Origin of the sequence: Chryseobacterium sp. StRB126 (genome assembly GCF_000829375.1) — a bacterium.
Lineage (GTDB): Bacteria > Bacteroidota > Bacteroidia > Flavobacteriales > Weeksellaceae > Chryseobacterium.
In genome coordinates this window covers 1,381,392-1,439,062 of sequence record NZ_AP014624.1, presented here as the reverse complement: position 1 = coordinate 1,439,062, position 57,671 = coordinate 1,381,392, and the positions used below count along the sequence as shown (strand labels likewise).

Annotated in this window: 58 protein-coding genes (2 of these 58 cut by a window edge); 30 read left to right on the top strand and 28 right to left on the bottom strand. The window is 35.6% G+C overall.

All coding sequences use genetic code 11. The features are described 5' to 3' along the window. From CHSO_RS24905 to tssO, 8 genes are all read right to left on the bottom strand, one after another. Positions 1–110 carry the start of a hypothetical protein gene (locus tag CHSO_RS24905; RefSeq protein ID WP_052480508.1) on the bottom strand. Its footprint begins 763 nt before the window's first position, so only the first 110 of its 873 coding nucleotides appear in the window; the start codon lies at positions 108–110; the stop codon falls past the left edge of the window. 223 nt (positions 111–333) lie between these two features. Then, on the bottom strand, positions 334–1,998 hold the full coding sequence (locus tag CHSO_RS06555; RefSeq protein WP_045493876.1) for a hypothetical protein: 1,665 nt from the start codon (positions 1,996–1,998) through the stop codon (positions 334–336). A gap of 3 nt (positions 1,999–2,001) precedes the next feature. Next, on the bottom strand, positions 2,002–3,933 hold the full coding sequence (locus CHSO_RS06550; protein ID WP_045493874.1) for a type VI secretion system Vgr family protein: 1,932 nt from the start codon (positions 3,931–3,933) through the stop codon (positions 2,002–2,004). Positions 3,934–4,106: 173 nt separating this feature from the next. Next, entirely contained in the window at positions 4,107–4,514 is a 408-nt protein-coding gene (tssD, locus tag CHSO_RS06545; RefSeq protein ID WP_045493871.1) for a type VI secretion system tube protein TssD, read from the bottom strand. Between the two features lie 413 nt (positions 4,515–4,927). After that, a complete protein-coding gene (gene tssR / locus CHSO_RS06540; protein ID WP_045493868.1) occupies positions 4,928–7,333 on the bottom strand; it encodes a type VI secretion system protein TssR domain-containing protein in 2,406 nt (801 codons plus the stop codon). Between the two features lie 47 nt (positions 7,334–7,380). Continuing rightward, a complete protein-coding gene (locus CHSO_RS06535) occupies positions 7,381–8,292 on the bottom strand; it encodes a PKD domain-containing protein (protein WP_045493865.1) in 912 nt (303 codons plus the stop codon). Positions 8,293–8,345: 53 nt separating this feature from the next. Then, positions 8,346–8,873 (bottom strand): type VI secretion system transmembrane protein TssO, encoded by a 528-nt coding sequence (locus CHSO_RS06530; RefSeq protein ID WP_045493862.1) that lies wholly within the window; start codon positions 8,871–8,873, stop codon positions 8,346–8,348. A gap of 11 nt (positions 8,874–8,884) precedes the next feature. Next, complete coding sequence (gene tssO, locus CHSO_RS06525) at positions 8,885–9,394, bottom strand: type VI secretion system TssO (protein ID WP_232509158.1); 510 nt, start codon at positions 9,392–9,394, stop codon at positions 8,885–8,887. 204 nt (positions 9,395–9,598) lie between these two features. On the opposite strand from tssO, the gene CHSO_RS06520 reads away from it, so the two are divergent. The 7 genes from CHSO_RS06520 to CHSO_RS06490 all read left to right on the top strand — a co-directional run bounded on the left by CHSO_RS06520 (position 9,599) and on the right by CHSO_RS06490 (position 17,257). Continuing rightward, complete coding sequence (locus tag CHSO_RS06520; RefSeq protein ID WP_045493856.1) at positions 9,599–10,270, top strand: response regulator transcription factor; 672 nt, start codon at positions 9,599–9,601, stop codon at positions 10,268–10,270. Between the two features lie 259 nt (positions 10,271–10,529). Further along, positions 10,530–10,820 carry an HU family DNA-binding protein gene (locus CHSO_RS06515; protein WP_002984212.1) on the top strand — a complete coding sequence of 97 codons (291 nt, stop codon included), beginning with the start codon at positions 10,530–10,532 and terminating at the stop codon, positions 10,818–10,820. Between the two features lie 370 nt (positions 10,821–11,190). After that, positions 11,191–12,753, top strand: coding sequence for a ribonuclease E/G (locus CHSO_RS06510; RefSeq protein WP_045493851.1), 1,563 nt, complete (start codon positions 11,191–11,193; stop codon positions 12,751–12,753). 79 nt (positions 12,754–12,832) lie between these two features. After that, positions 12,833–14,224: a T9SS type A sorting domain-containing protein gene (locus CHSO_RS06505; RefSeq protein ID WP_045493848.1), complete on the top strand. Its 1,392-nt coding sequence runs from the start codon at positions 12,833–12,835 to the stop codon at positions 14,222–14,224. 81 nt (positions 14,225–14,305) lie between these two features. Next, positions 14,306–15,736, top strand: a complete 1,431-nt coding sequence (locus CHSO_RS06500; protein WP_045493845.1) for a T9SS type A sorting domain-containing protein — start codon at positions 14,306–14,308, stop codon at positions 15,734–15,736. Between the two features lie 176 nt (positions 15,737–15,912). Next, positions 15,913–16,380, top strand: coding sequence for an OsmC family protein (locus CHSO_RS06495; protein ID WP_045493842.1), 468 nt, complete (start codon positions 15,913–15,915; stop codon positions 16,378–16,380). A 226-nt stretch (positions 16,381–16,606) separates the two neighbouring features. Then, positions 16,607–17,257: a response regulator transcription factor gene (locus tag CHSO_RS06490; protein WP_232509157.1), complete on the top strand. Its 651-nt coding sequence runs from the start codon at positions 16,607–16,609 to the stop codon at positions 17,255–17,257. A 246-nt stretch (positions 17,258–17,503) separates the two neighbouring features. Here the strand turns inward: CHSO_RS06490 and CHSO_RS06485 are convergent, their stop codons facing one another. The 6 genes from CHSO_RS06485 to CHSO_RS06460 all read right to left on the bottom strand — a co-directional run bounded on the left by CHSO_RS06485 (position 17,504) and on the right by CHSO_RS06460 (position 22,968). Next, the gene (locus tag CHSO_RS06485; RefSeq protein WP_045493839.1) at positions 17,504–19,015 is read right to left on the bottom strand and encodes a carboxypeptidase-like regulatory domain-containing protein; all 1,512 of its coding nucleotides are present in this window, start codon (positions 19,013–19,015) and stop codon (positions 17,504–17,506) included. Between the two features lie 11 nt (positions 19,016–19,026). Beyond that, positions 19,027–20,391 carry a CsgG/HfaB family protein gene (locus CHSO_RS06480; protein ID WP_045493837.1) on the bottom strand — a complete coding sequence of 455 codons (1,365 nt, stop codon included), beginning with the start codon at positions 20,389–20,391 and terminating at the stop codon, positions 19,027–19,029. A gap of 26 nt (positions 20,392–20,417) precedes the next feature. Then, positions 20,418–20,828: a curli production assembly/transport component CsgF gene (locus CHSO_RS06475; RefSeq protein WP_045493835.1), complete on the bottom strand. Its 411-nt coding sequence runs from the start codon at positions 20,826–20,828 to the stop codon at positions 20,418–20,420. An 11-nt stretch (positions 20,829–20,839) separates the two neighbouring features. Next, a complete protein-coding gene (locus CHSO_RS06470) occupies positions 20,840–21,574 on the bottom strand; it encodes a curli production assembly/transport protein CsgE (protein WP_232509156.1) in 735 nt (244 codons plus the stop codon). Positions 21,575–21,581: 7 nt separating this feature from the next. Then, positions 21,582–21,980, bottom strand: a complete 399-nt coding sequence (locus tag CHSO_RS06465) for a hypothetical protein (RefSeq protein ID WP_045493831.1) — start codon at positions 21,978–21,980, stop codon at positions 21,582–21,584. Between the two features lie 169 nt (positions 21,981–22,149). Then, on the bottom strand, positions 22,150–22,968 hold the full coding sequence (locus CHSO_RS06460; protein ID WP_045493828.1) for a hypothetical protein: 819 nt from the start codon (positions 22,966–22,968) through the stop codon (positions 22,150–22,152). Between the two features lie 360 nt (positions 22,969–23,328). Between CHSO_RS06460 and CHSO_RS06455 the strand changes: the two genes are divergently transcribed. Genes CHSO_RS06455 through CHSO_RS06440 form a run of 4 tightly spaced genes read left to right on the top strand, consistent with a single transcriptional unit; the run spans position 23,329 to position 26,577 of the window. Further along, positions 23,329–23,958, top strand: a complete 630-nt coding sequence (locus CHSO_RS06455) for an NUDIX hydrolase (protein ID WP_045493825.1) — start codon at positions 23,329–23,331, stop codon at positions 23,956–23,958. A gap of 27 nt (positions 23,959–23,985) precedes the next feature. Further along, positions 23,986–24,792: a lysophospholipid acyltransferase family protein gene (locus tag CHSO_RS06450; RefSeq protein ID WP_045493822.1), complete on the top strand. Its 807-nt coding sequence runs from the start codon at positions 23,986–23,988 to the stop codon at positions 24,790–24,792. A gap of 3 nt (positions 24,793–24,795) precedes the next feature. Then, complete coding sequence (locus CHSO_RS06445) at positions 24,796–25,233, top strand: hypothetical protein (protein WP_045493818.1); 438 nt, start codon at positions 24,796–24,798, stop codon at positions 25,231–25,233. Positions 25,234–25,239: 6 nt separating this feature from the next. Next, positions 25,240–26,577, top strand: coding sequence for a UDP-N-acetylmuramate--L-alanine ligase (locus CHSO_RS06440; RefSeq protein ID WP_045493815.1), 1,338 nt, complete (start codon positions 25,240–25,242; stop codon positions 26,575–26,577). Positions 26,578–26,659: 82 nt separating this feature from the next. On the opposite strand, the gene CHSO_RS06435 is transcribed toward CHSO_RS06440, so the two are convergent. From CHSO_RS06435 to CHSO_RS06425, 3 genes are all read right to left on the bottom strand, one after another. Further along, positions 26,660–27,274 carry a hypothetical protein gene (locus CHSO_RS06435; RefSeq protein ID WP_045493812.1) on the bottom strand — a complete coding sequence of 205 codons (615 nt, stop codon included), beginning with the start codon at positions 27,272–27,274 and terminating at the stop codon, positions 26,660–26,662. A gap of 140 nt (positions 27,275–27,414) precedes the next feature. Further along, positions 27,415–28,473: an NAD(P)H-dependent flavin oxidoreductase gene (locus CHSO_RS06430; protein ID WP_045493809.1), complete on the bottom strand. Its 1,059-nt coding sequence runs from the start codon at positions 28,471–28,473 to the stop codon at positions 27,415–27,417. A 173-nt stretch (positions 28,474–28,646) separates the two neighbouring features. Further along, positions 28,647–29,522 (bottom strand): aldo/keto reductase, encoded by an 876-nt coding sequence (locus CHSO_RS06425; RefSeq protein ID WP_045493806.1) that lies wholly within the window; start codon positions 29,520–29,522, stop codon positions 28,647–28,649. A 423-nt stretch (positions 29,523–29,945) separates the two neighbouring features. Between CHSO_RS06425 and CHSO_RS06420 the strand changes: the two genes are divergently transcribed. Continuing rightward, entirely contained in the window at positions 29,946–30,413 is a 468-nt protein-coding gene (locus CHSO_RS06420; protein WP_052480507.1) for a GNAT family N-acetyltransferase, read from the top strand. Here CHSO_RS06420 and CHSO_RS06415 read toward each other — a convergent pair. The 3 genes from CHSO_RS06415 to CHSO_RS06405 form a co-directional block, all read right to left on the bottom strand. Next, entirely contained in the window at positions 30,387–31,286 is a 900-nt protein-coding gene (locus tag CHSO_RS06415) for a LysR family transcriptional regulator (protein WP_045493801.1), read from the bottom strand. The two genes, CHSO_RS06420 and CHSO_RS06415, sit on opposite strands and share 27 nt — an antisense overlap. Positions 31,287–31,521: 235 nt before the next feature. Then, entirely contained in the window at positions 31,522–32,457 is a 936-nt protein-coding gene (locus CHSO_RS06410) for an alpha/beta fold hydrolase (protein WP_084220938.1), read from the bottom strand. 232 nt (positions 32,458–32,689) lie between these two features. Then, entirely contained in the window at positions 32,690–33,436 is a 747-nt protein-coding gene (locus CHSO_RS06405) for a metallophosphoesterase family protein (protein ID WP_045493795.1), read from the bottom strand. 287 nt (positions 33,437–33,723) lie between these two features. Between CHSO_RS06405 and CHSO_RS06400 the strand changes: the two genes are divergently transcribed. The 6 genes from CHSO_RS06400 to CHSO_RS06375 all read left to right on the top strand — a co-directional run bounded on the left by CHSO_RS06400 (position 33,724) and on the right by CHSO_RS06375 (position 38,877). Then, positions 33,724–34,341, top strand: a complete 618-nt coding sequence (locus CHSO_RS06400) for an NAD(P)H-dependent oxidoreductase (RefSeq protein ID WP_045493792.1) — start codon at positions 33,724–33,726, stop codon at positions 34,339–34,341. Next, a complete protein-coding gene (locus CHSO_RS06395) occupies positions 34,338–35,222 on the top strand; it encodes an NAD-dependent epimerase/dehydratase family protein (protein ID WP_045493789.1) in 885 nt (294 codons plus the stop codon). Before CHSO_RS06400 ends, CHSO_RS06395 begins: the two co-directional genes overlap by 4 nt. A 2-nt stretch (positions 35,223–35,224) precedes the next feature. Further along, a complete protein-coding gene (locus CHSO_RS06390; RefSeq protein ID WP_045493786.1) occupies positions 35,225–35,515 on the top strand; it encodes a putative quinol monooxygenase in 291 nt (96 codons plus the stop codon). A gap of 77 nt (positions 35,516–35,592) precedes the next feature. Then, positions 35,593–36,270 (top strand): type 1 glutamine amidotransferase domain-containing protein, encoded by a 678-nt coding sequence (locus tag CHSO_RS06385; RefSeq protein ID WP_045502032.1) that lies wholly within the window; start codon positions 35,593–35,595, stop codon positions 36,268–36,270. 309 nt (positions 36,271–36,579) lie between these two features. After that, the gene (locus tag CHSO_RS06380; protein WP_045493783.1) at positions 36,580–37,563 is read left to right on the top strand and encodes an aldo/keto reductase; all 984 of its coding nucleotides are present in this window, start codon (positions 36,580–36,582) and stop codon (positions 37,561–37,563) included. A 345-nt stretch (positions 37,564–37,908) separates the two neighbouring features. Next, positions 37,909–38,877 (top strand): cyclase family protein, encoded by a 969-nt coding sequence (locus CHSO_RS06375; RefSeq protein WP_084221069.1) that lies wholly within the window; start codon positions 37,909–37,911, stop codon positions 38,875–38,877. A gap of 214 nt (positions 38,878–39,091) precedes the next feature. Here CHSO_RS06375 and CHSO_RS06370 read toward each other — a convergent pair whose 3' ends face one another. The 3 genes from CHSO_RS06370 to CHSO_RS06360 form a co-directional block, all read right to left on the bottom strand. Beyond that, positions 39,092–39,535, bottom strand: coding sequence for a carboxymuconolactone decarboxylase family protein (locus CHSO_RS06370; RefSeq protein ID WP_045493780.1), 444 nt, complete (start codon positions 39,533–39,535; stop codon positions 39,092–39,094). Between the two features lie 5 nt (positions 39,536–39,540). Then, positions 39,541–39,972 carry a DoxX family protein gene (locus CHSO_RS06365; protein WP_045493778.1) on the bottom strand — a complete coding sequence of 144 codons (432 nt, stop codon included), beginning with the start codon at positions 39,970–39,972 and terminating at the stop codon, positions 39,541–39,543. A 63-nt stretch (positions 39,973–40,035) separates the two neighbouring features. Beyond that, on the bottom strand, positions 40,036–40,608 hold the full coding sequence (locus CHSO_RS06360) for a Crp/Fnr family transcriptional regulator (protein WP_045493774.1): 573 nt from the start codon (positions 40,606–40,608) through the stop codon (positions 40,036–40,038). Between the two features lie 66 nt (positions 40,609–40,674). On the opposite strand from CHSO_RS06360, the gene CHSO_RS06355 reads away from it, so the two are divergent. Further along, positions 40,675–41,040 (top strand): DUF1304 domain-containing protein, encoded by a 366-nt coding sequence (locus CHSO_RS06355; protein WP_045493771.1) that lies wholly within the window; start codon positions 40,675–40,677, stop codon positions 41,038–41,040. Between the two features lie 349 nt (positions 41,041–41,389). Here the strand turns inward: CHSO_RS06355 and CHSO_RS06350 are convergent, their stop codons facing one another. Beyond that, positions 41,390–41,767 (bottom strand): winged helix-turn-helix transcriptional regulator, encoded by a 378-nt coding sequence (locus CHSO_RS06350; protein ID WP_045502027.1) that lies wholly within the window; start codon positions 41,765–41,767, stop codon positions 41,390–41,392. 91 nt (positions 41,768–41,858) lie between these two features. Here CHSO_RS06350 and CHSO_RS06345 point away from each other — a divergent pair, with 91 nt between their 5' ends. Continuing rightward, on the top strand, positions 41,859–42,851 hold the full coding sequence (locus CHSO_RS06345) for an NADP-dependent oxidoreductase (protein WP_045493766.1): 993 nt from the start codon (positions 41,859–41,861) through the stop codon (positions 42,849–42,851). Between the two features lie 3 nt (positions 42,852–42,854). Further along, complete coding sequence (locus CHSO_RS06340) at positions 42,855–43,331, top strand: cupin domain-containing protein (RefSeq protein WP_045493762.1); 477 nt, start codon at positions 42,855–42,857, stop codon at positions 43,329–43,331. 202 nt (positions 43,332–43,533) lie between these two features. Here the strand turns inward: CHSO_RS06340 and CHSO_RS06335 are convergent, their stop codons facing one another. Then, positions 43,534–43,995 (bottom strand): thioredoxin family protein, encoded by a 462-nt coding sequence (locus tag CHSO_RS06335; protein WP_045493759.1) that lies wholly within the window; start codon positions 43,993–43,995, stop codon positions 43,534–43,536. Next, positions 43,992–46,061, bottom strand: coding sequence for a TonB-dependent receptor plug domain-containing protein (locus tag CHSO_RS06330; protein WP_052480506.1), 2,070 nt, complete (start codon positions 46,059–46,061; stop codon positions 43,992–43,994). Before CHSO_RS06330 ends, CHSO_RS06335 begins: the two co-directional genes overlap by 4 nt. A gap of 122 nt (positions 46,062–46,183) precedes the next feature. On the opposite strand from CHSO_RS06330, the gene CHSO_RS06325 reads away from it, so the two are divergent. The 9 genes from CHSO_RS06325 to CHSO_RS06285 all read left to right on the top strand — a co-directional run bounded on the left by CHSO_RS06325 (position 46,184) and on the right by CHSO_RS06285 (position 56,231). Beyond that, a complete protein-coding gene (locus tag CHSO_RS06325) occupies positions 46,184–47,335 on the top strand; it encodes a homogentisate 1,2-dioxygenase (RefSeq protein WP_045493756.1) in 1,152 nt (383 codons plus the stop codon). 406 nt (positions 47,336–47,741) lie between these two features. Further along, positions 47,742–49,247 (top strand): succinate CoA transferase, encoded by a 1,506-nt coding sequence (locus CHSO_RS06320; protein WP_045493753.1) that lies wholly within the window; start codon positions 47,742–47,744, stop codon positions 49,245–49,247. 221 nt (positions 49,248–49,468) lie between these two features. After that, entirely contained in the window at positions 49,469–50,743 is a 1,275-nt protein-coding gene (locus CHSO_RS06315) for an acetyl-CoA hydrolase/transferase family protein (protein WP_045493751.1), read from the top strand. A gap of 138 nt (positions 50,744–50,881) precedes the next feature. Beyond that, positions 50,882–51,676: a hypothetical protein gene (locus tag CHSO_RS06310; protein WP_045493747.1), complete on the top strand. Its 795-nt coding sequence runs from the start codon at positions 50,882–50,884 to the stop codon at positions 51,674–51,676. A gap of 243 nt (positions 51,677–51,919) precedes the next feature. Next, positions 51,920–53,050 (top strand): 4-hydroxyphenylpyruvate dioxygenase, encoded by a 1,131-nt coding sequence (gene hppD / locus CHSO_RS06305; protein ID WP_045493744.1) that lies wholly within the window; start codon positions 51,920–51,922, stop codon positions 53,048–53,050. A gap of 73 nt (positions 53,051–53,123) precedes the next feature. Beyond that, entirely contained in the window at positions 53,124–53,585 is a 462-nt protein-coding gene (locus CHSO_RS06300; RefSeq protein WP_045493741.1) for a hypothetical protein, read from the top strand. A 57-nt stretch (positions 53,586–53,642) separates the two neighbouring features. Next, on the top strand, positions 53,643–54,890 hold the full coding sequence (fahA, locus tag CHSO_RS06295; RefSeq protein WP_045493738.1) for a fumarylacetoacetase: 1,248 nt from the start codon (positions 53,643–53,645) through the stop codon (positions 54,888–54,890). A gap of 36 nt (positions 54,891–54,926) precedes the next feature. After that, positions 54,927–55,334, top strand: a complete 408-nt coding sequence (locus tag CHSO_RS06290) for a GxxExxY protein (protein WP_045493735.1) — start codon at positions 54,927–54,929, stop codon at positions 55,332–55,334. Positions 55,335–55,409: 75 nt separating this feature from the next. Beyond that, positions 55,410–56,231, top strand: coding sequence for a flavin reductase family protein (locus CHSO_RS06285; RefSeq protein ID WP_045493732.1), 822 nt, complete (start codon positions 55,410–55,412; stop codon positions 56,229–56,231). Positions 56,232–56,303: 72 nt separating this feature from the next. On the opposite strand, the gene CHSO_RS06280 is transcribed toward CHSO_RS06285, so the two are convergent. Further along, positions 56,304–56,816, bottom strand: a complete 513-nt coding sequence (locus tag CHSO_RS06280; RefSeq protein ID WP_052480505.1) for a hypothetical protein — start codon at positions 56,814–56,816, stop codon at positions 56,304–56,306. Positions 56,817–56,909: 93 nt separating this feature from the next. Next, positions 56,910–57,671, bottom strand: partial view of an alpha/beta hydrolase family protein gene (locus tag CHSO_RS06275; RefSeq protein WP_045493730.1) — the 3' portion only. Its footprint extends 81 nt past the window's final position; 762 of the gene's 843 nt are visible here — the last part of the coding sequence; the start codon falls outside the window, past its right edge; it ends in the stop codon at positions 56,910–56,912.

Here is a 57,671-nt window from a genome sequence, read left to right as displayed (position 1 = left end):
CCATCAACTTCCCAACAATACAAGCTATCTTTATTTTGCTTTAGCTTTCCTAAAGTTAAAACATAAGTTGGTTTTTGTAATTCAGTTGGTTTTATGTCTTTTAATTTCATACTATTAGGTTTTGGTGGCTTTTCAAATTTTTTTTGAGCACAACATGAGTTGAAAAAAAATATTGATATAAAAAAAAGAGAAAATATTGATTTCATAAAATTATTTATTTTCAGAAGTTGAACCATAATAAGACTTTATATCATCCTGCATTATATCCCATTGCCATTTTGTATAAATATTTGTTTTAGAAGAGTAATCCATGATATTAAGAGTAGATTTTTTTTAAAATTTGTATTTATTTACTGAATATACCTGTAGATTATTTTCCGCTTGTTTTATATACTTTTCACCTTTTTCAATATTTTTTTTTCCTTTATCAAGTTTTTCTTGAATATCTTTGTTTATTTTCCGGGTTTCTGAATTCTCCTTTTCTAATTGATTGATTCTGTCTTGAGCCTCTTTTTTATAAGGATAAGTAGGCTTCTTTTTTTCATTGGTCCATTTATCGATTTCGGTTTGTCTTATTCTTATATTACTTTTATTTTGTTTTAATGCTTCTTCGTTGCTTTTTTGGATTCTTTTATTTTCGGCTGTAATTCTTTTATTTTCAGCTAATTTACTTTTCAAATCTTCTAAATCTTTCACATTTTTAGCCAATTCAGCGGCATCATCTTTATCACTCAAAAAATAATGGTCAAGCCCCATTGCATGTGCAATCTCATGAGCGTAAGAAGATTTATCCTTTAAATTTGATGCAAAAATTATAGCTTCTCTAAAATTTACCGGTTTGGTTCTGCTCACACCGCCTTCTAAATCAGCTGGATCTTTATTAATATTAGATATAAAAAGCAATATTCCTTTAAATTTTTTACCATCTTTTTCAAATAAATCTTTATAATCATTTAAAAATTTATCTAAAATATGTTCATAATCACTTTCTGATTCTTCCCCATCATCATCTTTATATTTAACTTTTGCTCCCGAAGTATCTTTTCTGTTAATAAAATAATTTCCTGTTTTATTATAAAATGTGCCATTCCAGGCTGTTTCATCAAAAGCAATATGATATTTACTATCTATTTCTATCGTTGTCTTTATCAATGCCTGATTGAGAGAATTTTGATTTAAATACTCTTCTATTTTGTCGGTCTTAAAATCTGAAATCAATTGGGAAATCTCAGCTTCTTTATTTGGAGAATCTTTTACTACACAAACTAATCTAACTGGTAAATCATAAATTTTTGTATTGTCGATCGCAGCAATTTTACCAATTTCTTTTTTATCCTTGTCTATTGCAATAATCCCAACTTCTTTGGAAGCTTTTATACATTTTATGGTAATTTCCTTTGGTTTTCCGTTGGGTATATATTTTATATCTTCGTTCTTTTTACCATCAATCTCCACTTCATAATACTCATTTTTTCCAAAAGAAATTTCAGCTTTACTTATATCATCACCTGCTTTTATTGGCTTACATAACATATTAAGCTTTATTTCCTGGTTAAGCTTCATTAAGCTCAACCAAGAAATATAGTATGGTATTTTTAAAGGAAACTTATTATAATCTTTCTTAATCCCATTCTTTAAATCAGGATTAGAGCTTATAGAAATGTAATCTTGTTTGGAACCATCAAAAACAAATTCCAAATTCGCTATATCATCGGTTTGTACTTTCAATACATTATCAGAACTGTCTGTACTAAGCCAGTCAAAGCCAAACTCACCGTTGTAAGCAGGTAAAGGTTCAAATTCAATATATAATTCAACACCTGTATCAAACTCAATAAAAGGAGGCTTCTTCGGGTCACCATAGCTGACCCCGTTCTCCACTCCTGTTTCTGTTATTGCTGCTCCGGCGTCCGTTATAATATTGGCATTGGAATACATGCTATGGCCTTCCTGAGAAATCTTGGTATAAGTACCTTTAACGATTCTCGTTCTGCTCATGGCTTAATGTGCTTTTGATTTCTCGCCGCTATTGTTTTGTACTTCTGCCTGTGCGTGTTTATGAACAAATTTTCCGGATTGGATATTCATATCTTTTTCACTCACCTCATTTCTTTCTTTTTTGGTTTCGCTCAGCACGTCTCCATCGATCATTTCGGTTAGCTTTCCGGTAATAAACATACTTGCATCCCCAACAACGGAAGTCAGTTTCATTGCTCCTACACTTTCTGTATGGTTCATTCCGATACTGTTAGATTTATTCATACCCACTGTTGTAGTCATATTTTCACCAACATTGATGTTCATGTTCTTACAATTCAGAGTCATCGTTTCCGGCGCAGTGATATTGATATTGCTTCCGGTAGTATCCAGATGGATTTCGTTACCGCTTTTATCTGTGATAATGATACTTTCATCTTCTGTGAAAACAATTCTGTGCCCACTTCTTGTTTGAATAGATTTTACGCGGTTATCTGCTCCACCACCAAGGCCAATTCCACCATGGAACATTCCTCCCATGACAAATGGGCGGTCCGGATGGCTGTGTACAAAGTTCACCATTACCTGATCTCCTACTTCTGGAATGGCTACATATCCACGGTTTTGAGTAATCTGGTCAGTTCCTCCGGCATCAGGGCTCATCACTCTTACAAAATGAGTGGTATCATTCATCTGCCAGTCGAATCTTACCTGCACTCTTCCCTGTCCTTCCGGATCTGCATTGGCAATTACCGTTGCAATCTGTGGTTGAGCAATAGGAACTGTAAATTCAGGTTTCGGTAAAAATCCTGTATCTGCGGCTATGGATTCAAAACTTCCTTTATAGTGTCCGATGGTATCAATTTCGTGCACTGCTTCGGTTACCATCACTTTGGTAAAATAAGAAGTCTCGTTACTGTCCGGTTTTCTCATGTGAATATCTACCACACATCCCGGATGAAGGAATGGTACCGTTGTAGAACCTGAAACTGAAAATACACTCACAGCTTCACTTCCTGCAGTACTTTTTTGGGCGTTTTCTACATCCAAATGAGTGGACGCCTTAATAGGAGCCACCTGAAGAGCCGGAGTTTTATATATTTTATCGTTATGGCTGTATGCGGTTTTTGCCAGATCTCCCAAATGGTTAATAGGAGTTTCGCCGGAAGTCAGCTTTTCATTTTTACTACTGTTGTAGCCGTAATATTGTGGTTTTGTATGAACAGCTTTTAATTCTACCCTGATATCATCAGCATTGCTGCCATAAGTAAGCTTTATAGGCTTGTTCTGAGGGGGAAGTTTTCCGAAGTGAAGTACTTCTCCATCATAGTAAAACTGCTCTCCATAGGCTTCTGCCATTCTTGCAAGATAGTTATAATGGGTCTCGTTGTATTGGCTGCTGTAGATAATCTGAGAATAATCATTGGTATCCACTCTGATGTCAAAGCGTCCTTTATCAATTCCCTGTTTGATTACTTCTTCAGCAATGATTCCCATATTAACGGGTTGTCCACCTCCAAAGCTTTGGATATGTGGAGCTCCATCCAATAAAATTGTTGGACTGTATCCTGAAAGTACAATATTCCCAAGGCTCATCTTTTCCTGACTGAATCCCACTTTGGTAATGAGCCCTACGAAGTTTCTTTCGGGACTGTTATCTATATCTTTATAGGAAATAATAGCGGTAAGACGTTTCCCCAAAAACTTATTCGCCTCTTCTAAAGTATGGCTTTGTCTGTCTCCCAATGCATCATGGGCTAGGGTAAGACTGAATTCGTGATGGTGACTCGCTTTTTGCTTAAGTGTGAAATGTTTGTAGTATTTAATAATTTTTCCCTCCACAACCAGTGAAAGTTTTACCAAACGATTGATCCCTGCATGATGGTTTTCAGATACCCCATCTGCATTTTGTGATGGACGGAAAGAAGACCCCTTTGTCTTTGTTTCGGTTTTCATATGCTTTGTGTTTAGTTTAGTATTAAAGATAGCAATATTTTACGAAATAGTCATCATATCAATGAGATATGAAATAATTAATCAATACAAAATTTGATGTCAGGCAAAAAAAGACCGTCTTTAACATGGACAGTCTTTTTTTTCGTATGAATGTTGATAGTGTGTAACAATTTTTAACTTGTTGGCCAAAGTCCGGCATATTCAGAATTACCATAGCTGATCGTTTCAGCGCTCACTATAAAGCTAATGTACATACTGTTGCTGTCTACAGCATCAAATTCTACCTGATGCTGGATAACGTAACCGTTTTGCCAGTTCAAAGTAATTAATGTTCCTTCTTCGTGAGATTTGTTGAAAGTAATTTCCCCTACTGTCGGCTTATATTTTCCGTTCAGTAAGCTTTCTAAGATATCTGATTTTTCAGTAGCTTCTACTGTAACTTTGATTAATGCATTAGAAGGGTCTGAAGCTACACGTCCTGATACGTCTGTTGATCTTGATACACTGTAGTTCATTTTTAATAATTTCTGACCTTCTCCGTTGTTGAATTTTAAGATTCCTCTCGAATTTCTTTCTGCCATGATTTGTAAATTTTAATCGTTAGTAATATTTTGTGATTCAGTGATTGTGTAGCAAATATAAAGGGTCTTTTTCTCTAAAAAAAACTTTTCATCATAAATCTGAAAAATTGTAGTAGTTCTACGACTTTTTGTAGTAATTCTACGACACTAGATTTATGAACATCCCCATAACTATTACTAATAAAGCATTTTAAGTTTTATCTCCAATTAAAGAAAAAATACACTTTTACACTTGAACGAGAAATAATGGTCAAAATAAGTTCAAAAAATCAAGATTTCCACCTTAAAATTTCACACCGAAAATGAAAGAAAGGTTATTGTTTAAAATAATCTACAAATTTTCATCCCAAGAACCTTAAACAAAAAAGCAGAAGTAACTTTACTTCTGCTTTTTATGATGATAAAACTAACAATTAATGTTTAGTATATTCCGGTGCTTCTGTTGGAGCCATTGTAGGAGTAAAGAACTCGTTCAACCAATAGAAGGTCTGTCCGTTTTGCTGGATCTTCACTGCCGGATTGTTTCTGTGATTAAGCATTCTTTCTGCCAGATCCTTATAGTGATGGAAATAAGTTCTTACAGTTTCATTACGAACTATTTTAGATTTCTTCCATCCTTTAAGTTTGAACTTAGCCAGTATCTCTTCTTCAGAAAGATCGAAACCTGTACTCATTCCGATGGCATAAGACATTGGTAGTTCATAAAGATCTCCTTTATCTAAGAACTTGATCGTTGGATTGTATTTCTTTAATAGTCTTACATATTCCTTGATCGCTTTTGACTGGCTGAAACCTGGTTTATCTGGTTCTGTATTTCTGTATACTTCAGAATAGAAAGCTTTAAGATTGTCGTATTCGGATTCAGAAATAAGAATTCCTTTTTCTATACTTGGAGTAATTTCTTTCAGCTCTTTTGGTAAATATCCTTTTACAAGGAATGGGTTTCCATAGTTGATAAGCTGTGCTGCAATTCCTGCAGAAACTGGGTTAGTAAGTCCCGGATACAGATATTTATATTTTAAATCTACATCTGTTTTCCCGGCTCCTACTGAAGAGTGGAAATATTCATTCAATGATTTATCTACATTCTGATTATCTAAAGTAACCTGTGCAATAAGACTGTCTACAGATTTTTTAAGGAATCCAGGAGTAGCTACATCTCCTTTTTTAGGGAAGATTACAAATCCCTGAGACATACTCTGCTTAGGGTAAGCTAAAGAGAAGAATCCTGCATCTCCTTCTATCAGACTGAAGTTGTTCTTGGTAAGAACATCAGACTGATTAATGATCTTTTGTTTTTTAAGCTCAGCAATATTTTTAGCAGTATTGGTTACCACGTTCTCAGCCATCAATACAAAATCATTGTAGGTATCTGAAGATCTTGCGCTGGTCTGGAACATAATCAATCTTGCCTGAGCCTGAGTAAGAGAACCGATTACACTGTACATATTTCCGCTTTGGTTAGCAGATGTTCCTACAGTCACTACGATATTGGTTTCATCCGGAACATTAGCAAGTAGGTTTCCAGCGGCAGAAAGAGCTTCTCCTACCGGTTGGTAGCCATTATTGCTGGCACAGTTCATTTCATTCGTTTTCTGATCGATAAACGTTGTAATCTTACTGTAGTCACTACTTAGGTTGGAAACTGCAGTATTGTTACCACAAGTATTGTTTTTATATAAAACCACCCCATATTTTACGTTATTGAAATACGATGGTTTTTCAAACCGAAGCTGAAGATCCTGTAATAATGATTTTACAATAGGAGCATACGGTGCATTTCCGGCACTTATATCCAGTGCAAAAACAATATTGATGTTTTTATCTCTTTCTGTTATTTCTTTATAGCGATCGAAATAGATAGGTTCTCCCAACACGTTAAATACATAGTTTTTACTGTAATCAAGGATATTGGTAAAATACTTGGTTTTAGAGTCCGGAGTTGGAGTTTCATTTAAAGCTAGGTTTACTGGGAAGATATTTTCCAGAGGTTTTCTTTTATTTACATCTGTAAGAAGAATAGCAGTCTTATTGTCCGCATCTGATCCTGATGCACCTGGATATCCTTCACGTACTCCTAACTCAGTATCTGTGATCCCTGTTGTATTTTTAAGTTTGATAGCTGAACGCTCACCCCATGTAGAAATTACGTTGGAACTTACCCATCCGTAAAGGCTTTTACCAATACTATCGATATCAACAGACGGCTTTTTACCTACCAGAAATCTTTTGTTATTTTCAGCCTGCTTGTAAACATATACCATCTGCCCGTTAGGGATCTTAACATTGGCTGTTTCAATAAGACTTGGTGAGTTAAAAACCATGATAGAGTCATTCTTGTAGTATCTTTCAGCGCTTCTGATAACTTCACTGTTATTAGGTACTACAGCTACTCTTACAGGATATCCTGTTCTTTCATTTTTCAGGGAGTGATTCCATAAAAGCAGGTCAGATTCATGGATCCAGCCATACGTTTTAATAGATTTTGAGGAGACTTTTTTCATTAAGGCATCCGGAACATATTCCGCTACCTTTACCATACCGTCTCTATGTTTCAGAACCATTAAAGGCTCCAGAAATTTTACTTCTTTATATGATTTTTCATCATCTTTATCCAAATAAGCCGTATTTCTTGATCTGTCTGAAATAACGATCCATGGAACGGATTTTTTAGGATATCCGTTGACAACTGTTGAATTATCTACCTGTCCATATTGAGAAGGTTCAGGTGTTTTTTTTGACGGAAGCTTTACCTGGCAACTCGTCAACAGTACTGATAATCCTATATAATATGCTGCTAGAGGAAATTTATTTTTCATCCTATTTTATCTTTTTATGATTGGCACATCCGGAGAACCGGACAGTATTATTTGCTTTGGTTTATATCTACTTTTGTTACACAGTTCTGTGTATCATCCAAATTCACCTTTACAGTCTGGATCACAGTATTTTTGTCAAACTGAAGACCTGCACAGTACATGTAGAAGTTATTTACTTTACTGTCGTTTACTTTTACCACTGTGTTTTCATTGTTACACAGGTAAGTTTTTAACAGGTAATTGTAGTGCATATTAAAACTGTTACCGTTCGCAATCTGCTGTAAGTGATATTTGAAATCGTTATCAATTTTCGCATAAGAATCTTCTACAGATACTTCTTCCTGCTCTAAAGAGTTATACGCCGGAAGAATTTTGATACGGTGGTAGATAGGCTCCTGGCTTTCTTCTGTGTATAGGGTCACCAAATAATCTCCAGGTTTTTTATAAGCATAGATCGCCAGCTTATCTTTAGAATCAGTATTTCCTGTTTCTCCAAACTTCCATGCAAACTGTGCCGCATTGGAAACAGCACGGAACTGTACGTTCTCATTCTGCATAGCCTGTGTCTGAGCTTCTATAACTGTTTTAGACTTTACACTGTCCTTAGGCTGTTTAACACTTCTTGCTGTTACCATTACCGGAAAGGATTTTGTGTACTTGTTATCAACAATCAAACTTACCTGATAATACCCAGGTTTATTATAGAAGTGAATCCCACTGTTTTTATCAGAAGTTGTTCCGTCTGCAAAATTCCATCTTTTGGTTTTTGCAAACTGGGTTTTATCTTCAAATAAAAGGGTATCTCCTACCGACAATGTAGATGGATAAACTACTGCAACAATATCATCAGCAGAGTGGATCACTTTTTTCTGCAGCCATAATGCAACAAGTGCTGCGATGAGCAATGTTGCAATAACACCGATAATAATGTTCTTCTTGTTCTTTTGAAAATAATTCATAGTTAATAATTGTGATGTGTTTTATTTTAAAGTTCCTAAATTCATTGGTTAGTTTATTGAGTACGAGCTTTCAAATCACTCTTACGCTGATAAATCTTATCCTGCTTATCTTTAAATCCTATTCTACATTCTTCCACCTGCTTTTCAAACCTCTTGATATCTTCTGAAGTGGTTGAAATCACCTTTTTATCTTCGTAATACATCTTATAAAATTTAGCAATTTGCGGATAGGCATCTTTTCGGGTATCAATAATATTATCATGGCGTTTAAAATAGCCATTCAGATCATTTACTCCCACAAAGATATTATTTTCTACAAAAGGCTGTGGAGCCTCATCGGTAAGCTTCGTAATCATGGTATAAGTACTGTCCATGATCGGAATAATAATTTTTTGGTGTTGTTCAAATTCGGCCTTCTGTTCAAGGTTCTGAATTCCTCTTACATCTTCATCAGAAAACGGAGACTCAAATCCTTTTAAGAAGATGATTCCCAAAAATATCATGGCAGCCACAAGCATCAGTATTAAATAAAAAAACTGATAATGCCTTTCCTTTTTAGATAGTGTAATTTGTCCTTGCATATCTTTATTTTTTATCTTCTTCTACCTCCTGTGAAATTTCTTGTAGGGTCTTTTCTAAGCTCATTATTGGCTCTGTTTACTTTCCCCATACATTCATCAAGATCTCTGAGAACTGTTTTCTTTTTGAATTCTACCCCAATAATCTTAGTCTTTAAAGCAAGCATAGGTTCTATCTGCTTCATTAATGCAGCGTAATGTTTAAAGCTTGTGATACTGTCTTTCCCCATAACACTTTTAACATTTCCCACGTTATCCATAATATTGGTTCTAAGAAAAACATCATTTTCAACCTTGTTCATATCAAGCTGGGTCATTTTTTCATAAATATCATCTACATTAAGCTTAAGAAGATCACTTCTGCGCATTAATTCCTTGTAAGCTTCAGCTTCGCGACTTATCCCTTCACGTTGTATATCATAGCTCTTAAAGAAGAGGTACAAACAACTAAAGGATACCATAGACAAGACGGCAAAAGAAAGAATAAACTTCCAAATGCCCGTTCTGACGTCAGATTTGTTCAATTTTTTTTCCCTATTCGAAGACATATATTTGCGATTTGTTTGGCCTGTGAAAGTATAAAAAAAATTTTTTATGCACAATACGTATTTTCCCGGCTCAGGTTTCGTGAAATCCCGGTTTAAATTAATATTAATTTTCTCTTTAATAAGTTTTTCATAAATTAGGCCTCTGAATTTTAAATATCATTCGCCAAATCGATATTAAGAATGAGTAAAATATTATCTAATACCGTGCGTTTTTCTATAGCAGACAGCGATTTTTATTTTAAAAAAATAATGATCAAAACCTTAATGGAAAACCCTTTCTATATGCTATTGAACGACTGTAACAATGGCCACGAGCTTGTAAACAGAATTTACAGAAGACAGGAAGATGTATTCATTATTGAGCTATTTATGCCAGTATTGAGTGGAATTGAAGCAATTAAATACATAAGGAAAAACAACGCAGAAACACCTATTATCACCTATTCCGGGACTTACCAGGAAGATATGGCTGAGATTCTGTCGAGAATTCCTAATATATACTACTGCCAGAAGAACAGTACTATTATTAAGGACATTATTAAAGGAAGTATTGCTTCTGATGAGTTTGATTACCAAGCCTATTCAAAAGAATGGGAACAGCAGCCGCTTGCCGTACAGGAGTATATGGACAGGCAGAAGAAAGGACAAGAAGAACTTTCTCCGGCTGAGATACAGCTTATGAGATTCTGCTACGAAGGCTTCAGTAATAAAGAAATTGCAGAAAAACTGAACCTGAGTACAAGAACAATTGATACTTACATTAACCGCCTAACGGAGAAATTGGGATTAAAAACTAAACTTCATCTGATCCGTTTCTGTGTGGAAAATGGCTACTACAATTCTAGTATGTAGGGAATATGGGATATGGAGTATGTAATACAAAGTTCTGGTAAATTAATGATTATACGTCCCATTTTTTTACCATTATTGATGATTTTTCATCATTAAACTGCAATATTATTTTATTATTAAATTATCTTCAACCTACGTTAAGATAGCATATACATTAATATCTCAACTATTTGAACAAAAATATTTTGCCACTAATTTGCTAGTATTCAATTTTTTTAACTAAATTTGCACACCTAAAATTTAAAATTAAAATAAGGAAATGACAAAGGCAGAATTGGTAAACACCATCTCAAATAAGTTGGGAACAGAAAAGAATGAAACACAGAAAGTTGTAGAAGCTTTTATGCAGGAGATCAGAACTTCTATGTATAATGGGGATAACGTTTATCTGAGAGGTTTTGGATCTTTTATCATTAAAACAAGAGCTGCTAAAACAGGAAGAAATATTTCTAAAAACACTGCGATTGAGATTCCTGCTCATAACATTCCTGCTTTCAAACCTTCAAAATCTTTTGTTGAGAAAGTAAAAACGAAAGTTGCAGTAAAATAAGAACATTAACTGAATATTAACTAGTTACTAAAAAATTAAAATTATGCCAAGCGGAAAGAAAAGAAAAAGACACAAGGTTGCTACTCACAAAAGAAAGAAAAGAAGAAGAGCGAACAGACATAAGAAAAAATAATCTCTTTTTCTCGAGATTTACAATATAATAATATAGTTGGTGATTTTAAATTTTTAAAGATCACCGACTATATTTTTGTTTGCAACTATAAGATTCCGCGGAAAACGGATGGTTTCAAATATTATTTTAACAAAAATATAATGGTTTTCATTCTAAATCCTTATATTTATAATAGATGAATTAATCTAGAACAATACCAATTTCCTAAAATCTTAACAATTTTTATCTGATAACAAAATGAAGAAAGAACTAATAGTTTCGCATGAAGATGATCTTACAAAGATTGCCCTGCTGGAAGACGGAAGACTATGTGAACTTCATGAGCAAGAGGACAAAAGCGATTTTATAGTTGGAGATCTGTTTATTGGAAGAGTAAAAAAACTGGCACCCAACCTGAATGCAGCATTCGTAAATATTGGATACGATAAGGATGCATTCCTGCATTACCAAGATTTGGGACCACAATATCTTACCTACAGAAAGTTTTTAAAAGATACGATCTCTAAAAAACAAAACTCTTCAAGCTTAAAAAATTTCGAGATACAACCCGAAATAGATAAAAACGGAACGGTAGACAAAGTTATTGCAAAAGACGATCTTGTTCTTTTACAAATCACCAAGGAACCTATTTCTACAAAAGGACCTAGAATTTCTACCCAAGTTTCACTGACAGGACGTTTTTTGGTTTTAATTCCATTCGACAATAAGGTTTCCATTTCTAAAAAGATCAAAAGTTTTGAGGAAAAGGAAAGGCTAAGAACTCTAATCGACAGCATTAAGCCTGAAGGTTTCGGAGTAATTATCAGAACCGTAGCCGAAGGAAAAAAGGTAGCCGACCTTCATAATGATATGAATCAGCTGATTCAGAAATGGGAAAGCACTTTTAAAAATATCCAGAGAAACAAAGTTCCGTCTAAAGTTTTAAGCGAAGAAGACAAAGCTTCAGCTATTTTAAGAGACAATTTTAATCAGGATTTCGTAAATATCATCTGCGATGATGAGCAAATGGTGAACGAAATGACCAATTACGTTGAAGTAATTGCTCCTGAAAAGAAAAACATTGTCCAGTTTTATGATTCTCATATTCCACTTCTGGAATATTATAATGTTGAAAAACAGCTTAAACAGAGCTTCGGAAAACATGTAAACATACCAAGCTCCAAAGGTGCTTACCTTGTTATTGAACACACAGAAGCACTTCACGTCGTAGACGTTAACTCCGGAAATAATATTACTACCGGAACCGCTGTCAATAAAGAACATGCTCTTAAAGTAAACAAAATGGCAGCCACTGAGATTGCCAGACAGCTCCGCCTCCGTGATATGGGAGGTATCATTGTGATCGACTTCATCGACATGATCAACTCTGATCATAGAAGAGATCTCTACGAACATCTAAAAGAGGAAATGAAGCGCGACAAAGCCCGCCACAAAATCCTTCCTCCAAGTAAATTCGGTCTGATCCAGATTACCAGACAAAGAAACCGTCCGGAAAAACAGATCGAAACCAAAGAAGAAAACCCGAACAAAGACGGAGAAATTGTAGCTCCCATTGTTATCGTGGAAAGAATGGGTGAAACACTAAGAAACATTCTGCAGAAAGAGAAAGGAAAAGTCTACCTGCATGTACACCCGTTTGTAGAAGCCTACTTAACAAAAGGCCTTCTTAAAAGTATCCAAATGAAATGGTTCATGAAGTACAAAAAATGGGTAACCATTGTTCCAAGGGATTCTTTTAAATATTTAGAATACAAAATTTACAATTCCAAAAAAGAAGAATTGATTGAATTTTCTAATTAAGACAAAATTTAAAACCTTCAGTTTTTACTGAAGGTTTTTTTATTATATTTGCAACAAAACCATATAAAACTCAAACAGAATGAAAAAAAATCTATTACTGGTTACCCTGGTAGCTCAGGGTATTTCTGCCCAAATTATTTCTAAAGATCAAAATTTCGCGACCAATGGTGTCTATTCTATGACAGAAAATACCGCATGGTCCTCAATTGTTCAGATTGCCGATGGCAACATCTTGTATACACATGATAAACTGAATACTACTTACGGGCGCAGAGAGTCTTTTTTATCTAAACTTACGGCAAACGGAGCTGTAGATTTTTCTTTTGGGATCAGTGGAACTATTCAGCTTCCTTATTATTCATACAATAATCAATTAAAAAAGCTATCTGATGGAAAGCTTTTAACTGTTGGTTTTTCTGAGACAGGAGCCCACATAACCAAAATACTTCCCAACGGGCTACCTGATACTAGTTTTGGCAGCAACGGAACCTCAACAATACCTAACCTGTATGCCGATGGCAATGAACGTTCTTATGGACTTGTATTTCAAAACGATAAAATCATTGTTCATGGAATTGATTTTCCACACGGACAGAATAACCAACATAGAATATACAGATTAAACAGTAACGGAACTATTGATACCACTTTTGGAACTAATGGCTCTGTTTTTACACAGGGAAACTGGTCAATTGGATCATTTGTATTACTTGATAATCAAAATAATATCACTGCACTTACTAACAGTGGTATTATGGAGAAATTTAATTCAAATGGCAATCCTATCACCAGTTTTGGAAATAACGGAATTTTACAGATGTCTTCCGGATTAAACTTTGCAGGTGCAGTAATAATGGACAGTAATAATAAGATTGTGTATTCAACTCTTATGGATGAAATGTTCAGAATTAATGCAGACGGCACCCCTGACCCTACTTTTAATTACAATCTGCCTGCCTATTCAGGGACTAATGGTGGTGCCTGGATTTTAAATATTACTGAAAAAGATGGCTACTACTATATTGCCGGAAGTGGTGAGGTAGATTTTCCTTATACTACATTTATTACCAGGCTTACCCAGAATGGTAACATAGATCCTGGCTTTAGTTATTATTCTGAATCAGATTTCAACCTAGGAACTGCCGTTGATATGAGTGTCAATAACAATAATATTATAACAATTGGTGGTCTACATGTTGTAAAATATACAATAAACAATGCAACGCTTGCCTCTAAAAAAAATATAAAAACCAATAACAATATTGCCTTTGAAAATCCTGTAAGCCAGAACCTGATCTATCAAACTCAAGATAAAGTAGTTAAAATTGAAATATTCTCTGCTGCCGGTAAACTTCTGAAAACTACAAAAGAATCCAATACTCCTGTTTCTGATTTACCTAAAGGAATTTATATGGCTAAAGTTACCTTTGAAAACGGAAATAACACAACCAAAAAGTTAATCAAAAATTAATAATCATAACCCGATACCAAAAAGCGTTTGTTTATTGTTAACATTGCTTTTTATTATCAATTAAAAAACACAAACACTACAATGACAAAGAATTTGTTTATCGCGTTGCTTCTTGTAGCGCAAACTGCTTTTGCACAGATTATTTCTAAAGATCCGAGTTTCGCTTCGAACGGAGTCGCTGATATTCCCAGTAATTCTATAACGAACAATTACCAGATGGTTCAGAATGCCAATGGAGATATTTATTATACTTATAATGTAGATGTTGCTACAGGAGTTACTCATGGATTTGTGACCAAACTTAGCTCAAACGGAACTCCGGATCCAACTTTTGGAAATAACGGAACCGTAAAACTACCTTCTGAACCTTATATAAACCAACTAAAAATACAACCGGATGGAAAATTGTTAATTTTTTGCTTTTTGGATGGTGCTCAAATAATAAGAATGCTTCCCAATGGTCAGATAGATCTTACATTTGGAACAAATGGTATTTCACCGTCAATCAATGCGGATCATGATGATTATTATAATTCTTATGAATTTATCCTACAGGGTGATAAAATCATTCTGCATGGTATTCAGAGAGGATCAAATCCGCACCACACCATTTATCGTTTAGATGCCAATGGAAATATAGATAATACTTTCGGTAGCAACGGATCTGTAGCCACACAAGGAAATATTACAGGCAGAACATTTGTCATGTTAGATAATCAATCAAATATCCTCAGCTTCAGTGATAATATCAGTGTCGTTGAAAAATTTGATTCTAACGGACAGCCCATCACAAGCTTTGGAAATAATGGGACCGTACAAATAAGCATAAATGGCTCTGGGATAGGTGATGTTGGCGATGTATTTATAGACAGCAATAATAGGATTATTTTCTCAACCCTTCAAAATAATGAGATGTTCAGAATAAACCAGAATGGAAGCCTTGACAATACATTTAATTACAATTTACAAACCAGTCTTGGTTTATCTTCAGGTCCAAAAATTTTAAGCATTAATGAAAAAGACGGATATTACTATATTGGCGGAAGCGCAGAAAACACTCTATTTACAACCAATTATTTTATTTCAAAACTTAATCAAAATGGGTCTATGAATTCTACCTTTGGTTATTATATAGAACCCAATTATGCTGATCCGCCATACCTCACTCCCCCTTTATCTACCATAACTGAAATGATTGTTAACAGCAATCATATTATTGTAAAGGGAAATAGCCGCATTGCAAAATATCTGATTAATAACGGTACTTTATCAACAAAAGAAATTACAAAAGTAGGTCCTGCTATTTCTTTTGAGAATCCTGTAAAACAAAACCTTATTTATCTATCAAAAGAAAAAGTGAGAAAGATTGAAATTTATTATTCTGACGGAAAAATTGCAAAAACCATAAAAGACTCAGGTTCTCCTGTTTCGGATTTACCAAAAGGGATTTATATGGCTAAAGTTACTTTTGAAAACGGAAGTATCACCACCAAGAAAATGATTAAGAATTAAAATATGACCTCTGGCTTTACCAGAGGTTTTTTATTACCTTAGTGCCTATATTAAAGAGCTATATTCTATACTTTTAGGTTTGAGCTAAAGCCACAGGATTTGTTTTTTATATTCTAGAGCTGGCTAAAAAGCCCAACTCTGTTAAATTTAATCATAACCCCTTTTAATTTATCATTATGAAAAGCCATCACTACAAAACTACCATTCAATGGACGGGAAATAAAGGAAACGGAACCAGCAGTTACAGAGACTACGAAAGAAGCCATACTGTTTCAGTAGAAAATAAGCCTATTATTGAAGGTTCATCTGATCCGGCCTTCCGTGGAGACAAAACGAAACACAATCCTGAAGATATGTTCCTCTCGTCCCTTTCTTCCTGTCATATGCTCTGGTATCTTCATTTTTGCTCTGAGGCTGGGATTATTGTGATGGATTACATTGATGAAGCTACAGGAATTATGGAAGAAACCGCTAATGGCAGCGGGCATTTTACAGAAGTTACACTATATCCTACCGTTACTGTTTCTGATGAATCTATGAGGGAAAAAGCTAAGGAGCTTCATCACAAAGCCAATGAGTTTTGCTTTATTGCCAACTCTGTTAATTTTACTGTAAAACATATCCCTACTGTGTTAGTTAAATAAATAAAAAAACACATTAAAAAAACACTAAAACACCAGTATTATTAAATAATCCCCTATAATAACTCTAATTTTCACAATCAGAATTCAATAAAAAGAGATTTATTTAAACAATAATCAATAAAAATAATATTTTACAATAACAATAATCATAAAAAACTCAAATTATTTATCAATTTTATTCATAATGTTAAGTTTTTTTCATATTTTTATATAAACAAAACCAACCATGATGAAACCAAGATTAACTATTTTCGATGAGCCCATGTTATACACTGAAGGGTTATCAAAATTATTAATGCAGAGCAAAATTTTTACTACCATAAATATCTGCAATTCCTTAGAAAATCTCTCCAAACAATTAAGAGATGAGCCCCCTGAAATGCTTGTCATAAGTTCCAATATACTTATGCTTTCCGAGATATGTAAATCTGTGGAAAGCATCATCACAGAGCATCATCATATCAAAATTATTATCATAGGCAGTTGTTATGATGTAATAGATATCAGAAAGCTTTTCAATAAAGGTATTAAAAGCTATCTGGATAAGAATTGCAGGTATGATGAATTTCTAAAAGCCATTAATGCTTTGCTCTTGAATGAAATTTATATTTGTGACCATGCTAAAGAAAGGATGCTCAGCTTCATTAGTAACGAACAGGAGAAAAGAAACTTCCATATCAGAGATCCACTTACCCGTCGCGAAATGGAAATTCTAAAATTAATATGCGATGGCTTCAGCAGCAAAGACATCTCTGAAAAACTTTTTATAAGTATCAATACGGTAGAAACACATCGAAAAAAAATTCTCTTGAAACTCAACGTAAAAAACACTGCGGGAGTCGTAAAATATGCTATTGAAAATCATATTGTAGACTGATTAACAAATTCAGATCATTAACCTAAAAAATTCCAAACCTTACAGTCTGGAATATTTTTTGCCCGATCCCAAATTCCTTTTAATAAAAAGTCCGGCAAACAACTGATTATTAATATTGAATATTAGAGTGAATGATGAATTCGCTTTGCTTGTCAATTTTTCGTAAACCATGAAAATTCAGTATCCGTTTGCGAAGCGAAATTCACCATTAACTTTTCTTTGTTTTAAAGTACAATCTCTCTTCTGCTACTCATAATCCGGCATTTCGCCATTACTGAAAAGTGTGGATCGTGAAAGATCTGTCATATTGCTGGTCAGATCTATGACCATTACATTTCGCTGCGAAATATTGTCATTGGAAGTATTCATAAAGATAACCTGGGCATTATTGGGTGAAAATCTTGGGTCCAGATCATTGGTACCCAACGCTTTTTCACTTTCAGAAGAAATATCATTCACCGTATTATCTGTTAAGTTATAAATGAAGATATGAGAATCCAGCTGGCGATAATTACCGCTTCCATCCTGATATCCTGAAATGTCACGGGTAAACAGAAGAAGCTTCCCATCTACGGAGAAATTCAGTCCTCCACTGGCTCCAGCAGATCCGGATACTACGGTTTTAAGAACATTTCCCATCATATCAATAACATAAATACCTGTATTGTATCCGTTGTAGTCATTAGTTTTCAAAGCAATTTTACTTCCATCATAGCTCCAGTCACATTCTGAAATCATACTTCCATCCGGAGTAGTATACACCAGAGTAAGGCCACTCCCGTCCTTATTAATCCGATAAAGTTTATTGAAATTTGAATAAATAATTTCCTTACCATTGGTACTCCAGGCAAAATCCATTTCGTAGTTATTAAAGCCTGCTACGGGAACTGATGTTACTTTAAAAGGATTGGAACCATCAGGATTGGCGGTGTAAATATGTGTACTTCCCCCTTCAGTTCGGAGAAAAGCAATGAGACCTGCATTATTATTTTTCCGTGGCCGCCAGCTGTTATAAGACGAATCTGTAAACTGAAAACTGTTGCCTTGCTCATCACTAGACATTATAACAAAGTTACCATTCAGTTTTCTCACATAATGATATCTGTTGGCAGGAACCGTATTCGTAGTAAATTTACCGGTCTGGCTTAAAACTGGCTGGTGAATGTCGTCCGAAACAGACACCTGCCAGAAGTAACTTACACCAAACTTCAGATTTGAAAGTGTATAATGATTTACTTTCAAATCATTAACCTGAATCACGTTAGTGTCAAGATTATTTTTAATTGATAAACTATATTTTAAAACATCTGCTGTATCCGGATCTGTTGCACTCCAGGTAAGCTCAACACTTAATGGTTGATTGACCGCGTTATCTATCGGACTTAGAAGCTGCGGTGTGGTAGGCGGAGAATTCAAAGATGTATCATCACTCATTTCAAACACCACCGTTACCACCTGATTTTGATTCTGCATATTAACAGACTGAAAATTGGTAATATATCCTGAAAGTTCTGCTTTTACCGAATAATTACCGATCGGCATGGCAGCAATTTCGAAAGAACCATCAGTGCCACTGAAAACAGTTTGTGTGGTAGGATTAGTGAATATTTTTACATTGGCAAGGGGTACATTACTGCCTCTTTTCACTACTTTTCCTTTTAAAATTCCTGTCTGAGCCTGTTCTACAAGGTCTTCATTACATGAAAACAGACAAAAAATTAGGATGAATATGCTGAGTATTTTGATTAAAGTTTTCATAATTCGTGTTTTTATTTGTTTCCAAGGTAGAAGTTGATCCCCAATCCAAAACGTAGGGCCTGGTCTTTTCTTTTTCCATTTACAAGCCCTTCCCAATCGTCTTTAAAGCCAAGATCATATTGTGCAGAAGCTCTTAGTGAAAAATTGTGATCAATCATATATTCAAGCCCACCCCCAACTTGTCCTTTGTATTGAGGTTTATATTTAGAGTACAACGCCCCTGCCCCTCCATAAATATATGGACTGAATCTGTATTTCGGAAAAAGAAGATATTCCAGATTAACTTCAGGGCCGAAATAGTTTCTTTTTACAATGTTTTCGTTTTCAAGGGTAAAATAGTTTCCATTTACCTCTACATTTACGTTAGGAGTAAGAAAATATTTAAGCCCCACTTTCCCGCCTATATTCATTTTAGGGTTTACATAATCATCTTTCACCTTCTGAGCCTCTACATTCGCAAATACGGAAACTTTCTGTCTGTAATTGTCAGGGTATCTGTTTCCGACTACTCTTCCGGTGTTATTTTCCTGTTCTTTATTGTACTCCTTAATTAATCCTTGATAACTGGCCGTACTATCTATAGCTTTCCCCCATATTTTATCCTGAATTCCTTCTATAATTAGGGATTTCACTGCCTTTTCAATAGCTTCAGTTACAGCCAACTGAACAGGTTCATTTTGGGTTAATCCTACCTCAGCCTCCAACAGCCTTTCAGTATCTATATATCTGAAAAAACTGCCATTAACACTGGTTGAAAGAATGGTTTTGGATGTATAAACCGTTTTGAGGATTTCTCCGTTAAGAGTGGAAACAGCTCGGAGATAAATGGTAATTCTATCCTGACGATATTGTGTGGAAGCTCCAATTCCAAAATAACGGGCTCCAAGACCGCCTGTAAGGATATTGCTATCGTAGGATATTACTCCTCCTTCCAGAAGAATTCCGGCGTATAGAAGCGGAGGAAGTGATTGAGTGCTTTTATCAGCATCTTTTATATATTCCTGACGTGTGGAACGGATAATTTGTCTTTCATTGAGCAGATTGGCTATATTCTCCCTTTCAATAGGAATAAACCAACGGCTGTCTTCCAGGGCTTTGATGAGAATGGTAGTGGTTCCTTGCGGCACTGCAGTGCTCCAGTTATTGCCATTTTCGGAAGGTTTGTACTGGCCGGTCTGATCTCTGAATTTATAGACTCCTACCACTATTTTTTCTTTAGGCAGAGGAAGTTTCTTCAGTTCTGCTGTGGAAGCAGTTACCTCTCCCATCGTTGGCTTTTCGGGATCCGAAGGTAAACCGAATATTGAACTACAAGCCTGTAAAACACATAGCAGAAAACTACAGAAAAAGATTCTGGTGTAAGTGTAAGTTCTCATGATAAGTTTGGTTTTAAGTTTCTATGTTATTTTGGAATTACGATCTCGGACTGATCGCCTGTACCGGTATCCAAAATATTAATTAAAAGTCCCTGATTGGTATTGGTAATCTGAAGGTATAATGATCCGAAAAGATAATTACCCGGTTGTATATTTCCACTCCCAAACTGGTCTTCAAAAAGCTTTCTTGAAAGTTCACTAAGGATTTGTCTGTTTAGACTCTGGGTGAAGCTATCAAGAGAATTCATACGGTCAAGCAGATTAGTATAATCTTTTTTTTCATCAAATGGATTCTGTGCATTGGCTGAGCTTAAAAGCCACTGATAATTAAAAGTATCTCCGCCAAATGCTGGGTTAATCGGCTTATAAACGAGTTGCTGAGATTTCCCTTGGAAAATACCCGCAATAAAAATCAAAATAATAACTATAGTTTTCATAGCGGACGTTTTTAATAGATAAATTCATTTTTTATAAGGTTTTTCTTTGTTGTAAATTCCTTGATATATTTTAAGCTGGAAGCTAACTGTTCTTTTAAATAGTCTTCTCCCGGGTTGGTCATAAAACTGTAGATTATTTTATCATCCATCTGAATATTGATTTGACCGCTTGTTCCGCGAAGAGGAAGTTCAGAAATAGTGACAGCACTACTGCTCTTGTCCGGAAGCTGGCTATACTGAATATAGAACATATCGTAAAAGTCTTTTCCAACCTTGGTTTTAGTTTCATCAATGGTAAGACCTTTAAGTTCATAAACAGCATCATCTTCTGCCTTGGCTGTATTCTTTTTAAAAAGATCACTATTGAGTTCAAGGCTGTCTTTTGCTACCAAAGCTTTAGATTCTTCATCTCGGATATAAAGGAAAGCTTTTAAAGCATCTTTTGGTTCAAGGTTTACACTGATCTCGGATAATATCTTTACTTGGTTAGGGTTTACAGAAAACTTACCGTTTTGCTGATTGTTGGAGAGATTTCCCCCATTTCCTTTTTTTATTGATATTAATAGATAGTTCAGTTCTTTATAAACGGCTGTATTATTAACAACCACAGCCTTTATTCTGATCTGGTTTTCCAGTGTAGTACTCTCGATTCTTGCAGTTACTTTTTTATCCTCCTGCCCATAGGTCATAATGAACAGGAAGACAAAAAAAGTATTCAAACTCAGGATAGATAAAAGTTTCATCATTTGTGATTTAATAATTTCTCATGAAAACGGTTCTGTTATCTCCTTTTACATTGATCTGCATACCGTCTGAAATGCTATTGCTTCCCGTAACATCAATGATATTATTACTTCCTTGCGTAATAATGGCAGCCTTGGTTTCTTTATCTGCGAATGAATTGATAAAATAAAGAGCGTTATAGTCCCCAAGCTGTCTTACAGTAATAATTGTCCTGTTATTAAGAGAAAGTTCTGCATTATTATCGTTACCTATCTGAATGATATTAGAGTAACTCGCATTCATCTCCATATTCTGTCTGGTGATAAGGTTTAAGATTGTATTACTGTTGACCTTATCCCAGTCTATTTCCTGAGCCTGCAATGGCAATACCATACAAAGAGCTAAAACACTCCATCTCAAATTAAACATGGCATTGATATTTAAATTAAAAATTAATAGAGAATGGAAGAAAACATGCCTGGTAAATATTTATATAAAATCATAATTTCCAAGCAGATGTAAACTTTAGGCTAAAAAAGGAGAACCCACACCTGTAGCTTCTCCTTTCAATTTTAAAGATTACAGTATTAAAAAGGGCTTAGTTCGATTGATTGATAACCATAGAATTTCCATTACCCACCTGAGTACCAAGATGGAAATGAGCATCACCGGATTGAGTTACCCAGCTAAAGTTTCCGTTACCCACCTGAAGGTCAATAGCAGTATTAGAATCTCCTAACTGAACTTGATATAATTGGTTTGCACTACCTACCTGTAGTCCTACAGCCGTATTATCATCACCAATTTGGGCTGAAAGTGCTATATTACTGCTACCCACTTGAGTATGGTTCGCACTATTATCATTACCTGCCTGATATTGAACAAGTAGATTATTAGCTCCTATCTGAAGACCATCAGCTTCGTTTCTTCTACCTGTCTGGATCTGATACGCCATGTTTCCGCTGCCTACCTGAATAGCTGAAGCATCATTTCTTCTTCCATCCTGATATTGGAATACACCGTTACCCACCCCTATTTGTACCGAAGAAGCTTCATTTCTTCTTCCAAGTTGAATTTGTTGAGTTGAATTAAAAAGACCAAGCTGCCAGGTTGAAGCATTATTTCGATTACCTGTCTGGCTCACATTATTTGAGTTTCCGATACCAATTTGATCTACATCTATTGAGTTTCTGTTTCCATTACTCACTGCAGTATTCATGTTAATAATACCTACCTGATCAATATCTGCAGTATTACGGTTCCCATTCTGTGTTAAAGAATTCATGTTCAAAAGACCTGTCTGGTCTACAGTTGCTAAATTCAGGTTTCCAATTTGGGTAGTCACATCAATATTAGCTTGTGCGAAACCGAAACTCATGGCGATTAGTGTAAACACACCTGTAAGTAAATTTTTCATCTTAGTAAAAATTAATTGGTTAATAGTAAGACAAAGGTATACGCTATAGGTAAGTGAGAAACCACCATCAAAGTGTAAATTATAAAAGTCACCATTTTTGGGTCCCAGGCTCACTGTTTTTGGTATTTACAGCATCACGGATTTCAGTTACGTAGAAATACGATATTGAAGCAGACATTATAAAATATCAATAATGAAGGATTCATTCACTTCCCTCTGCACTACTCCATCAAGAATAATTCACTATTCATTTGCAAAGCAAATTCATCATTCAAATTCAATGTCTTTCCATCACCACTTTATAGGTTAATTAATGTTAAGGCCCTTATTTCTTCAGGAATATATTATTAAATTTGAGCTATGGAAAATTTTGGAAAAGATTTATTAAGGAAAATAAAAAGTGTAGAGCTTCCCGGCGAACCCGCTCATGGAGTATTTTCTCCTCCCTACCGTCCTGTTTTTACATACGATGAAGTAATTGCAAAAAATCCCAAGTTTGCAGCAGTGAATATTGTATTGTATCTGAAGGATAATGAGTGGTATTTTCCTTTAATCCAAAGAACGATTAATGAACATGACAGACACAGCGGGCAAATCTCATTACCCGGTGGAAAACGCGAAGAAATGGATCAGGATTTTGCAGAAACTGCAGTTCGTGAAACCTCAGAAGAAATTGGGATAGATAAACACTATGTGAAAATTATCCGGGAAATGTCTCCCATCTATGTTCCGCCAAGTAATTTTTACGTATATCCTTATATTTCGTATACTAAAAAGAATCCGCTCTTCGTTCTTCAGCAGACTGAAGCAGTGGAGACCATAGAGTTTCCGATCACTTCTTTTTTAAATCTGTCGGATACCCCTGAAATTATGGCACTTCCAAGTGCCGGCGGAAGTGAAGTTCCTGTCATCAATTTCAACGGATATATTATCTGGGGTGCTACAGCAATGATATTAAGTGAATTCAGCCAGTTGCTGAAAAAAATGTAACTTTGCACTACCGTGTTTAATTGAAAAATGGCGAAGAAAAATATTTTCACCGATGCATTCGGAACACCTTATTTTTTAAAAAGGTTTATTATTTTTATCTTAGGAGTTGTATCCTATAGAAGGTTCAACGGCTTTAATAAGTTAAAAATAACAGGAACAGAGCACCTTGTGGATCTTCCGGACTCCAATGTATTGTTTGTATCTAACCATCAGACTTATTTTGCCGATGTAGCTGCAATGTACCATGCTTTCTGTGCCGTAAATAATGGATATTTAAATACGATTAAAAATCCGATCTACCTGTTGAATCCAAAGATTGATTTTTACTATGTAGCAGCAGAAGAAACCATGAATAAAGGGATTCTTCCTAAAATTTTCAAAATTGCAGGAGCTGTAACCGTAAAAAGAACCTGGAGGGCAGAAGGAAAAAATGTCAACAGAATGGTAGACATGAGTGAGGTAGACAATATTATGAAAGCACTGGACAACGGTTGGGTGGCCACCTTCCCTCAAGGAACAACATCAGCCTTTGCCCAAGGACGAAGAGGAACTGCCAAATTGGTAAAAAACCAGCGTCCTATTGTAATCCCGATCAAGATCAACGGATTCAGAAGAGCATTTGATAAAAAAGGACTCCGTGTAAAGGTAACCGGTGTAAAACCTACCATGGAATTCAAGGCTCCTCTGGATATCGATTATGATAATGAAAAAGCACCGGAAATTCTTTTGAAGATCATGACTGCCATTGAGCAGACGGAAGACTTCAATGTATTACACAATTATGATGAAGAACTTAAAGCTAAAAAATTAGAACAAAAGGACTCAAATAATTAAATTATGAACAGAATAATCGGAATTTTATTCGCTATCATAGTATTAGTTTCGTGCAACAGCCAAAAAGTATATTCGGATTTTGATATCAGTTATTCGAAAAGTGGCGGCGTTGCTCCTGTATATGAAAATCTGCTTATCAAAGGGAACAATGTACACTACTCCTTTGAGGGCCAGGGGAAAAAACATAAACAGGATTTTAAAATTTCAAATGAAGATCTGAAAAAACTGGATCAGGTTCTTTCCCAAAATAATTTCAGAAGAATACAGGAAGATCGTAAGAAATTATACGATAATATTTCTACTTCAATTAATATTAAAAAAGGGCCTAACGAAGGCAGTAAGTCGGATGCCAGCATGATTATTCCTAATTATCAGACGAACTGGAATAACATTCTTGAGGCTTTCCAGCAGATCATTAATACTAATGTTAAAAAACAGTAAATACAATTGAAAACCCACTTCATTGCTATTGGCGGAAGCGCCATGCACAATCTTGCCATCGCCTTAAAAGATAAAGGATATCAGGTTACCGGTTCAGATGATGCTATTTTTGAACCATCAAAATCCAGATTGGAGAAAAAGGGAATATTGCCTCAGGAAATGGGTTGGTTCCCGGAAAAAATCACTCCGGATATTGATGCGGTTATTCTTGGAATGCATGCTCACCAGGATAATCCTGAATTGGCAAAGGCAAAAGAATTAGGGTTAAAAATATATTCTTACCCGGAATTTTTATACGAGCAGTCTAAAAATAAAACAAGAGTGGTTATTGCCGGATCACACGGGAAAACAACCATTACTTCCATGATTCTTCATGTTCTGAATTTCCATCAGAAAGATGTAGACTTTATGGTAGGAGCCCAATTGGAAGGTTTCGACTGTATGGTAAAACTTACTCAGGATAATGATTTCATGGTATTGGAAGGTGATGAGTATCTTTCTTCCCCTATTGACCTGCGTTCAAAATTTTTATTATACCAACCGAATATCGCTTTAATGAGTGGGATTGCTTGGGATCATATCAATGTTTTCAAAACATTTGATGATTATATTGAACAGTTCAGAAAATTTGTAGCGAGCATTACTCCCGGTGGTGTTTTGGTATACAATGAAGAAGATCCTGAGGTAGTGAAAGTAGTGGAAAATGCTGAAAATTATTTCAGAAAGATTCCTTACAAAACTCCGGAATATGAGATCAGCAACGGAAAAGTGTATTTAAAAACTGAAATGGGAGATGTTCCTCTTTCTGTTTTCGGTGCACACAACCTGTTGAATATGGAAGGAGCAAGACATATCTGCCAGCAGCTGGGAATTATGGATGAGGATTTCTATGAAGCGATCATGAGTTTTAAAGGAGCTTCCAAACGTCTTGAAAAGGTAGAAAGAGACGATAAAGGAACATTGTATAAAGACTTTGCTCACGCTCCAAGCAAAGTAAAGGCCGCTGTAAAAGCATTCAAGGAGCAATTTAAAAATGAAAAGAAGTATGGCTTCCTTGAACTTCATACCTATTCCAGCTTAAATCCTGCTTTTTTAGAGCAATATGACCATGCTATGGATGGATTGGAAGAAGCTATCGTTTTCTATTCTGAAGATGCTTTAAAGATCAAAAGAATGGAACCTATCTCTCCGGAATTTATTAAAGAAAAGTTCAAGAATGACAACCTAAGAGTTTTCACCAATGCTGAAGACCTTCACACCTACTGGAATACATTAGATAAAACAGATGGAGTTTATCTGATGATGAGTTCAGGAAACTTTGGCGGACTTGATTTAACAAAATAAATAAAAAGCTTCAGAAATATAATCTGAAGCTTTTTTATTAGATAATTGTCTATCATTCACAAAAAGAATGGGCTGTTATATGTTACTCATTATTCAATTGTCTGTTGTGGGTTAGCTCAATATTTTTGATGGCTCCTACCGGCGCAATTTTTATCTTATTGTTTCCTTTCATCAGGTAAATGTAATACATACTGTTGGAGCCTATCAGGTGTACCAGCTCAGAATTTTCATCACCATAATTTAAGGTATAGTCATATTTAAGCCTGTTTTCCTTTATTCTTTTTGTTAATGCCATCCCTTCTCCCCAACCTATTCCTACAAAGAAAGACAATAGCATCATGGCCGTAAATTTCACAAACATATTTGTAAAATGATTCTCAATAGCCTCCTTGCTCATATTTTCATGATCTTTAAGGGCAGCCATTTTTTGTGCCCATTTTTTATTTTTATTACTTTGTTTTGATAAATAAGATGGAAAGGCAAATGAAGATACGACGATGATAATAAGAGCAATCAATATAACCGGATGAGAGGTTAAAGTAGCAATCGGACTTATTAGAATGTCCATAATTGTTGAGTATTTTAAAATATTAATGCCTATCTGATAGTAGAAGACACTTTCTTTTAATATTCCCATTACGACAAGAAATAGATAGCCGAATGGAAGTGATCTCTGAATTCCCTCTGAAAATTTCATTTTTTCGCTGGTTTAGTTTTTATATCAAATCAAAAAAGATATTCCTGAAAGAAATTCAATACAAATAAACTTTCCGGTACATCAGAATGATACTGAGCTACGAAAATATAAAATTACAGTCAAATTGAAAACATCTTGATCTATCTTTCACAATCTTTAATCAGATTTTTCAAAATTTCTTCGGTAGAATTTTCGCTATATCGATGGATAGACTGCCCTACCCAAATTCCAACAAAGTCTGCATTCTGTTTAGATTTTGCAGCTTTCCGTAATGCGTTTGTAAGTTTATTCTGATAAGGATAAGGTAAGATATATTCAGAATCTTCAACGCCTTCAATGTATTTGTTTCTAACTCCTCTTGCATATCTGCCTGAAAAGCTTTTCGTCAACATGATTTCATCTTCTCTTACTTTTTTAAGCCTTTCTTTTTCGAAAGGCAGCATAGCACTTTCCTGAGAAGCCAGCAGAAGATTCCCCACCTGAAATCCCTGTGCTCCCAAATCATTTACAGCCTTTAAAGTTTTTCCGTTATAAATTCCGCCTGCATAGATCAACGGAACCTGTACATGGTCGTACACCTGTGATAATAAAGATAATCCTCCAATCTGCGGAACATGGACAGGATCAAAAGTTCCTCTATGACCACCAGCTTCTGTTCCCTGCACACAGATGATATCAATTCCCGATTTTTCTAAAATCAACGCTTCACGTACTGAAGTACATGTACCAATCAGTGTTACACCATTTTCTTTCAGCTTCTGAATACTTTGATCATCCAGATTTCCAAAAGTAAAGCTTAGGATTTTGCAGTTTTCTTCAATGATCGCATCTACCAGTTCATGATAGGATCTCACTTTAAGTTCTTCCAGATCAGGAAGACTTACTTCAATACCATTGTCTTTTGCCAGCTGCCCCAAAAACTGTCTGGTTTGAACAAATTTCTCTTTTAAATCCTCTGTTATTTCAGGAATGTGGTGTACAAAAATATTAGCAGCAAAAGGCTTATCCGTTAATTTTTTTGTCTCTCTAATCAGTTCAATGGATTCATCTGCTGAAAGGTCTGCCAATGCCAAAGAGCCCAGACAATCTGCACGGGATGCTGCAGTCACCATCTGTACAGTACTCGCTCCAAACATCGGAGCCTGAATAACAGGATATTTCACTCCTAATTTTTTACTGATTGTATCCGGCCAAAACATAAAAATTTATTTTAATTAAAAAGGTACAAAAAATAAAAACAGTTCACTTTCAACAACGTATGACATTCCTCACACTCCGACAGAAAATAAAATTCCCACAGATCTCACAAATTTCACAGATCAAAAATCTGCGGTATCTGTGAAATCTGCGGGAGATATAATTTTAATTAAACTTAAATATCCGCTACAGACTTAAGCATTTTCTGCTCCCATTCCGGGTCTTTAGGATCAAAGAATAATCTTTTTCCAGTATCTAAAGAACGAACAACATTCATTTCATCTTCTGTTAGTTCAAAATCAAATACATTAAAGTTTTCTTCAATTCTAGATGGTGTCACAGATTTTGGAATCACTACAAAGCCTTCCTGTAAATGCCATCTCAAAATTACCTGAGCAACCGTTTTTCCATATTTTTCAGCAACTGCCTTCAGCTCAGTATTGCTTAAAAGGTTGGCATTTCCATTTCCAAGCGGGCTCCATGGTTGTGTTACAATATTATTTTCTCTGTCATACACCTGTAATTCTTTTTGCTGGAATACAGGATGCAGCTCAATCTGATTAATTACCGGAAGAATCGTTGAGTTCGCTTTTAGTTCCTCTAATTTTTCAACAGTAAAATTACAAACCCCAATTGCTTTAATTTTTCCTTCCTGATACAGTTCTTCCAAAGCTTTCCATGTTCCTAAGAAGTCACCATACGGCCAGTGGATAAGATACATATCCAGATAATCCATCTGCAGTCTGTTCAGTGTTCTCTGGAAGGCACTTTTTGCTTTTTCATAGCCATGATCCTGAACCCAGACTTTAGAAGTGATAAACAATTCATCTCTGTCTACTCCACTGTTTTTTACCGCAGCTCCTACCGCAGTTTCATTTTGATAGATTGCTGCTGTATCAATCATTCGGTATCCTGTCTGAATAGCTTTAATAACAGCATTTTCGCATTCTTTCAGGTCCTCCATCTGCCATACTCCAAAGCCTAACGCGGGAATATCCACTCCGTTATTTAAAGTTACTACAGGTTGCCCCGTATAGGTTTTCTTTTGCATAGTCTTTATTTTAATTATTAATATAAAGTGATGAAACAAATTTGCGATAAAAAAACGGAACAAGAACTTACCAATTTTACTGTTTTTTGTTAAAAAGTGTTATTTAACGAGCACTTATAATAGGTTGGAAAACGCAAAGAAGTTTTACTTTCCACATGTTTTTAAGGCGCAAGGATTTTATCTGCGATAAAATTGAATACCACTTATTGTAATGCCACGAATACATTGCTGAAAATCTTCGATTTTCCTGCGCCTTAAAAACAATCTAATTCTCCTACATTCTTTACGCCCTTGCGTTTTCCAACAAAAAATCACAGACTTCTAATATTAGCTTCCAGCAGCTATTTTTCCTATTTTTGCATAAATCCCATACCATGTATCAACAAACCTAAATGGTATACAATTATTTACAAGAGTTTACAGATGGAGCAATATACTTTTAATAAGATTGAAAAGGATTCAGAAATTCCTTATGGACTATTACTATTAGCAGATGAGACTACTGAAGCCATAGATCAGTACATCTTTAAATGCAATATCTATCTGTTACATAATGGAACAGAGAACATTGCCGTTATGGCCTTATACAAAAACAATGATACTGAGCTGGAGATTAAAAATATTGCTGTTATTGAAAGCTACAGAAGCAAAGGAATTGGGAGTATTTTAATGGATAAAGCCAAGGAAATTGCCCGTGACAATCATTATGAAGTCCTAAGTGTCGGAACTTCAGATACAGGATTTCAGCAGATCAGGTTTTATGAGAAAAACGGTTTCAAGAAAACGGGAATACGTAAAGATTTCTTTCTTGAAAATTACCCATCCCCGATTTATGAAAACGGTTTACAGATGCGGGATATGATTTTACTTGCCCATCATATTACGGAATAATCCCTTAATATGTTCTATTTCCGTTTGGTAATTGGTCTTTTTTCTGCATCCGAAATATAAAGTGTTTTCCAACTTTTTCTTTCCTTCCCAGATCAGCTTGATTTCTCCGCTTTCGATTTCATTTTTACATAAGAAATCCGGAACAACGGCTAATCCGGCACCTCCTTTCAGACAACGGATGATAGAATTGAGATTAGGAACGATATAATTTGGGCGGAAGTTAGGTTTATGACCAAAATTTAAAGTCCAGAACTGGAAAAGATGTTCCATATCTCCTGTGGTTCCGTACCATTTTTCATTCTTCAGCCACGCTTCAACCTGCTCTGCATCTTTTGTTTTTAAAACCTTTTTGAATGCTTCTAGGTCTACATCTTTTCCACCCACCAGAATGATCTGTTCAGAAGAAAATGCTTCATGTTCTATATTGGGTGAAGATCCTTTTTTTGGAGTGATGATAAGATCCAAAATCCCTTTATCCAATTGATCCAGCATTTCAGGATATTCTCCAAAACTGATAATCAGGTTGAAAGGTAATGAAGAAACATATTGCTCCAGCGTAGTCTGAAAAGTTTCAAAACACATTCCCACACTAATGGTTGGCGTATGTTTTTCTGTAGACTTCTGAAAGTTCTTTTCTACATCTTCCAGCTTGGTAAGAGGTTCTGCAACTGCATTGAACAATACTTTTCCTCTCTCCGTAGGGATCATCTTCCTACCCGTTCTGTCGAACAACTTATATCCTACATACGCTTCCAGTGAACTTAAATGCAAGCTCACCCCAGGCTGCGAAATGAACAAGGCATCAGCTGCACCTGTTAACGTCCCGGTTTTATAGATCGCCTTAAAAGTACGATACCATTCTAAATTAACCATGGCTTATTTATTAATATTCTGATACAAAATTACAAAATAATCATAATACTAATTGATAATTTTAATAAGATTAGGAAGCCTGAAGCTGGAAGAGAGAAGTAAATGAGCCGTATACAAACACTATCTCGTTGTTTATTGATTTTTTAAATCATTTAATCCAATAACAACTATAAATAATTGGCCTGGTACTTTCCTGCTTCCCTCTCCCAGCTTCCTGCCTTTTTCTTTTCTCTGGTTATTTTACCATCTGAAGTATTGCATTTTGAAATTTTCCCGCTTCATCTTTATGAATCTGATGCCCTGAATTTTCAAATAAAACAAGATCTTTTTTCGGTGCTTTTACTTTTTCAAAATAGTCGGTGGTAATTCTCGTAGAGGTTTGAACATCATTTTTACCGACAAAGAAATAAATAGGGCAATCCACTTTCTTTAAAGTCTTAGGAAGGTCAATATTCATCACCTCATTCCAAGCTGGTGACCAGGTTTTTGACCATTGAAGAAATCCTTTTTTGAATTCGTCCCCAGTTACATATTGTTTTCCGTCTTTATAAAAAAGCCATTTTCTTAAATAAAACAGATCTTCATCTACTTTGAACGGAATCTGTACACTTGCTAATTCTTTAGAAACAACAGGATCTGCTTTGAAATGATCTTTTAAAATCTCAAGCAATTCTTTCTCACTCTCTAACTGGCTTACCACTGGATTTACAGCAAAATAAGCATGTAACAGTTCAGGATGATTTCTAACGATGTAAAATCCTAAAGCATTACCCCATGAACTGCCCAGCAGGTATATTTTTTCCTGTTTTAATTCTTTTCTCAGAAAATTGATCACCTGATAAGTATCTTTTCCCATCAACTCCACTGAAGGCTGAACAGGTGAAGGATTTAATTCCAGCGTTTTTCCGGCATCTCTCTGATCCCATTGAACAATGGTGAATTTACTTTTTAAAAGTTTTGTAAAAGACTCAGCATTTTTTCTCATAGAGCTTCCAGGGCCTCCTGATAAAAAGAGCAGTATCGGTTTTCCGGAATCATCTGTTTTAATATCTATGGCTTGTTTTATTCCGCCAATTTCCGGAATAAGCAAGGTATCTATTTTTCCTTTGTATAATTGTGCCATACAAAATACTGATAATAATAAAAGAATAAAAAGACTTGACTTTTTCATGATTTCTAGATTTTAATTTGATACAAATATCCTCCAGAGAATTCTTAAAAATGTCCGAATAAAAAAATTCGAACTGATTTTAATAAAAAAATGAGTTCGAATCTCTACAAATCAAAGTTCGATTAATTACAATTAATTACAAATCAAGACGTTACAACTATTTATAAAATAAAGAAATACTACAACTCTAAGACAAGTTCACCATATATAGGAGTGATCTATTTAAGAAAAATTAAAATATTGATACTTTTTCATTTCTTAAAAACGATGCATAATAATCCGGAATCCCACTTTCTTCAATTTGGCGGGCTGTCTCTTCAAGCGGATAGCTCAACTGTACAATTTCAGGAACAATCTTTTCATCATCTAAAGTCAAAATCAAATAAGAAGCTAATCTGTTTTCTTCTTTGGAACGCCCTACAGAACCACAATTAACAGCCCATTCCTTATTTTCAAACTGTTTTGTAAATGATAAATGAGTGTGTCCCATCACAACCAGATCCGCCTTTGAATCTTTCAGTATCTTCATAAAAACCTCATCGTTTTCCGATTCGTACAAATATGTATCATTACTTTCCAGACTGGAATGTACCAACTGGATATTCCAATGTTTATGACCAGTTTTATAATTCAATTTCAAATGAAAAGGAAGGCCGGAAAGAAACTTTTTGTTTTCTTCTGTAATATGTTGTTTAGAATGATCTATAGCAATAAATCTGGCCTTCGTTTCTTCCTCAGAATGCTTGGATAAAGGAAAAACAGGCAGATCAAAAGCAATTCTTTCATCATGATTGCCCATCAGACAAGGAATATTCAAATTCTGTATTCTTTCTATCACTTCATTTCCCCAAGGGGCAAAATCTACAAGATCTCCCAAGCAGAATTTCTGATGAATTCCTCTCTGCTCAATATCCTTCAATACTACTTCCAATGCAGGAAGATTCCCATGTACATCACTGAAAACTGCTATCTGTATCATTATCTGTCTATTTCTTCATCAAATTTACAAGACGTAAGGGAATTCCAAATCAGATATAGTATGACATTTTACCATGAAACAGTGATTATTAATCGTCAATTTTCACTTCATAAATTAAGAGTGAATGATTCTTAACCATAAAATTGATAAGAAATAAATTCATCATTCACAATATATATAAATTACATCATATAAATATTATGATACTTTACTATAATTTATATTATTTTTATTATACATGCATCCGAGGTAACTTTGCAGAGTAAAATTCAAACAATCATAAAAAAATGAAAAAAGTACTAATCATCAACGGAGGACAAAATTTCGGACATTCCGGAGGAAAATATAATCAGACCATCGCAGAAAATACATTAGCAGTTCTTAAAGAATTTGATAATGTAGAAGTAAAAATCACCAATGTAAGTGAACATTATGACAAGCATGAAGAGGTGGAAAAATTTGTTTGGGCAGATTATATCATTTATCACACTCCCATCTGGTGGTTCCAGCTTCCGAACGGATTAAAAAAATATATTGATGAAGTGTTCACAGCAGGTCATGCAAAAGGTATTTATATGAGTGACGGAAGAAATGCTGCAAACCCTGAGATCAATTACGGTACAGGAGGAATGCTCGGCGGAAGAAAATATATGGTAACCACAAGCTGGAATGCTCCTGCTACAGCATTTACACTTCCTGGAGAATTTTTTGATGAAAAAAGTGTAGATGAAGGACCTTTATTTGGTTTTCACAGAATGAATGCCTTTGTATCATTAGAAAAAATGGAAAGTTTCCACTTCCATGATGTGGAAAAAAATGCCAACATAGAGCGTGATATGAAGCTTTACAGTGAACATGTGAGAAACGTATTTGAAAAAGAATTAAAACAGGAACTGGTATCATGAAAAAAATACTGATTACAGGTATTACCGGCTATATAGGCGGAACTATCGCACAAAAACTCCTGGACAGAAATTATGAAGTAACAGGACTGGTTCGTAACGAAGCTCATGTACAGGAACTGGAATCCTTGGGAATCAGAACCATTATAGGAAATATACATAATGAAGATCTTATAAAATCAGCAGTTTCCAGCGTTGATGCTGTTATCCATAATGCTGACTCCGCAGATGACGCTTATGCTGTGGATAGTTTTATCAAAGCATTAGAAGGAAGCCATAAAACTTTTATATTCACTTCAGGTTCTGCTATTTTCGGCGGCAAGGAGAATGGTAAAAAAAGTGATTTTATCTTCAGAGAAGATTTCCCTTTGCAGCCAAGACTTGAAATGGCATCAAGAGTCATGATCAACAACTATGTTCTGCAATCTGTAAACAAAGGCATAAGAAGTATCGTTATTGTTCCTACAATGGTTTATGGAGAAGGTTTAGGAATAAAAAAAGACAGCATCCAGGTCCCTGCTCTTATTAATTTTTCACAGAAAAAAGGACATGGGGTTTATTTTGGTGAAGGTGAAAACATCTGGTCTAACTTACATATTGAAGACTTGGCCAATCTGTATGTCCTTGCCTTAGAAAAAGCAAAAGGCGGTTCTATTTATTATGCTGAGAATGGTTCATCTTCCCTAAAAAACATTGCAGAAATCATCAGCAAAAAATACAATTTGGAATCTGCCCAATCTTTGAGCATACAAGAAGCTGTTGACAATTTTGGTCCTGCAGGAGGTTATTTTGGTTTTGCTTCCAACAGCAGATGCAGCGCAGATAAAGCCAGAACAGAACTGAATTGGAAACCTTTCTATAACTCAATTGAAAATTTTATTTAATTATGAAAATTCATCTTACAGCTATTATAAAAGCCAAAGAAGAACACCGTTCAGAAGTATTGGACGTTCTTCAGAATATGGTACAGGAAACAAGAAAAGAAGAAGCGTGCGAATTGTACAATCTTCATCAGGGAATTGAAGACAAAAATCATTTCGTCTTTTATGAAATCTGGAAAACCAAAGAAGGATTAGCACAGCATAATGAACAGCCTTATATTAAAGCTTTCGGAGCTTTAATTGATGAAAAGCTTCAGGAAACACCACAAATTTATACCACTAATCTCCTTTCATAATGAAAAAATTAGCGCTTTTATTGCTCAGCCTTTTCACGATAGGATTCATTCAGGCTCAACACAAAAAATCTATTGATATGAAAAAGAAAATATTATTCGTAGTCACCAGCCATGATAAAAAAGGCAGTACAGGAGAAGATACAGGATACTATTTGGGAGAAGTTTCTCACCCTTGGGAAGTCCTTCACAAAGCAGGGTATGAAATTGACTTTGTAAGTCCGAAAGGCGGAACTCCACCGGTAGATGGATTTGATTTAAAAGATCCTGTCAACAAAGAGTTTTGGGAAAACAAAGAATATAAAAACAAAATAGATCATTCTTTAACGCCATCACAGGTGAACCCAAAAGAATATTCAACCATCTTTTACGCGGGCGGCCATGGAGCCATGTGGGATCTTGCTGATAATACAGAACTGGCAGATATCGCTTCAACAATTTATGAGAATGGAGGTATTGTAGCAGGAGTATGCCACGGCCCAGCAGGTTTGGTGAATATCAAACTGAATAACGGGAAATATCTGGTAGATGGAAAGAAAATCAATGCTTTCACCAATGAAGAGGAATCTGCCGTAAAACTAACAGACGTTGTTCCTTTCTTACTGGAAAATAAATTAAAGGAAAGAGGGGCAAAATTTGAAAAATCAGGACTTTGGCAGAACCATGTGGTAACAGATCAAAGAGTGATTACCGGACAAAATCCACAATCAGCGAAAAGCGTTGGGGAAGCAATTTTAAAAGAATTAAATAACAAATAAGTTTTTAAACCACAAATCGAAGATTATCTCCTGTTAGTCGATGAATGTTATTTCGACGAAGTCAAAGTCACAAAAACGTTTAGACACTTAAGTAAATAGAAGTTAGAATGTAAGCTATTGAGAAGAACACTTAAGTTTTGAAAATCTCCAATTTTCACTAATATCTCAATTGAAGAGCTTAAAATTCCTCTCCAGGAGAAGGGGGACAAAAATTCAGAGAATTTTTGCCGGGGTGGTCTATCAAAATGTCTACAACAGCTTTTACGACTTCTATGGTTTAACACACAATAACAAATTAAGATCAAAAAAATGGAATACAGAAAATTAGGAAATACAGAGTTAGAATTATCAACCATCACTCACGGAGCTTTTGCCATTGGTGGTAATATGTGGGGTGGTAATGAAAAACAGGATTCCATTAATTCTATTCACGCCTCATTGGATCATGGAGTAACTTCTATTGATACAGCACCTTTCTACGGTTTCGGATTAAGTGAAGAAATGATTGGTGAAGCCATTAAAGGAAAGGACCGTTCAAAAATCCAGCTATTAACTAAATTCGGTTTGGTTTGGGACGGAAGCAACAACGGAAAAGGAGAGTTTTTCTTTGATGCTGAAGATGATGGGAAAGTAATTCCTGTTTATAAATTGGCTTCTAAAGAAAACATCATCAAAGAAGTTGAAGAAAGCTTACAAAGGCTGGGTACAGATTATATCGATCTTTTACAGCTTCACTGGCCAGACAGCACAACAGCTATCAGTGAAACTATGGAAGCGATGGAACTATTAATCCAACAGGGAAAAATCCGTGCTGCCGGAGTAAGTAACTACAGTGTTGCCCAAATGGAAGAAGCTAACAGAACTTTGAAGCTAGCAAGCAACCAGGTTTCCTACAGCATGCTGAACCGCGCTATTGAAAAAGATCTTGTGCCATATTCTTTAGAAAACAATTCCGGAATTATCGTCTACAGCCCAATGGAAAGAGGTCTTTTAACAGGTAAATATTTCAAGGATAACAAATTAAAAGACAATGATCACAGAAACGGATATTTCTCTCAGTTCGATTTAAATAAAGTAAAAACTTTCCTAGAAAAAATTGAACCTATTGCTCAGGAAAAAGGAGCCAGCCTTTCTCAGCTGGTATTAAGATGGACTACTCTACAGCCGGCAATTACAGTAGTATTGGCAGGAGCTAGAAATGCAGAACAAGCTATTGATAATGCAAAAGCAATGGATATCAATCTTTCTCAGGAAGAATTGAATTTCATCAACGCTGCTTTAAGCGAGATTTAGTATATAGCGGGAAGATGGAGGATGGAAGTACCATCAGGTTATTGATTACTTTTCAACCCTTTGATTTAAATTATCAGACTGTAAGATTGAAAATGAAGTTGAAAACACTAGCTGAGAATGATAAACTTACAGTCTGTTCAATCTAGAAACTACAATCTGATCAATAAAATATCAATTGTTAAAAGGCTTCCCTCTTCCCTCTTCCCTCTTCCCTTCTTTTTATCCAAGGAAAGCAAAACTGGAAGCATCATTTCGATAAACGGAACATCAGTCATTCATCAACTTCAAGAACTTTCCTCCTCCAGCTTTCCACTTCCTTCCTATTTAACTATACATCATCAACAAATGAAAAAGAATCTGATCAAAATGTTCGGGTTAGGAGCCCTATTGACTATAAACAGCATTACATTAAATGCCCAAACTCTGGTCAACCCAGAAGATAAATCATGGTATCCTTCTGCTTACGGAGCTCAGGACGAAATCGGAGCCGCAAATTTATTAACTCCCGAAGTAGTAAAACAGGCACTTGGATTGGTAAAACAAGGTAAAACATTAGCCCTTGCTGTTCCTATTGATAAAAATTTACCGGCTTTCAGACACAGAAGCTTCAATCTATACAATATACAACCCGGAGAACAGGGTGGAAAAAGCATAGGTCCCAACAAATTTACATTCAACGACGAATTGGTAAACGGATGGACCGGTGTAGGAACTCAGCTTAACGGTATCGGGCACATCGGTATTGATAACGTTTACTATAACGGAAATAAAGCAACTGATTTTGTAACTGTAGAAGGTGTAAAAAAACTGGGTGTTGAAAAAGTACCGCCATTCGTTACCAGAGGTGTAGTTCTCGATATGGTCACTCATTATGGAAAAGCCATTGTACCTGGTGGAACAGAGTTTACCGTTGAAGACATTAAAGCTGTTTTAAAGAAACAAGGTCTTACCTTAAGAAAAGGAGACGTTATTCTTTTCAATACAGGATGGCTTGAACTGGTAGGTAAAGACAACAAACAGTTTTTAGAAACTGAACCGGGAATCGGAATGGAAGCTGCCAAATGGTTGGCAGATCAAGGAATTGTTGCTTTTGGAGGTGATACCTGGGCTTCCGAAGTCTATCCAAATCCCAAAAGTAAAGAAGAGTTTCCTATCAATCAATATATGCTGGCTAAAAAAGGAATCTATAACTTAGAATTGATTGATACCCGTCCATTAGTCAAACAAAAAGTATGGGAATTCCTGTTTGTTCTGGGACAACCTCTATATGTTGGATCTACTCAGGTAAACGTTAACCCGGTAGCAATCTATTAAATATATTTTTTAAATGATTATGAATAACAAAGTGGAGAAGTACTTTCCGTACCCAAACTTAATCACTAACCATTAAGATTTATTTTAGAATTAATACCCACGGAATCTTCTCATTTTGCTATTCACAATTATACAAAAAGAGCTCTTCGCTATTGAAAAGCTCTTTTTTATATAGCAAACCTCAGCATTAACTTCCAGCTTCCTTACCTTATCACTATTTTGCAATAGGCAGATGTGTACTTATCGCAATTCTGTTCCATGCATTGATAGTGATAATCGCCATAATGATCTGAGCAATCTGAGCCTCATCAAAGAATGACTTAGCCTTTTGATAGGTCTCATCCGTTAATCCTTTGTGGCTGATTAAAGTAATTTCCTCAGTCATCGCCAAAAGCACCTGTTCTTCTTCTGTAAAAAACTCTTTAGCCTCTGTCCATCCGTCCAGAATGAAAATTCTTTGAGCTGTTTCCCCATATTTAAGAGCATCTTTGGTATGCATATCAAGGCAGAAAGCACATTTATTAATCTGGGAAGCCCTGATTTTAATTAATTCCTTTTGAATATGGGTTAAAGAAGTATTCTGTAAATATCCTTCCAATCCTAGCATTGCTTTGTAAGCTGCGGCATCTGTAGTAGCCATGTTAAATCTTGCACTCATTGTATTTATTTTTTGGTTAATTGATCTATACTAAAAGAATACTGTTGCTGAACAGCCAATAAAAGAGCGGCTGCACTTCCTACCCATACTGAATAATTGAGGGGAGCCTTAGGACCTAAAGCAATAGTCATTGATACTGCGAAAATCAACAATAAGATACTGCTTCCATAGGCTGCGATTCTTGTTTTAAAGCCCACCGTCAGCATCAATGGAAATAAAATCTCTAAAGATGTGGCTGCATAAGCTGAGAAAGTACTCAAAGCTTCAGGAAGAAAAAAAGTTAATGACCTTGTGTATTCTTCAAAACTCTTCATATTTCCCCATGAAGAATTTTCCGGACTCCACCACCCGAATCGATCGGCCACTGCCGAAAGCATGGTTACAGAAAGAGCCAGTCTTAAAAATAACTGCGGAAATTGAGTTTTTGTATCTGTCATTGCATTCGCTTTTAATTACATGACAAATCTCCAACTTCTGATCCGTAAAAAACTTAAACTGGTTTAAGAACGTAATTTTGCTTTAATTTCACTCAGATATTCTGGGGTAAAACCAAGAAATGAAGCAATAAGATATTGAGGAATTCTTTGAATAAACCAAGGATATAATGTACTGAAATGAACATATAGCTCTTCCCGTGAATATTCAGTCAGGTAACGGAGCTTTCTTTCGGAAGCCGCATACGCTCTCTGATAAATAATCCTGAAATACTTTTCCATGACGGGATGCTTCTCCGATAATAATTCCTGATTTTTAAAATCAATAACAAGTATCGTAGACTTTTCTACAGACTGAATATTAAAATCTGTCTGCATCTGTCTTTCATAGGCAAAAGTATCGGTAATCCACCAGTTTTCAATAGCAAACTGAGTGGTATGCTCTACTCCTTTTTCATTAATAAAATACTTTCTCAGACAGCCTTCCACCACAAAATACATATTTCTGCAAACCTCGCCTTCCAACATAAGACTTTCTTTTTTCTTCACCTTCAATACTTCGAAAAAAGAAAAAATTGAAATATACTCTTCGTCACTTACCGTAATGAATTTGTTTAAATGTGCCTTGAAATTATCCATCTTTACAATTGAATACTCAAACTTAACTTTATTTTTTTAGTTTTACAATCACAAATACATTAAATCATGGAAGTCGTTGCCAAAATTCTGATCGCCGTTGTGGCACTGGAACATCTCTATATTCTTTGGATGGAAATGTTTGCATGGGAAACCAAAGGAAAAGAAGTTTTCAAAGCTGCTCTGCCTGCAGAAATGTTCAAACCCACAAAAGGTTTGGCTGCCAACCAGGGATTATACAATGGTTTTCTGGCTGCCGGACTCATCTGGTCTTTCTTAATTAAAGATCCGCAATGGCAGGATAATATCGCTTTATTCTTTTTAGGATGTGTAGCTGTAGCGGGTATTTATGGAGCCATTTCTGCTACCAAGAAGATATTTTTTGTTCAGGCATTGCCTGCAATATTGGCTATTATTGCTGTTTTACTGAAATAGTTTGTCCAAATTTTGTTAGAAAACGCCAAGACACCATTTCTTTATTTTGAAGCTTCGAAGGTAAAGTGCAAAGATTTCATCGGCGATAAAATGTTATACCGCTGATTTAATGCCACGAATGCACTAATAAAAATGACACATGCATAGTTTCACGAATAAAATAATTCGTGCATTCGTGGCCAAATATTAGCTGTGTGTACCGGCTGACAATTTAATATTGAGCGAAATCAAAATACTCTTCTGTATTTGCATTCTCCAACACAATAAAGTTCCCACAGGTCACTCAGATTACGCAGATCTTTTTCCTCTGTGGAATCTGTGGGAAATAATTTTTTAATCTTAAATTATATTACCCCATTGAAGCTTTAATTTTCTCTCTATGAAGTATTCCCCAGTTTACAAGCGTTTCCGTTACCGGAAATACAGATTTTCCATATTCAGTAACGGCATAAGTAACGGTAATCGGTTTTGTATCCTGAATTGTCCTTGTAATAAGAAGATTGGTTTCCAATTCTTTCAACTCTTTGCTCAGCATTTTTGCAGAAATTCCATCAATCCCACGTTCCAATTTTTTAAAATGAATCTGCTGATCGGTTCTGTTCGTCAGATATCGTAGAATCATTAACTTCCATTTTCCGCCCAATACATCAAGACTGTCGCGCATGGCGAATAATTCCTCGGTACAGGTTGCTTCTCTTTCGGTTCCGTTTTCTTTAATTTTTGCCATAATAGTTTCATCAAGGTAACTAGTTACCAATTGTTAACTAGTAGCAAATATAAACTATTCCCGTTTTACATTTGTATCTCAAATTAACAATATGAAAGCAGTAATTTTAAATAAAGACTTTAAGCTTGAAGATGGTTTTTCAGAAAAACCTCAAGTCAGAAATAATGAAGTGTTAATCCACATCAAAGCAAGTGGCTTCAACCCTATTGATTATCAAATGCTGGAAAATGAACTGGAAAGAAAACTAATCAGTTCACCAATATTAGGTCGGGAATTATCCGGAGTTGTTGTAGAAAAAGGAGCCGATATCACTCAGTTCAACATTGGAGATGAAGTATTCTGTGGCAGCGGCTCTATGGGAAGTAACGGTTCCTATGCAGAATATATTTCAGTTCCGGAAGCCATTGTTGCGTTCAAACCAAAAAACATTTCCTTCGAACAGGCAGCTTCTATTCCATCGGCAGGATTGACTTCCCTACAAATTTTTAAAAGGCTGAAATTACAACCGGAACAAACAATCCTTATCACCGGAGCTGCTGGTGCAGTAGGTTCTTTTTTAATTAAAATTTTATTGGCTCATGGCATTCAAAACTTCATCATCACGGTTGGTAGTGAAGAAAATAGACAGATGTTTCTTAATCTTGGTTTGAGAGAACACCAGATTGTTAATTACAAAGAAGAAAACCTTGTAGAAAATATTTTAACGGCCAATCAGCATCAACCTTTTGACATTGGAATTGATTTGGTTGGAAACTATATGGCAGAAGTCACGGCTGAGGTATTAAAAATCAACGGAACCTATGTAGATGTTACCGCTCTTGTTACTCAAGATGCTCATGAACTTCTCTTCAACAAAGGAACGCTGATTATGAATATCTCCAATTACGCCTACAGCATGGTAAAACAGTATGATTATTACAAAAATAGTCTGGAAGAAATTGCAGGACTTATTGAAAATGGCTCCATCGCTCCTTCTCAACATAAAATAATAGGTGATCTTTCTTTGGACACTGTTCTAAAAGCCCATTCCATGCTTAAAAACAACCAGACCCAAGGCCATAAACTCATCATGAAAAACTCGTAACCCATGAACAAAATACCAAGACGCATCGTAACTGGAATCAAAGACGGAAAATCAATTATTGTAGAAGATCAACAGGTAGAAAATGTCGTAGAACATCTCCCAGAATTGATTATTTCAGACATCTGGAATACTCAGACAATGCCGGCAAGTTTAGATTTTGAAAACAAAATTCCAAACACGGGCTTTCCACAAACACCCAAAAATGGAACCTATTTCCGGTATGTAGTGATCCCACCGGATAAAGATCTCGGTGTTGAATTCAAAGAAGGAGAACCTCATCCGATGATGCATCAAACTCCAACATTAGATTATATTATCATTCTTTCCGGGGAACTTTATCTGATTATGGAGGAAGGGGAAACTCTCCTGAAACTGGGAGATATTGTGATCCAAAGAGGAACCAATCATGCCTGGAGTAACAGATCTGATGAACCTTGCATACAGCTGGCCGTTTTAATTGATGCTGAAATTCAAAAATAAAAGTCTTTCCCACAGATTGCACAAATTTCACAGATACAAAAAGATCTGCGAAATTTGTGCAATCTGCAAGATGAACGTTTTTAATTCGTGTATTCGTGGCATTAAAAAAGCGGTATTCAATTTTATCGCAGATAAAATCCTTGCGCCCTAAAGACGTGTTGAATAGAAAAAGCTTAACGCCTTTGCGTTTTCCAACAACAAATCATAAACCTGAAATCTCCAGCAATTTTTCTTTCATTTTATCAGGAGTAAGCAATCCTTCCTGATAATAGACCAGCTTCTGGTTTTTATCCAAAAAAATCCATAACGGATAAACAGGCTGTTCCTTATTTTTAGATAATGCCAGCGCCAATTCATGGATTCCAGAACTTCCATTGGCCAAATATTCAAACTCCTGTCCCTGGAAGTTAATTTTGTCTCTCGTTTTTTCAGCCTCAAAATTAATCAGATAAAAATGATTGTTCATGATTTCCACCAGATCTTTATCCTTATTTAGTTTAAAGGACTCAATTTTACAAACGGCACACCAATCTGTATAAAGATGGATCACCATCGGTTTTGGAGATTCTTTTTGCAGACGCTCCACTTCAGAAAAAGTCCCTGTCTTCATCTGAGACAGACAAAGACAGGGCACAAACATTAAAAATAAAGCTAAAATTTTCATTTCAGGGTATATTTCACTCCCAAGAACCCTCTGATGCCTTGCATAGGTGCATAGCCATATGCTGTATCGAAAGTATAGTGATTGGGATTGCTGATAGGATCATCAGCTTGTTTATCAAATGGGTCAAAAGGTCTCATTAAGGGATCTTTAGGAGTAAAGTTGAATAAATTTTTCACTCCGCAATAGACTTCAAATCCGGATTTGAAGCTCTTTGAAACCTGAATATTTGCCAAAGAATAGAATGGTGAATACTCAGGGCGGAAATCATTCGGTAAAACAGGCAGCCTCATCGGTCCATAAAATTGTCCCGTGAAATCGACAGTCAGGTTACTTGGGAACTTATAGGTCAAATTATAGGTTCCACTCCATTTTGGAGCGTGAAGTTGCTGTGTTTTTTGATCTTCATTATCAAATTTCTGGTAAACATCGAGATACGTTACTCCCAAATTGACGCTTAATGGAAATGAAAAACTGAAATCTATATTCAAAGAAGCCCCTCTGGAAATTCCATATCCCTGAAGATTGTCATAGATGATTTTATTCGGATCAGAATCAAAATCTCCTACAATTTTATTACTGAAATAGGTATAAAATGCAGAAGCATCAAGATTCATTATACGGCTTCCTACAGGAATTTTCCAAATATAATTTACATTTCCGTTCACTGATCTTTCAGGTAGCAGATCAGACTTTACGATAACTTCTCTGGAGCCCGTCAACGCGGCGTGATCCTCTGTGAAAAGGTTTACTACTCTGAATCCAGTTCCGAAATTAAATCTTAAAGTATGAAACGGATTCGGTGAAAACTTCCATGCAAATCTTGGGGAATGTACAGAATGATGAACCTTATCGTAATCATAACGGTATCCTAATAACAAGGTATTCTTATCATTGATCTCCCACTGATCCTGTACAAACGCTCCCCAGATCGGAGACTTCATCGGTGCATTAGTTACTCCATCTGAACCCAGAGTTCCTGGAGTATTGTCATCATAAAAAGTTCTTTTAAATGTCAATCCTGCTGTAATATCATGTTTCCCGAAACTTCTGTCCCAATATGTTTGTACAAAGGCCACTTTCTGAAGCGCATTAAACGGATTAGCTCCGTAAAAGGAATTTTGGTCATGGTAATTATAGGAAAACTGAGTAACGATATGTTCTTTCATTGGCCATTCATACAACCCGAAAACTTCCGCTCTGTTCGTATAAATACTTTCCCCATATACCTCATCGCTTCCACGGAAAGATTTATTCCATTGCATTTCACCTCCGAAACGGTCTTCATACAAATATCTCAAAGCAAAACTGGCCTGCCTGTTTTCCTTTCTTTTAAAATTCCATTTATTAAAAACTGAAATTCTGCTTTGTAAAGTAGTATCCGTAAAGTTATCCTTGTTCTGATCTATCTTTTCCTGAAAACTGAAATAATTTAAACTTAATAATGAAGCGGCATTCTTTCCAATATTAAACTTGGTGGAAAGATCTAGATTATTCTCAGCCCATGAACTGGTCATCATATCTACGCTCAACTTAGGAGCCGTTAAAGCGTTTTTTGTAATAATATTAATAACACCACCCATCGCTTCAGAGCCATAAATGGAAGACGCAGGACCTTTTACCACTTCTATTCTATCCACAAGACTATTAGGAATCCCACTCAGTCCATATACTGTAGAAAGAGAACTTACGATAGGCATTCCATCAATCAAAATCATTGTATATGGTCCTTCCAAACCATTGATGTGAATATCTCCCGTGTTACATACCGAACAGTTCAATTGCGGTTTTACTCCATTTACCATACTGATGGCTTCAAAAATACTTGGAGTAGGATTTTTCTGGAAAAATTTCTGACTGTAGATCTCAACAGCCACAGGACTTTTAGATCTGCTCATCGGTTTTATGGTTCCGGTAACCACTACATCATCAATAGTACTTGTTTTAAATTCCTTCTTTGAAATCTTTACAGAGTCTGTGCTTGTATGTTGATTTAAACTTAAACTATCTGTCTCCTGGGCAAAACAATAGGAGGATAAAAAAGTAATAGAAAATAATATTCGCTTCATGAAATTAAAATTGTTAGACAAATCTAACAATTATTTTTGAAATACAAAACTTGCCAATGAATATTTGATTGAGCCAATTCATGAAAAATGATTAAATTTGAGAAACTACATATGAAAGTAAAATGAGATATCATCTATCGGGAAACATCCCACAAAAAAGGCATACAGTCTTTAAATCTCCGGAAGATAAATTTTACTATGAACAACTTTTCGGAACCGAAGGTTTTCATGGGATCTCTTCTCTATTGTACCATATTCACCGTCCTACACAGATCAAATCAATCGGGGAACCGAAAGATGTAACGCCTAAAATTGCGGTGGAGAAAAATATTACGCCAAGAATGTTCAAAGGAATGAATGTAACTCCTGAGGATGATTTTATGGACAGCCGTAAGATCCTTTTGATGAATAATGACCTGAAAATGGGATTGGCAAAGCCAAGAAAATCGATGGATTATTTCTACAAAAATGCAGAATGCGACGAACTTTTATTCGTACATGAAGGCACCGGAATCTTAAAAACTTTTGTGGGAGATCTTGAATTTGTAACCGGCGACTATCTTATCATTCCAAGAGGAACCATTTACCAGGTAGAATTACAATCTGAAAACACCGTGTTCTTCGTATTGGAAAGCCACTCTCCTATTTACACTCCGAAAAGATACAGAAATGAATTCGGGCAGCTTTTGGAACATTCCCCTTTTTGCGAAAGAGACATTATTGCTCCTGTTTTCAAAGAACCTAAGGATGAAAAAGGAGAGTTCTTAATTAAAGTAAAAAAAGAAAACCAGATTACCGACTTTATCTATGCAACACACCCATTTGATGTGGTAGGCTGGGACGGTTATTTCTATCCTTATAAATTTAACATCAAAAATTTTGAACCCATTACGGGAAGAATACACCAACCGCCACCGGTTCATCAGAATTTTGAAGCCCATAACTTTGTAGTATGTTCATTCTGTGCAAGAATGTATGACTACCACCCAATGGCTATTCCGGCACCTTACAATCACTCCAATATTGATTCTGATGAGGTATTATTCTACACAGAAGGTGATTTCATGAGCCGTAATCATATCGACTTAATGGATTTCACGCTTCATCCGGGCGGAATTGTTCACGGGCCACATCCTGGAGCAATGGAAAGAAGCATCGGTAAAAAATTCACGGAAGAATATGCTGTAATGGTAGATCCTTTCCGTCCATTAAAAATTACGGAAGAAGCTTTAAAAGTGGAAGATCCGTCCTACAAAACTTCATGGCTGGAATAATATTTCGTCGAAAATGAAACTATTTTCAACCTTTTAATATCAACCACACAAGTCACAAAAGATTTAAACACTTAAAAGTTTCATCAAGGAAATAATGCTTCTTAAAAAAGAACACTTAAGTTATTGAAAATCGAAGATTTTCTTCTAATGTGTACTTATATCCAGCATTTTTTAAACTTACTTAAGTGAACTAAAATGGTAAAAAAATAGGATAGATTTATTTAATATTAAAGGGCTTACATAGTTTGGCTCAAAACTATTACTGAATACATACAAAAGACGCTTTAAATCCTTTATTTAAAGCGTCTTTTTTCGTAGATTTGTAAGGTATGGTTCACATATATGACCATCATTATTTTTCATAACGCATCCTAAGTAATGGTGGTTTAATAAAAATCAATATTACATGTTAGAAAGAATCAGATTAGAAAGTCTACACGAAAAAGTAACTACAGCAGAAAATGCTGTAAAAATCATTAAAGACGGTATGACCATCGGGTCCAGCGGCTTTACAAAAGCAGGTGACAGCAAAGCTATTTTGCCGGCACTGGCAGAAAGAGGAAAAACAGAAGATCTTAAAGTCACTTTAATGACCGGAGCTTCGCTGGGACACGGCACAGACGGGAAGCTGGCGGAAGCTAATGTCTTAAAGAAAAGAATGCCGTTTCAGGTAGACCCTACTTTAAGGAGCAAAATCAATAAAGGTGAAATTCTCTTCATCGATCAGCATTTAAGTGAAAGTGCAGAACTTCTTCACACCAAAAATCTCCAAAGCATTGACGTAGCCATTATTGAAGCGGCCTATATTGAAAGAGACGGAAGTATTGTTCCTACCACTTCAGTGGGAAATTCAGTGACCTTTGCTGCTTTAGCGAAAAAAGTAATCATTGAAATCAATACAGAAGTTCCGGAAGAAGTATATGGCATCCACGATATTTATCAGGCTGAGGATTATCCTTACAGAAATGTTATTCCCATTGTAGCTCCCTGGAATAAAATCGGAAGAAAAAGTATTCCGGTTGATCCCAATAAAATTGAAGCCATTGTTTTCACCAATCTTAAAGACAGCCCTGCAGATATTGCAGAACCGGATGAGAAAACAACAGCCATCGCCAAGCACCTCCTTGCCTTCTTTGAAAATGAAGTTCAGTTAGGGCGCCTTACAGACAGACTACTTCCTCTTCAGGCAGGAATCGGAAAAGTAGCTAATGCCGTACTTACTGGGTTTAAAGACAGTAATTTTTACGACTTAACCATGTTTTCTGAAGTTCTTCAGGACAGTACATTTGATTTGATTGACTCCGGTAAATTAAGTTTTGCATCTGCATCCTCTATTACGGTTTCTCAGGAGTGCTATGAAAGAGTGTTAGGAAACCTTTCAAAATATAAAGATAAATTTGTTTTAAGACCTCAGAATATTTCCAATACACCAGGGTTGATCAGAAGATTGGGAGTAATAGCCATCAATACTGCCATTGAATTTGATATCTATGGAAATGTAAACTCTACCCATATTGGCGGAACAAAAATTATGAACGGAATCGGAGGTTCCGGAGATTTTGCAAGAAATGCTTACTTAAGTATTTTTGTAACGCAGGCTGCTTCCAAGGGAAATAATATTTCGCACGTCCTTCCAATGGTTTCTCACACAGACCACACAGAACATGACGTTGATATTTTAGTTACCGATATTGGATTGGCTGATTTAAGAGGATTAGCCCCAAGAGAAAGAGCTCAGAAAATCATTGATAACTGTGTTCATCCGGATTACAGAGAAGAATTACAGTCTTATTTCGACAGAGCCTGTGAACGTGGCGGGCATACACCTCATTTGCTGGAAGAATCCTTCAGCTGGCATTTACGCTTCTCCGAAACCGGAAGCATGAAACAGAAAATAGAAGTTTCCAATTAGGAAATTTTACCGGCTTAGAAAAATCTATAAAAGGATCAGATGGTATGCATCTGATCCTTTATTTTTTATTAAATTTATATAATTCATTACTATGATAAAAGTCTTTTAATATCCCTTATTATATTTGAAAAAAATAGAGATTTTAAAGGTATCTTTGAGAAAGGTTAGGCATTTTATGAAATAGAAATTAGTCAGAAATTTTATAATAAAAAAGATAAAATATGAATAATTACATCAGCGCAGAAGAAGCGATATATACAATAAAAAGTGGTAACCGTGTGTTTTTCCACGGCAGCGCATGTACTCCCAATTATCTGATTGATGAAATGGCAAGACAAGCTCATAGATTAGACCATGTAGAAATGGTTTCTATTACCCAACAGGGAAATATAGAAATTGCAAAACCGGAGTACAAAGACAAATTCTTTATCAATTCCTTATTTGTATCTACGCCGGTTCGGGATGCTGTAAATTCAGACAGAGGTGACTTTGTTCCTGTATTTTTAAGTGAAATTCCTATTTTATTCAGAAAAAATATACTTCCACTGGATGTTGCACTGGTAACTGTTTCTCCACCGGACAGACATGGTTTCTGTACATTGGGAACCTCAGTGGATATTGCGAGAGCTGCTGTAGATACGGCAAAGACCATTGTTGCAATCGTTAACCCAAGAATGCCAAGAACTCACGGTGACGGAATGATTCATATCAACAGAATTCATAAACTGGTTTGGCATGAAGAAGAGCTTCACACAGTAGATTACAGTTCCAAAGTCGGCCCTGAAGAAATGCTGGTAGGAAAAAATGTAGCTGAACTTATTGAAGACCGTTCTACACTCCAAATGGGCATTGGAACTATTCCTGATGCCGTTTTAAAATGTTTATACAACCATAAGGATCTTGGTATTCATACGGAAATGTTGAGTGATGGAGTTATAGACCTTATTCAGAATGATGTAATTAATAATAAATACAAAGGCTACAACAACAATAAAACCATTACCAGCTTCTGTTTCGGAACCAGAAAATTGTATGATTATGTGGATGACAACACCGTATTTGCTTTCAGAGATGTAAGTGAAGTCAACTTTCCGATCAATATCATGAAGAACAAAAAACTGGTAGCCATTAACTCTGCAATTGAAATTGATCTTACCGGACAAGTATGTGCCGATTCTATCGGAACCTTACAATATAGTGGAATCGGTGGTCAGATGGACTTTATGCGTGGAGCTGCTTTAAGTGAGGACGGAAAACCTATCATTGCCATCACTTCAAGAACCAAAAAAGGAATTTCAAGGATTGTTCCTTTCCTGAAACAAGGAGCGGGTGTAGTTACCACAAGAGGCCATATCCATTATGTCGTTACAGAATACGGAACCGCTTACCTGTATGGCAAAAACCTTCGTCAGAGAGCACAGGAGCTCATTAGCATTGCTCATCCTGATGACAGAGAAATGCTTGAAATAGCTGCTTTCGAAAGGTTTAAGCACTGATAATCAAACAGTAATATATTTTAACTTTTATTTTTATTTAGAATTTAAAAATATATCTTTAACTTATACCAAGAAATCATAAAAAAGCCCTAATATTTTGGCAGTATTTTTGATAAAAATCTTTCTAAAACAAGGAAATTGAAGACTATATATAATTCGATACGAGAAGAAGTGGTAAAGCATTCGAAGGTAAGGAATTCTGTTTTGGGGAATGTGAATGAATGGAAAAGAAGCCATTATATTATTCTTTCCGAAATTATTAAAGATGAACTTTCTAATGCTGAAGAACTTAAAGGTGGTAAAAAATTTGAAATTGGGACTACGATTTCACACGTTACCTTACAGCGTTTTTTTGAAAACGATTATCAGGACAAAACTCACAGTGATTTAAGATTCTTAAAAACACTGGATAAAATATGCATTTTTCTGGGCTACAAAGATCTCAATGACTATATCCTTTCTATAAGGCATAAAAAGAAAGATCAGGATGAAACTGATGATTTGTCATTTATGGCCACGTTAGTATATGAATATTGTACAAAGGCTTTTGAATTCTGTAAGCAGTTTCCCAATCATAATACCGAACTTTTCAAGGATCTGGTATTTGATGATTCTCCGTTTTTAGAAAGAATTTCACAGTTCAGTAAAGAGCTTTGTGACAAAGATTTTCAGCTGGTAACCAAGAATAATCGTTCCAATTATGAAGTATTTGATATCCATATCGTTACTGATGAACCGGATAAAAAAATACTGGAATCTCAGGAATTCTGGAATCTGTTATTCAAAGTAGGTAAAACCGGAGAAGAACACTTTGTCAACCAACTCAGTACACAGATTTACTTCTTTAAAAAAATAGATAATACCTGGAAGATCTGGGACAATTACAATCCAGATGCAGGAATGCTTAACAGAAAGCTGGAAACCACAGTATAAAAGTAAAATAAGAAAGCCGCAGATAATCTCTGCGGCTTTCATGTTCGAAATATTTTTTTCTCACTTGTTTTTTGTATTACAAATGTAGGCAGCTTATTTCAAACTTAAGAAACTTAAATATACTTAAGTGAACACTTCTTGAACTTTATGTTAAATATATTCAATGAATAGGCCGTAATATTTTCGCTATATCCAAGAATTTTGTAATTTGCATACCAATAAAATAAAAGTAAAAGAGAAAATATGTCAACACTTACATTTGCCGAGAAAATTGCTCAAGCAGAAAATTTCTTACCGATTAACGGTACAGATTATATTGAGTTTTATGTAGGAAATGCAAAACAGGCTGCCCATTATTATAAAACCGCTTTCGGTTTTCAGTCTGTAGCATATGCGGGTCCCGAAACAGGAGTGAGAGACCGCGCATCTTATGTGCTTCAACAGGGAAAAATCAGATTGGTACTTACGACAGGTCTTAAATCTGACTCTCTTATCAGCGAACACGTAAAAAAACATGGTGACGGAGTAAAAATTTTGGCACTTTGGGTAGATGACGCGTATGCAGCTTTCGAAGAAACTACTAAAAGAGGTGGGAAACCTTATTTAGAGCCAATAACTTTAACTGATGAGCAAGGTGAAGTAAGAATGTCCGGAATTTATACATACGGAGAAACTGTTCACATGTTTATAGAAAGAAAAAATTACAACGGAGCTTTTATGCCCGGGTATGAAAAATGGGAAAGCGACTACAAGCCTGAGGAAGCTGGTTTATTGTATGTAGACCACTGCGTAGGAAACGTAGACTGGAACAGAATGATTCCTACTGTAGAATGGTATGAAAAAGTAATGGGATTTGTAAACATCCTTTCGTTTGATGATAAGCAGATCAACACAGAATATTCTGCATTGATGTCTAAAGTAATGTCTAACGGAAACGGGTATGCAAAATTCCCTATCAACGAGCCTGCAGAAGGTAAAAAGAAATCTCAGGTAGAAGAATATCTTGATTTCTACGAGGGAGAAGGTGTACAGCACATCGCTGTAGCAACAAAAGATATCATCCACACCGTCACTGAACTTAAAAAACGTGGTGTAGAATTCCTTTCTGCTCCGCCAGAGGCTTATTATGACATGGTTCCTGAAAGAGTTGGTCATATTGATGAAGATCTTAAAAAACTTCAGGACTTAGGTATACTTATTGATCATGATGAAGAAGGATATCTGTTACAGATCTTTACGAAGCCTGTAGAAGACCGTCCTACTCTATTCTTCGAAATCATTGAAAGACATGGTGCACAGAGTTTTGGTGCCGGAAACTTCAAAGCTTTGTTCGAAGCATTAGAAAGAGAACAGGAAAGAAGAGGAAATCTTTAATTTTACAACCAAAAATACTAAGTTTTGTCAGGATGCAGGGTTCTGACAAAACTTTTTTATAAAACACAGCATAATGAGAAAACTTTTAATTGGAATTTTATTCTTTGGAACCTTAGGTCTAAAAGCACAATATGGTTCCTTGAATGCAATTCTGGACCGACTTGAAGCAAGAAAAGGGATCAATCAGAATCTTGAAAAGGTAAATATAGACAACAAAAAGTTTGTCTTCATTAAAGATGAGGCAGACCATACGGAAAGAGATTTTATTGTTATCAAAGGGAATAATGCAACGTATGTGGAGGTTTTTGATGATAAAGCTACTGGAGAAAGCAGTTCCAATGTCTTTACCGGTGATATTGTCAGAAAAAAGAACATCATTTCCTTAAGGGCAGATGTACTTGAGGGCAAGAAAATTCCAATGCCTGTCACCAAAACGCTATTGCTTACTCAACAGGACAACATTCTCTATCTCATTGATGTTAATACCAGAGATCGGTGGATTGATGAAGCTTCCTACTCAAAAAAGGCAAAATAAACATCTTAGGGGAAAGTTTCTCAGGATGATATTTTAATCTAACTAAAATCTAAACTTATGAAATCATTTGTAGACTATTCCTCAAACTCGGATTTTTCTATACACAATATTCCTTTCGGAGTGGCAGTATTCAACAAAGAATATATCGGATGCTGCACAAGAATCGGAGATCAGGTTATTGATCTTGCCACCCTTCATGATCTTGGCTATTTTGAAGACATTGAAGGATTGGACGACAATGTTTTTGAAGCCTACACGATCAATGAATTTATCGAATTGGGCAAACCTGTTACCAATGCAGTTCGTACAAAAATCCAAGCATTATTACAGGAAGGTTCAACATTATCAAAAGACCAAAAAACAATTGAAGAGGCATTCTATGACCTTGACAAGGTAAAAATGATGATGCCCGTTCACATACCAAACTATACGGACTTCTACAGCAGCATTGAACATGCTACCAATGTAGGAAAAATGTTCCGTGATCCTGCCAACGCCTTATTACCTAACTGGAAACATTTACCGGTAGGCTACCATGGAAGAGCTTCCTCTATCGTTGTTTCGGGAACAGAAATCAACCGTCCAAAAGGTCAGACAAAACCTGTTGATGCTGATAAACCAGTTTTCGGACCTTCCAAGCAATTAGATTTTGAACTGGAAATGGCTTTCATCATCAATAAAAATACGGAGATGGGAGAAAGTATTTCTACTCAAGATGCAGAAGATGCGATCTTCGGAATGGTGATATTCAACGACTGGTCTGCAAGAGATATTCAATCTTGGGAATATGTTCCGCTAGGGCCATTCCTTGCGAAAAACTTTGGTTCATCTATTTCTCCATGGGTCGTTACTCTTGAAGCTCTCGAACCATTCAAAACAGCTTCTCCTGCACAGGATCCTGAAGTTTTAGATTATTTAAAATTTGAAGGTAACAAAAACTACGATATCAACCTTGAAGTTTACATTCAACCTGAAAACGGAGAGCAAAACCTAATCTGCGAAAGCAATTACAAACATATGTACTGGAACATGACTCAGCAACTGGCTCACCATACAATAAATGGATGTAACGTAGAAGTGGGTGATATGTATGCGAGTGGAACAATCTCAGGAAGTGACCCAAAATCTTTTGGTTCTATGCTTGAGTTGACATGGAGAGGCCAAAATCCTTTATCATTAAGCAATGGTGAAGAAAGAAAATTCATTGAAGATAATGATACGGTTACCATGAAGGCTTGGGCTGAAAAAGATGGGATGAGAGTAGGTTTCGGTGAAGTTTCCGGAAAAATTATCCCAACACTTTAAAAATAGAATTTAACCACAAAAGTCACAAAAGAATTTATGATTACACAGTCATATTTAACTGATTTGACCTATAAGATAAACGGCGCCTGCATAGAAGTTCACAAAATTCTGGGCGCCGGTTTATTAGAAAACGTATACCATAAATGCCTAGAAGAAGAATTCAAATTAAGAAATATTAATTATAAATCTGAGTTGAAAGTTCCTGTAAATTATAAAGGAAAAGAAATTGAATGTGATTTTTTTTGCGATTTTTTAGTGGAAGATTTAATTGTCATTGAACTGAAATCAGTCGTTCAATTAAATGATATTCATCGGGCTCAACTTTTAAACTATATCAACTTAATGAAGAAGCCTAAAGGCATCCTGGTGAATTTTAATGTAAAAAATCTTTATCATGACGGACAGGAAACTTTTGTCAACAAATATTACGACATGCTTTTTTGAGCTTTAAAGATTAATAATATTTACTTAAAAAACTTTTGTGACTTTTGTGGTTATATAATTTTGTAACTATAAAATATGAAAACAGTAATACCTTCCGAGCTAACCCCGGTACAGCTTCAAACCATTATGCAGACCGCCGTTTCACCACGTCCTATTGCATTGGCTTCTACGGTGGATAAAGACGGTAATCATAACTTATCTCCATTCAGCTTTTTCAATATGTTCAGTACGGTTCCCCCGATTCTGATCTTTTCCCCATCAAGGAGAGTGCGTGATAATACCACAAAACATACCCTTGAAAATGTATTGGAAGTACCGGAAGTTGTAATTGGAACAGTAAACTTTCCAATTGTACAGCAGATTTCTTTAGCTTCTACAGAATATGAAACCGGAGTGAATGAGTTTGTAAAGTCTGGTCTTACGATGAAAGAAGCAGATCTTGTGAAACCTAAACTTATTGAAGAATGCCCTGTAAACTTTGAATGTAAAGTTTTAGAAGTAAAATCATTGGGAGATCAGGGAGGAGCAGGAAATCTGGTAATCTGTGAAGTTCAGAAGATTCATATCAGAGAAGAATATTTGAATGAGGCAGGGAACTTAGATCAGCAAAAACTGGATATGGTAGCCCGTTTAGGCAGCAACTGGTATTCCAGAAGTAATGAGAACAGTCTTTTTGAAGTTCCTAAACCTTTGGTAACAAAAGGAATTGGTTTCGATCTTTTACCGGATGCGATCAAATACAGCAAGGTATTTACAGGAAATGATTTAGGAATGCTGGCGAATGTCGAAATTCTCCCTTCCGGAGAATATTATTCAGATGAAAAGACTCATCAGGATGCTCAAAAACTCTTGTTGGAAAGTAATATTGAAGAAGCCTGGAAGATTTTAATTAAATAATCTCAATCGATTCAATACAAAAAGGAGTGAAAATTTCACTCCTTTTTATATTTTATAATAATCTAAAATGTTTTATTTCGTTTTCAAAGCCTCTGACACTGTGATTTTTCCTTTTTCTGCAAAATCCGTTATTTTACTGTCTTTATCAATGGAAACATTCAGGTTATCATTTTTAGAGTCATAATAAATGTACGTTGCATATCCCGGGCAATCATGCTGTTTACATCCATGAAGTTTATAAATCCCATTATCAGATACAATAGGACCCTCCACATTGAAATTTTTCAGCATCACATCATATTCTTTTCCAACCAGTTTTTTCACTCTTCCAGCAAAGTTTTTATCTTCAAATAATTTGATATCATGAGGATATTTTTCTTCATTTTTGGTGATGATTTCAATGGTAGCTGCTGCAGAAGCTGTAGCTTTCACTGAATCCGTCTTTGGAGCTACAGCAGAGTCTTTTGCCTGCACTGTAGCTAATGTGTCTGTGTTTTCAGAAGATTGTGTTTTGGTTTCTTTTTTACAGGAAATAACAGTTCCCAATAGCGACAGCGCCAATGCGCCCATAATAACTTTTTTCATAATGATATTTAGTATGGTGATTAATGTATTAAAACAAAATTCTAATCGTTTTATTTTAAATCTTTTATTTTAGAGCTCAATAACAACAGTTCTCTATTTTATATTTTTAATTAAAAAATCAATACATTTTTCTGTTACCGTGTTAAGATCTTCCGGCAAATCAGAATCATTCCAGGGTTCCTTCGCTCCAAAGGTATGATTTCCTTTTTCGATAAGGAAAAGCTCTGAATTCGGATTCAGGATATGAAGATGCTCTGCATGCTTTACCTCTACTGCTTCATCTTCCGTTCCATGGATAATCAACATGTAAGCCTTAGCCATTTCTGCTGCAAGTTCTACGTCAAAACGATGTATATTCTTTTCATAATCTTCATAAAACTGGTAGTAATGGGGCATTTCTTGTTTTGTACGTCCGTTTAAAGCATAGTAAACACCTTCTTTTTTCCAATTTTCAAAAAAATCACCTGTTGGAAAGCGGTCCAATGTATCTACACTGGCCAATGTAATCAATCCGTTGATTCTTTCATCCTCAAAGGTTTTCACAATAGAAATTCCTCCTCCCCTGCTATGGCCCATCAGAATAACCTTTTCCTGATCTATGTGTGGATTTTGAATAAAATGATCAATAACCACCCCAAGATCAGATAATTCTTTGGAGTAATTGTTATTTCCGAAAGCCTCTAAATCAGCAAAATGATGAAGATCATCTACCGTTGTTCCGTTGTGAGAAAAATTAAACTTCACAAAGAAAAACCCGGCTTCAGCAAACTTTTGGGCCATTAAATCCCATGCACCCCAATCTTTATAGCCTTTATAGCCATGAACAAAGATAACCAAAGGCAGTTTTTTTTGAGT

Bases quoted from the DNA above. Each gene is read 5' to 3' on its own strand.
- CHSO_RS06555 (WP_045493876.1), bottom strand. From the start codon at position 1,998: ATGAGCAGAACGAGAATCGTTAAAGGTACTTATACCAAGATTTCTCAG.
- CHSO_RS06550 (WP_045493874.1), bottom strand. From the start codon at position 3,933: ATGAAAACCGAAACAAAGACAAAGGGGTCTTCTTTCCGTCCATCACAA.
- tssD (WP_045493871.1), bottom strand. From the start codon at position 4,514: ATGGCAGAAAGAAATTCGAGAGGAATCTTAAAATTCAACAACGGAGAA.
- tssR (WP_045493868.1), bottom strand. From the start codon at position 7,333: ATGAAAAATAAATTTCCTCTAGCAGCATATTATATAGGATTATCAGTA.
- CHSO_RS06535 (WP_045493865.1), bottom strand. From the start codon at position 8,292: ATGAATTATTTTCAAAAGAACAAGAAGAACATTATTATCGGTGTTATT.
- CHSO_RS06530 (WP_045493862.1), bottom strand. From the start codon at position 8,873: ATGCAAGGACAAATTACACTATCTAAAAAGGAAAGGCATTATCAGTTT.
- CHSO_RS06520 (WP_045493856.1), top strand. From the start codon at position 9,599: ATGAGTAAAATATTATCTAATACCGTGCGTTTTTCTATAGCAGACAGC.
- CHSO_RS06515 (WP_002984212.1), top strand. From the start codon at position 10,530: ATGACAAAGGCAGAATTGGTAAACACCATCTCAAATAAGTTGGGAACA.
- CHSO_RS06510 (WP_045493851.1), top strand. From the start codon at position 11,191: ATGAAGAAAGAACTAATAGTTTCGCATGAAGATGATCTTACAAAGATT.
- CHSO_RS06505 (WP_045493848.1), top strand. From the start codon at position 12,833: ATGAAAAAAAATCTATTACTGGTTACCCTGGTAGCTCAGGGTATTTCT.
- CHSO_RS06500 (WP_045493845.1), top strand. From the start codon at position 14,306: ATGACAAAGAATTTGTTTATCGCGTTGCTTCTTGTAGCGCAAACTGCT.
- CHSO_RS06495 (WP_045493842.1), top strand. From the start codon at position 15,913: ATGAAAAGCCATCACTACAAAACTACCATTCAATGGACGGGAAATAAA.
- CHSO_RS06490 (WP_232509157.1), top strand. From the start codon at position 16,607: ATGATGAAACCAAGATTAACTATTTTCGATGAGCCCATGTTATACACT.
- CHSO_RS06485 (WP_045493839.1), bottom strand. From the start codon at position 19,015: ATGAAAACTTTAATCAAAATACTCAGCATATTCATCCTAATTTTTTGT.
- CHSO_RS06480 (WP_045493837.1), bottom strand. From the start codon at position 20,391: ATGAGAACTTACACTTACACCAGAATCTTTTTCTGTAGTTTTCTGCTA.
- CHSO_RS06475 (WP_045493835.1), bottom strand. From the start codon at position 20,828: ATGAAAACTATAGTTATTATTTTGATTTTTATTGCGGGTATTTTCCAA.
- CHSO_RS06470 (WP_232509156.1), bottom strand. From the start codon at position 21,574: ATGATGAAACTTTTATCTATCCTGAGTTTGAATACTTTTTTTGTCTTC.
- CHSO_RS06465 (WP_045493831.1), bottom strand. From the start codon at position 21,980: ATGTTTAATTTGAGATGGAGTGTTTTAGCTCTTTGTATGGTATTGCCA.
- CHSO_RS06460 (WP_045493828.1), bottom strand. From the start codon at position 22,968: ATGAAAAATTTACTTACAGGTGTGTTTACACTAATCGCCATGAGTTTC.
- CHSO_RS06455 (WP_045493825.1), top strand. From the start codon at position 23,329: ATGGAAAATTTTGGAAAAGATTTATTAAGGAAAATAAAAAGTGTAGAG.
- CHSO_RS06450 (WP_045493822.1), top strand. From the start codon at position 23,986: ATGGCGAAGAAAAATATTTTCACCGATGCATTCGGAACACCTTATTTT.
- CHSO_RS06445 (WP_045493818.1), top strand. From the start codon at position 24,796: ATGAACAGAATAATCGGAATTTTATTCGCTATCATAGTATTAGTTTCG.
- CHSO_RS06435 (WP_045493812.1), bottom strand. From the start codon at position 27,274: ATGAAATTTTCAGAGGGAATTCAGAGATCACTTCCATTCGGCTATCTA.
- CHSO_RS06430 (WP_045493809.1), bottom strand. From the start codon at position 28,473: ATGTTTTGGCCGGATACAATCAGTAAAAAATTAGGAGTGAAATATCCT.
- CHSO_RS06425 (WP_045493806.1), bottom strand. From the start codon at position 29,522: ATGCAAAAGAAAACCTATACGGGGCAACCTGTAGTAACTTTAAATAAC.
- CHSO_RS06420 (WP_052480507.1), top strand. From the start codon at position 29,946: ATGGAGCAATATACTTTTAATAAGATTGAAAAGGATTCAGAAATTCCT.
- CHSO_RS06415 (WP_045493801.1), bottom strand. From the start codon at position 31,286: ATGGTTAATTTAGAATGGTATCGTACTTTTAAGGCGATCTATAAAACC.
- CHSO_RS06410 (WP_084220938.1), bottom strand. From the start codon at position 32,457: ATGAAAAAGTCAAGTCTTTTTATTCTTTTATTATTATCAGTATTTTGT.
- CHSO_RS06405 (WP_045493795.1), bottom strand. From the start codon at position 33,436: ATGATACAGATAGCAGTTTTCAGTGATGTACATGGGAATCTTCCTGCA.
- CHSO_RS06400 (WP_045493792.1), top strand. From the start codon at position 33,724: ATGAAAAAAGTACTAATCATCAACGGAGGACAAAATTTCGGACATTCC.
- CHSO_RS06395 (WP_045493789.1), top strand. From the start codon at position 34,338: ATGAAAAAAATACTGATTACAGGTATTACCGGCTATATAGGCGGAACT.
- CHSO_RS06390 (WP_045493786.1), top strand. From the start codon at position 35,225: ATGAAAATTCATCTTACAGCTATTATAAAAGCCAAAGAAGAACACCGT.
- CHSO_RS06385 (WP_045502032.1), top strand. From the start codon at position 35,593: ATGAAAAAGAAAATATTATTCGTAGTCACCAGCCATGATAAAAAAGGC.
- CHSO_RS06380 (WP_045493783.1), top strand. From the start codon at position 36,580: ATGGAATACAGAAAATTAGGAAATACAGAGTTAGAATTATCAACCATC.
- CHSO_RS06375 (WP_084221069.1), top strand. From the start codon at position 37,909: ATGAAAAAGAATCTGATCAAAATGTTCGGGTTAGGAGCCCTATTGACT.
- CHSO_RS06370 (WP_045493780.1), bottom strand. From the start codon at position 39,535: ATGAGTGCAAGATTTAACATGGCTACTACAGATGCCGCAGCTTACAAA.
- CHSO_RS06365 (WP_045493778.1), bottom strand. From the start codon at position 39,972: ATGACAGATACAAAAACTCAATTTCCGCAGTTATTTTTAAGACTGGCT.
- CHSO_RS06360 (WP_045493774.1), bottom strand. From the start codon at position 40,608: ATGGATAATTTCAAGGCACATTTAAACAAATTCATTACGGTAAGTGAC.
- CHSO_RS06355 (WP_045493771.1), top strand. From the start codon at position 40,675: ATGGAAGTCGTTGCCAAAATTCTGATCGCCGTTGTGGCACTGGAACAT.
- CHSO_RS06350 (WP_045502027.1), bottom strand. From the start codon at position 41,767: ATGGCAAAAATTAAAGAAAACGGAACCGAAAGAGAAGCAACCTGTACC.
- CHSO_RS06345 (WP_045493766.1), top strand. From the start codon at position 41,859: ATGAAAGCAGTAATTTTAAATAAAGACTTTAAGCTTGAAGATGGTTTT.
- CHSO_RS06340 (WP_045493762.1), top strand. From the start codon at position 42,855: ATGAACAAAATACCAAGACGCATCGTAACTGGAATCAAAGACGGAAAA.
- CHSO_RS06335 (WP_045493759.1), bottom strand. From the start codon at position 43,995: ATGAAAATTTTAGCTTTATTTTTAATGTTTGTGCCCTGTCTTTGTCTG.
- CHSO_RS06330 (WP_052480506.1), bottom strand. From the start codon at position 46,061: ATGAAGCGAATATTATTTTCTATTACTTTTTTATCCTCCTATTGTTTT.
- CHSO_RS06325 (WP_045493756.1), top strand. From the start codon at position 46,184: ATGAGATATCATCTATCGGGAAACATCCCACAAAAAAGGCATACAGTC.
- CHSO_RS06320 (WP_045493753.1), top strand. From the start codon at position 47,742: ATGTTAGAAAGAATCAGATTAGAAAGTCTACACGAAAAAGTAACTACA.
- CHSO_RS06315 (WP_045493751.1), top strand. From the start codon at position 49,469: ATGAATAATTACATCAGCGCAGAAGAAGCGATATATACAATAAAAAGT.
- hppD (WP_045493744.1), top strand. From the start codon at position 51,920: ATGTCAACACTTACATTTGCCGAGAAAATTGCTCAAGCAGAAAATTTC.
- CHSO_RS06300 (WP_045493741.1), top strand. From the start codon at position 53,124: ATGAGAAAACTTTTAATTGGAATTTTATTCTTTGGAACCTTAGGTCTA.
- fahA (WP_045493738.1), top strand. From the start codon at position 53,643: ATGAAATCATTTGTAGACTATTCCTCAAACTCGGATTTTTCTATACAC.
- CHSO_RS06290 (WP_045493735.1), top strand. From the start codon at position 54,927: ATGATTACACAGTCATATTTAACTGATTTGACCTATAAGATAAACGGC.
- CHSO_RS06285 (WP_045493732.1), top strand. From the start codon at position 55,410: ATGAAAACAGTAATACCTTCCGAGCTAACCCCGGTACAGCTTCAAACC.
- CHSO_RS06280 (WP_052480505.1), bottom strand. From the start codon at position 56,816: ATGAAAAAAGTTATTATGGGCGCATTGGCGCTGTCGCTATTGGGAACT.